Origin of the sequence: Photobacterium sagamiensis (genome assembly GCF_050337085.1) — a bacterium.
GTDB lineage: Bacteria > Pseudomonadota > Gammaproteobacteria > Enterobacterales > Vibrionaceae > Photobacterium > Photobacterium sagamiensis.
The window spans coordinates 1-57,671 of record NZ_JAKJSP010000029.1; the positions used below are offsets into that span (position 1 = coordinate 1).

Genomic DNA, 57,671 nt, shown 5'->3' on the forward strand with positions numbered 1-57,671 from the left:
CGCATGCACCATGGGATCGATCAGAAAACCCTAGAACACTGGCTGATGCAACATTACATGATATTGGTCTATCTTCCGGCATACAGTCCGGAATTGAATCTGATCGAAATCCTTTGGAAACAGGCCAAGTATTACAGACGCCGCTTTATTACTTGGAGTAAAGAAACACTGGAAGCAGAAATCGCTGCCTTGTTAGATGGCTATGGCAACTTATTTGAAATAAGTTTTTCTTAGTTACTTACATGAATACTACTGCTGCAAATAGTAAATAATGCATTATTACAACTATCCGGTAGTACACAGATCATACAGCTGCACTGCATTGAATTATCAAAAGCAAGAGACTATAAGCAAACCACATCAAGATGCGAGCTTCAGAGCTTCCCCAGGAACTCCATTCGAATGAGATGTGTATAGGAATGGCAGCCTTGCCTAAAAGCCAATGAATTCTCGCTGAACTCTGCACCTTGAGATGGTTTGGGTATAACGATTAGGCTGCTGGCTTTACGCGTACAAAAATGCTCATTTTTTGTGCATTACGAGCGTATCTAGAGATATCTCGACATTCATGCACTTCCTTTTCCCATGGTTATGCACAGAAACGGTGGATAACTTCACTTCCCACTCTCATTCAATTACATAAAATCAACACTTTGTATAATATTCATGAAATCAAATAATTTATTCCAAAGTTATACAGAAAGCTCAAGCGCGCATAAGAAGGCAGAATGTATCGTTATCAAAATTGAGATTATTCTACATTCTGAAAATAATGAATGATCTGATTTTCGCTACCTCGCCAGACAAGTAACGGGTCCTGCGTCTCTTGTTCAAACTTGCCATCCACCAGCACATCAATGAGATTCACAACCTCTTGCTGCTGTTCGGTGAGCTCATTAAGCACATATCCTGACCACAGCCAAATATCTTTTCCATGACATTCAGCTTTAACACGTTTGATCAATTTTAATACTGAAGCAAGATTCGCTGGGTGTAGTGGATCGCCTCCAGACAATGACAACCCACGACGCTGAATACGGGGATCATTCAAATCCTGAATAATTTGATCTTCCATGGCCTGCGTAAACGGATGCCCTGCGTCCAAGCGCCATGTATTTTGATTGTAGCAACCACGACATTGGTGCTCACAACCTGAGACAAACAACGTACAGCGTGTACCTGGTCCATTGATAACATCAACTGGATAATAGTTATGGTAATTCACTTTATATACTCACCAAAAGCAAGAAGTGCCATTAAGGCACTTCTACATTCATTGTTGGATTTGCTTTCAACCGGCTATGTTCGAGTTAGCTTACATGTGCTTAACACGACGCTTAACTTCTTCCTGTTTACCCGCGTTAAATGGCCGAGCATCAGGAGAGCCCAGATAACCACACACTCGACGAGTTACAGAGACTTTCTTAGGATCGTGATTACCGCATTTAGGACATGTAAAGCCCTTACTTGTACAGTCAAACTCACCCGTAAAACCACACTCATAACATTCATCAATTGGTGTATTTGTGCCGTAGTATGGAACGCGAGAGTATGAGTAATCCCAAACATTCTCAAGAGCTTCAACGTTGCGCTGCATGTTCGGGTATTCACCGTAACAAATGAATCCACCGCTTGCTAACTCTGGGTACGGCATCTCAAAGTCAATCTTGTCGTATGGGTTAACCGTTTTTTCAACATCAAGGTGGAAACTGTTGGTGTAGTAACCCTTCTCTGTTACGTGCTCTATAACACCAAACTCTTTAGTGTCTAGTGAGCAGAAGCGTGTGCATAGATTTTCTGATGGCGTGCTATACAAGCTGTAACCCCATCCTGATTCTTCCTTCCACGCATCGACAGCATCTTTAAGGCGTTTAACAATCGCGATACCCTTCTGGCGAAGCTCTTCACTGTCGTAAATGTGCTCACCTTTATCTGCGTAAAGGGCATTGATAGTTTCATGGATTCCAATGTAACCCATAGAAATCGACGCTCGTCCATTTTTGAAAATGTCTAAGACTTCATCATCGGGATTAAGACGAATCCCCAGTGCACCTTCTGTATATAGAATTGGGGCAACACGCGCTTTCACACCACGAAGGCGATCAATACGTGTATCAAGTGCTTTTCGAACTAGCTGAACTCGCTCATCCAGGAGCTCAAAGAATTTCGCTTCATCACCATCAGCTTCGATAGCAATACGCGGTAAGTTCAAGCTTACTACACCAAGGTTGTTACGACCTTCATGGATCTCTTGACCATTTTCGTCAATGTATTGTCCAAGGAAACTACGGCATCCCATTGGTGCTTTGAATGAACCAGTAACTTCAACGACTTTGTCGTAGTTAAGAATATCTGGGTACATACGTTTAGATGCACATTCAAGAGCAAGCTGCTTGATATCGTAGTTAGGATCGCTTGGTTTATGGTTGATGCCATCTTTAATTGCAAATAACAATTTAGGGAAAACAGCCGTTTTTTTATTTTTTCCTAAACCAGCAATACGGTTTTCAAAAATTGCTTTTTGAATCAGCTTAGATTCCCACGAAGTACCTAGACCGATGCCAATGGATAAGAATGGGGTCTGTCCATTACTTGAAAAAAGCGTATTAATTTCATACTCAAGCGATTGAAAAGCATCGAAGACTTCTTTCTCCGTGAGTTTTTTTGCATAATCTTCTGCACACGGAACGTCCCACTGTTGCCCCGTCTTCAAGTGCTTGTTGTAACTAGCCGTCACATACGGTGCAAGCACTTCATCAAGACGATTCAGTGTAGTACCACCATAAGTATGACTTGCTACCTGCGCAACAATCTGAGCAGTTACAGCTGTCGCAGTCTGAATGGATTTTGGTGTGTCAATTTCCGCATTACCCATGCGAAAACCCTTGGTCAGCATATTTTCCAAATCAACGATCATACAGTTGAACATTGGGAAAAATGGCGAATAATCCAAATCATGATAGTGGATTTGGCCTGCCTCGTGGGCATGAACAATATCACGAGGTAGCATGTGGTTCTTCGCATAATGCTTAGAAATGATACCTGCCAGCAAGTCACGCTGAGTAGGGATCACTTTAGAATCTTTGTTCGCGTTTTCATTTAGAAGATCGGCATTGCTTTGCTCAACTAAACCTGAGATTTCTGCACTTAGCGTACTTTTCTTTTCACGCTCGATATCACGGTCATGGCGATATTCGATGTAAGCACGAGCAACATTTTTATGCGGGCCCACCATCAGGTGATTTTCAACCGCGTCCTGAATAGCGTGAATATCCACTTCCTCAACAGACATAAACTGAGAAAGTACACCGTCAGCTACCGACGCAGCATACGCCTCATCCATAGCTTCAACTGACTCGGCTGCGCTAAGTACAGCTTCTTTAATACGCTTAGTATTAAACGGCAAACGGCATCCATCACGCTTAATCACAACAGGCTTCACACGGGGCTCCTACGAACATGACACTGTCACTAAAACACAAAATATAGGGCTTAGTGATCTGGGTAATACAAGATGTGGTGTATTAGGCGAGAATTCCGGAAAACAAACATTGATCTAAATCATTTTTTATCAAGGACAGTACAGGGAACGAGCGATGATTTTGAGCGGTGCCAAATTTTGGCATGTAACCTCTTTTGCAAACCTTTTTTGTCAACAAATTTATTGTCGATCACTTTATCTTTTTGAAAAAAAAGCCCTTGCAATTTCCATTCTCAGCAACTTTGATTTTGATCCAAACAGACAAAATCGTCAGCGGATTTTAGAGACATATAACAGCGAGTAATGGCTACACAACAAATCGATCGCACACTGAGGTGATAAACATCGTATATCTCACATTTCTCGCGTACAACCCCTTCCTCAACATCGATAGTGTAAGCATGATCCTTAACGAATGGCTTATAACGTGCGTACTCACTTCATCAGTCTCTTGCTGATGCTTAGCATAGCCCCTACTCTCGCGGCTGACATTGCGTCTTCCAGTGTGAACCTGGTCAGCTGGAACATGCAATGGCTGAGCTTATCAGGTGAATTTCCAGAAAGCAGACGTAATGATCTCGATTACCAGAAAATGAGATCGATATTTAAAACTCTCTCCCCTGATATTTTCGCCTTTCAAGAAGTTGATAGTCTCGCTGTCTTAAAGAAGGTCGTGCCCGAATCTGAGTATCGCTTTTACCTCTCAGATCGTAGTAAAAAAGCCAGTGAATCTTACCCTGTCAGTAATCAATACACAGGCTTTGCGGTTCGCTCCCACCTTGTTGTATCCGATCCCAGCGATCTTTATCAATTAAACCATATCGCCAATAACAAACCTGGTAAGTTACGCTATGGCAGCTATCTCATCGTTCAGCTTGATAATGGTACTCAACTGCATCTTCTGTCCGTTCATCTGAAGTCCGGTTGCTTCAGCAAGAATCAACGGAAGCAACAAAATTCGAATAAACACTGCAAACAGTTAAAGCGTCAAACAAATGTTTTATCCGATTGGATAAATAAACGACAAGAGAAACATCAAAGCTTTATGGTTGTGGGGGATTTCAACCATCAATTAAATCATCCGAACGAATGGTTGCTAAGCTACCTCAATAACCGGCTAAAACAGCCACTGGTCAACCTCACGGCAAAGACTAAGGCCAACTGCTGGGCTAAAGTCAGAAACGCCAAAGGCCAAGCACGGTTTCGTCTTTATCGTTCGCTGATCGATCATATGCTCGTGTCGCAAGATATTGCTGGTAAAATCAATGATCAGGATAGTGTCTATCAACTGTCGTTTGAACAAGAAGACGTCAAGCAATACCAATTGTCTGATCACTGCCCGATTGTTGCCCATCTTCCTCTCTCTACCCCCTAGTAACTAGTTTCGAGTTTCTAGTCTCGAGTACTTCATCGCAGAAGTTTTGATGAGATCTGACACCAAACGTCGTCATTCCGTAAAGTGAGGCACGAACTTATACGGAATCTAAGGCGCACACGGTTAGAACTGGATCCCGGATATCTCGCCTCTCGTTACTCGCACCGTTGCACATACAAATCGTTCACTAAACAACCAGAAAGAAGCTGGAGATGAGATCTTAGTCAGTGTTTTATCAAATAATGATTTTCAAAAAACGCGACTAAACCTATAGATAACTACTCCTTCACGCAGCAGCGTGAGTTATTTGTAAAAGGACTACTGATGGACGCTGTAAACCAATATACGTTTGTTGCGCCGACTGAAGATGAGCTCATGGTTGAGCAACCTGATGCGATTTTCGTCTCTCTAGACAACACAGTATTTGAAGATGAAGTTATTATCTTAGGCAACCCCTAATCAATATAGCTAATTGTACGATCACAAAAAAAGCCCGTTTAACGGGCTTTTTTATGGTAGTAAAATGAAAAGCTATCGTGGTAAATGATAATTATTCTTGCATATAACTGTTATTGTAATGCCTCACATCTGGCACGATATTATGTTTGTTCAATAGGCGGTACATGGTTGCTCGCGAAACACCCAGATCTTTCGCTGCCGATGCAACCTGACCACGATGGGTTTCAAGTACTGCCATTAGCACATCTTTTTCAGCTTCATCTTTAATATTACGTAAGCTTTGCTTAAGATTTGCCTTGCTTGGCAAATCAAAATGTTCAGCCCTAACTTCATTCCCTTCAGCTAGCAGCGCTGCACGCTTAACCTGGTTAATCAATTCACGTACATTACCCGGCCAACTATACCGCAACAGCAACTGCTTCGAATCTTCCGAAAAACTGGATGCCATAGTGCTGTATTCATTAGCAAACTTAGTCAGAAACTTTTCAGCTAACAGGAAAATATCAGAACCGCGTTCTCGTAATGTCGGTACTTTTATATGGAACACATTCAACCGATAATAAAGCTCTTTACTGAAATCACCATTTGCAACTGTACTTTCAAGATCTGCACTCGAAGAAGCAACAATACGAACATCGCAACATGAATCATCATTCAAAGAGTCACCTGAAGATGTTTGCAAATAGGCCAACAATTCATCTTGTAACTCTTTCGACAACTCCTCAACATTATCGAGTAAAATAGTGCCATTAAAGTTTGGATTTTCATCTTCTTGAGACTGCGATGGCGCTCTTAAGAATGCCATTTTCTTATCATCATGCGCTAAAGAACCACAGTTAACCGAAATAAACGGTACATTTTTTCGCTTAGATAAATTATGAACAGACTTAGCAATCAACTCCTTACCGGTACCATTCTCTCCAGTTAGAAAGACATTCACTTCCGTTGCTGCCACGCGGCGTACCATGTCACGTAATTGCTTAATCGATTTTGACTCACCGAATAATCCCATATCATGTTGAGAAGTGATCTCAACCCATGAGCTAGATTCAATTTCAAGCATACCAAGTTGATGACCAACTGTGTCTAATAGCTGGCTACTTGGAATTGGAACCGTGAAATAGTCAACGCAGAAGTTATTAATAAACTGGCAGATCGCATCCGTATGCAACTGCTCTTTTTTAATAATAGCGATCCATTTTACTTGCTTAGTCTTATTTGCCCTTAAAGAAATGCTATTCAAGCTAAAATCATTATTGCTTAAATCAACAATACAGATACAAGGACTGTACTCTTCCAGGATTGAGTCAGCCGTTCTAAGATCGTAACAGCAATGGGTTTTCCAACCAGATTGTTCCAGAAGCGCAATCCAAGGTTCGTAATTACAACCAATTGCAATAAGTCGACCACTAATTGACTTTGTTTGACATTGAGCCACCATCGAAGTCACCTTCTTTTTCAATGTACATTTATTTATTCTTTATGTATTAAAAATAATAGGCAATAAATGACAGCTTTGCAGGGTATCAGATGTAAGAATCATCTTGAAATGTCTGTTTTTATAAAAATCAATAGTCAACAAGCAAAAAACTACCTTATTCAATCAACAACTTAATAAAATATAAAAGTTCCCCTAAATTTAAGAAAAATTATTAGCATAGATGGTTAATGATAAAAAAATACAACAAAAAAGGTATAGTGAGAACACTATACCTTCAATAATATCGAAAAATTATATGAAACTAACTTTAATACCCTGTATTTAATATCGCACTCTCCATCCGGTGTGTCTGAATTTGCTGATGAATGAACCCATCTACATCAGCCTCAATGTCTAATACTGTATCTACTTGAATCGTTATTCCATCGACTGTATTCTGAACAATATTGGCAATACTACCATTTAACAAGTTTGGCCCTTCTATATAGTTACCGTCGCCAAATTGCGCAACACAGACAACACAGTCAGTTTCACCTCCTCCAGAACTGCTCGCAGGCATTAAAATACCGTTAACTATGGTGAGATCAGCAATATGAGAACTGAATGTTTTTTCACCATTCAACGCAGTTGTTATAGATAAGCCTATATTGATTAATGTGTCGTTTATAGATACAAATCCACCGCGTATCGATGACATTTCAGCATCACTCATCGTGACCAATCCAAAATCAAGATTATCCAGACTCGGAAGACTGATAGTGGCATTAGCCATTAAGGCCGCCCCTCCTATCGTCGAAGCGATAAATAATTTAGATAATTTATTCATACAAGCCTCTAATAATCGTTTGCACCGGGTAGCGTTATGCTGAACGTGGCAAGCGAATCTCTGGCAACCGCCTCTGACATTGGCGCCGGACTATAAATGCTGTAATTTTCTGCTGTAATAAAACTGTCTTGTCCTTTTTTAATATGACTTTTTACCAGCAGAACCAAGCCTTTATAGTTCGGTTCAAATTGGTCAATATCCATCACGACAGTCCCTCTTGATGGATCGCCTAATATAATCTGTTTGCTGTTAAGACCTTTAATTACAACAAAGTGCATATAACCATCAAAGTTAACAATTGTAATGCCGGGGATGCCTAATTTCTTAAATTTACTCAGAGGGATCTTATAACCACCAGCATCAAAACCTACTGAGCTTAAGTAATTTTTCATATCTAACATCGAAAATCCCTTTTTCTCAATTTTTGCCTTGTTACCGTTGGCAAACATATATTCAAACACAGCATTTTCAGCTACTTCAACACCATAGTGATAGGTTATTAAAGATGCCACAGCGGCTGAACCGCAACTGAAATCATATTGCTGCCTTTGTACATCACCAAATAACTTCTCCTGGTAGCTTTTCACTTCAACGTTATACCCGCCTCGATTCGGAAAGTAATCAAGTGCTGATACAGAAAAGCTGGCACACAGGCCTGCAATAATTAATGCTGAAATTTTCATAATCATAGAATCACTGTCTATTGACCTTGCCGTGTGATGACATTAGCTACAAGTTTATACAACCTGAAATTGATGCATCACAGCCCAAACAATTAAATTTCAATATGTTTCGCCTCACTTATTAAGACTCATAACTCGTACATTACAAGTCTGCATAAGTTAAGACGAAGGGCCATAACAGCCCTCCTTATCTTTTCTTATTTACCAACTAGCGCTGCATTAGTACTTGCAGCCTGCTGAACAAGTGAGTTATTACCCACGTTCTGACCAGCGACATTGATACCCGATGCCCCACCGAATGCACCATTCATAGTGTTGGTTTGATAAACCTTCACATAGCCGCTACCGCTATTGCTATCACCATGACCTCTATAGTCACCATGTTTATTATCATCACAACATGCGCCGCCATAGGTCACTGTACTGTCTTCTATTTCACCCTCAAGCTCTGTTTCAGCCAGGTACTCATCAATATCGATATCGATACTGTAAGTGTGAGACTCATCATAAGTACTGTTATCTTTTAGAAGAGTATCGTTAAAACTACCATGTATATCTACATCTACATCTTTATTTCCGATATCTTTCATCAGCAAGAAGTCATCGTCACTCTTGAAGCTATCATTGACAGTGGCTGTTTTATTAAAACTGTCCGTCTTTTCAATAGTTACATCTGTATTGAACATATCAGTAGCAGAAACATCTAGATCACCAGTGGCTAAAGCTAAAGGAGAAACCATTACAGCTGCTACTAAAAGTGCGACATTTGTTTTACGCATGATATTACTCCAAATATATTGTGTACATTTTTTATAATTTACTTACTTTTTATATGGCTATGATTTCAAACATGTTTGTTTATTTCTAATGAGCCATAGCAATCACTCACATTATCAAACACCATACCTATTACATTAATAAGCGTTTATGTATGAAGTAATGTTGTTAGTCCCTGCGAAAATCGTAAACTCTAATTAATAGTCGATACTTATTCAGAGTTCTTTGGCTGACATATACCTCATATGCCAGCATTAGATAAACTAACAGGCTACTTCAATGTCAGGTTAACAACCGTTGCATTTTGTATTAACACATTATTACCTGTGTTTTGCACTACACTAAATACCCCTGAAGAACCGCTGAACGATCCTTCGGTGAGATAATTATCACCAGTGGTATTATGGTTTGCGTCACCTGAAATATCACCATACATCTCTGAATTCGCTTCCATAATGTCAATATTCAGCTCGTATTGCCCAGCTCGAGACTGATTCATTAAATCATCATTCAGCGTTTCAGATCCTGCTAGCATATCTAACTCATCTGCTACTGCACCGCATGATAAGATAACAGCAACTATCAGTGTTAAATATTTCATAACGACCTCCTGAGAGCTGCAGTTAGCAACTCTCAGCTCTCAGCTTTTATGTTACTTAGAAAGAACCGCGTTGGTACTTACACTTTGCTGAACCAAAGAGTTGTTACCCGCATTCTGACCTGCAATATTGATGCCTGAAGCTTGCTTAAAGGCATTTGTCATATCATTTGACTGAGTAACCATCACTCCACTTGGTGCAGATTGACCACCGCCATAACTCTTATCATACCAACCACCACCCCAATCGTTGTCGTTGTCACAACATGCACCGCCATAGGTCACTTCACTGTCTTCTATTTCACCCTCTATTTCTGATTCCGCTTTAAATACATTTTTCTCCAATGTAAATGTAAAGGTCTTGGTATAAGTGTCCTTACTGTTGTCAATAGCACTAAATGTGTTAAAACTGTGACTTGTATCTTTATCAATGTCGGTGTTATTCATGTCATACATGATGAGTGCGTCGTCATCAGTCTTGAAGCTATCATTGATTTTAAGATCTTTATTAAAGCTGTTAGTAGCCGTGAAAGCCAAGTTTTCGTTGGCAATATCATTGAGAACAATATCGGGCTCAGCTACAGGCGGTGGCGTCGGATCAGGATGATACCAATCACCACTAGCGAATACGATAGGCGAACTAACAACAACTGCTACGAGTAGTGCAATATTTGTTTTACGCATGATTTAACTCCAACTAGGTTGTACTGCCATTATGTTGTGCTGCTTTTTTTATAATCACTCGCAGTTGTCCGCGAGATAATTTAATAGTAGTTTTTGCCAAAACCAGCATTGTATTATTTTTAATAAATCAACTTTATATTTCCATCTAAACACTTACTTTTAATTCCATTTATTCATATTGATTCATTTCTAATAAATTCAACAAATCTCAACAAATCTCAACAAATAAAATTTTTATTAATAATGAGACCGTTTCATGAACATCTTAGGAATAAGACAATTATTTGAGACAAATAGTTAACAACTTGACTTTTATTCAACTATTCTTTTTTTATTGGTCGAGTAGCTGTTGCATACTGTCTGGACCGATTACGGGGCACATCTTTGCAGGAAATGCAAAAAGTGAGGAAATCGTGAGTATTTTAAAATATAAAAGTCTGATTGCGCTTCTTACTGTTTGCTCAGGCATTGCGGTGGCAGCGGAGTCACCGGCAACTCAAGAAACTGAAAAAACGAAGCGAGTACAAACTGTTGCAGATATTTTCGAGCAGCCTGGCGTACTTACACCGAGAGGATCCTTTGTGCTTGATACCTCTTTCTCTTACACCCAGAACTCCTCTAATAATGTTTCAGTTGTTGGCTATACGGTTCTGCCTTCGCTCATTGTGGGCTTAATTGAAGCCAGTGACATTGATCGAACCACACTGACCTTTGGTCTCACGGGCCGTTATGGTATTACTAACCGCTTTGAAGTTGAAGCACGTATACCCTGGGTATATCGTTCAGATTCAACCGCAAGACGGCGGATAAACACTGGCGAGAGTAGTAATGAGATATTTGATGTTGATGGTAGTGGCCTTGGTGATATCGAAGCCGCCTTCAAATACCAGTTCAATATGACTTCTTCACCCTACTGGGTGGGTAGCTTACGTTTCAAAAGCACCACAGGTGATTCGCCATACGATGTTCCGGTAAACGACGTTGGCGACTTCGAAGATCTGCCAACCGGGTCCGGTTTTCCCAGCATTGAACCAGGGATCACTATGATCATGCCTATCGATCCGGCTGTGATTTTCATGAACCTGAGCTATATCTGGAATATCAAGGACGATGTCAGCGTCGACCTCGAAATAGAAGATGAAGAAGGTGGAGAAAGTACAACCATTCGTGTCGATACTATAGACCTTGGTGATACCATCTCGTTTGGTGCAGGTATGGGTTTTGCGGTTAATCCGAAATTTTCATTCAGTATTGGCCTCAACCATAAAACTATCCTTAAATCAAAAGTTAACGGATCAAAATTAGATGCCAAATTATTACAGTTAGATTCCCTCTCTTTTGGTGCGAACTATGCGCTCGACAGAGATACAACAATTAATGTCGGTGCATCTGCAGGTCTGACTGCTGATGCACCTGATTTCCAACTGACAGTAAGGGTTCCATATACTATCAAGCCCTAATGCTTTTTGGAGCCGAATCAACGCTTAAAAATACGGCAAAAAGCCCCAAAGCCAATATGCATAGGGGCTTTACTTTATGTCACACAGTAAAAGACTCAAGCCTCGTTTTGTTCTATCCTATGGTTCTTAAGTCAAAGCTGTAACAGGAACACAAATCATGTCCACCCCTTTAGAACCAACGATGGTTGAAACTATTCAACGCTATGATGCCGAAAAACGTTTCAAGTACTTGGTTAAAGAAGTCGTCGCCAATCGCCAAATATGGATCCTGATTGATGAGCACGGCTGTGTCATGCTGAACACTGATGACGAAGATTGTGTGCCAGTTTGGCCTAACAAAGAGTTCGCAGAGGCATGGGCAACTGGCGAATGGGATTCTTGCAAGGCTGAAGCGATTTCCCTCAATAAATGGCATAGTCGTTGGACCCATGGTCTTGAAGACGATGAACTTGCCATCGTGATCTTTCCAAACCAGGATGAAGACGGCTTAGTTGTATACCCTGATGAACTTGACTATGAACTGAAGCAGCAAGCGAAAAAAGATAAATAATACCTGTTAGCCGCCTTGTTAATAGAAAAGAGTCTACACAGATAATCCCTTTGGGAACCAAATGTGTGGCTATACTCGCGACCGACATTTTAACGACGATAAAAGGGCTAAATCTGGCCCTTTTTTATTTCTTTAGTGCAACGTGATGCTTATTTGCTCACAATGCACTATTATTTTCTTTTAATCGTTAAAACAGACAATAGAAACGGGGGGCGTAAAGCCATGGATGCGCTATTCAGTACTCTAAAGAACACACCAGAATCAGTTGGCTTTGATATTGTGATCAGCACCATTAACGATCATTATCACTACCAACCGACCGCCTTTAGCAATGGGTTAGGCAATGAGACACTCGCCAATCCCGCAGGCACGAATGAAGGATCATGCCGTATTTTTGCGTTTGCTAAACGCCACGAACTATCTGAAGCAGAAACCCTCGCTTGCTTTGGCAAATTTTATCGAATTGATGTATTGCAGAATCCTAGCAACGATGATCATCTGAACATCCGTAACTTCATGAAATACGGATGGCTGGGTATTCGCTTTGCGGGAGATGCTCTTTTGGAAAAAAAGCGTAGCTAACCGTCGAGCAAAATCAATAAGGGGCCGACAACCCCTTATCAAAGCTATGTGGGTCGTTTAATTAAAACGACGTTTTACAGTGACTACATTCTGTTGGTGGTTTCATAAAGAAAGGCGAACGGCTCGCTTTTCCACATGAGTCACAAAATTTAGTCGAACGTATCGTCAACCAAGTCAAAGGCAGCAGCAACGTAACCAAGCCAATCATCATAAGTAGCGGTGGTTGCATATAGATGATAAATCCAGCAATAACCGTATTGCTGAATATCGTATAGCCCGGCCATAACTTACGTTTACGTTGAACATCTGAGCCGCGCTGAAAAAGCATCACACTGCCAGCAGAAATCCCCAGCCAGATCACCATTAATACAATCAATAGATCTTGTTGCAAAATTTTACTCACCCTTAAATTAACTCAGCGTCAATTATTACCAATTCACGGCAGCAGTCTACCACTGTGATGGAACACCAGACAATTGAGATTACCGTTTGTTACACAATGCTCACCCAAAGAGAGCCAGAGAATGTCAGATTGGGAAGCTAGTCACAACCTGAATAATCTAGTACCCAATTTTGTGTGTTCAACCATTGAAAGCGACCCGGAAAGACAGATATCTTAGTGAACGGACACATGACTTGTCCAAATCGATACAGTACGTATCGCTAGAAATGGTTCAAAATGGAGCTTAAATGATTGTAAAATCTGCACTTCGCACCTGTTTCGTTCTTTTTTGTGTATTAAGTCGTAGCCCTGTTGCTGCTGAAAGTTTACCCGTTCACACCGACTCTGATTATGAGGTTCCGTCCTCTAGCCAAGGTTCGAAAAAGTCGTTTCAACGCTCACTCAGTGGCCTTTACTCCATTCCAAGCTGGAGACAAAGTCATATCACTCAACCCTATGATGACTTTGACTCACTCTACCAACAAGCACATCAAGCTCAGACGGAACTTGAGCAATTAATACAGCAAGTCTCACTCTCTACCGATACACAGAGCCAGCTTCCGGGTATAAAATCACAAACCAGAGCTGAATATAAAATATCAACAGAATTAAATGGTGAGGTGAATCGCCTTACTGATTTAGCACGAGGCTCATTGATCGCCAGAGATATCGGCAGTCTTGTTCAGGCATTTGAACTACTCAGTAAAAAAGTGACCATTGTCGAAGTAAAAAACCGCTTCAAGCTGCCAGCCACATCCGGTTACCGCGACTTAAAAATGCTGGTACGTCTTCCTCAGACTCAGCACATTGCTGAAATCCAGCTTCACCTGCAAGCTATTTCAGACATAAAAAACGGGGCTGAACATAACATTTATGAACAACTCCAAACTATCGAACGCACAGCGTCTTCTCAAAACAGGGAATTGAACGAACTGGAAGCCTCACGAGTAAATTCGTTGCGTAATATGTCTATTAACTTGTATCAGTCAGTCTGGCAGCAATACCTCCAACCAGAGAGGGCCGTTAGCTAGGGTCTGTTTATCAAAAATATGGAACAATTCATCTTGGGTTCAGGTTAGTCTGCTATGGTTATATTCACAGTTAAGCTACACACATAAACAAGCTCCAGATAGAAAACAACGAAGCACATACGACACCTTTAACGTCACCGTTTATACCCGTATGTTGCTGATGCCAACTTGCTACTTGCAGGCATCACAGGAGTTGTTTAATGGATATGAAAGCTGTCGTTCGTACTTGTTTTGTGCTTCTTGTTGTTTTTAGCCGCAGCTCAATAGCTGCCCCACTAGCAAGCTATTCAGAATCTGAATACGTACTTTTTTCTCAACAGACACAAGAAAGTAAAAAATCATTTCAGCGTAGTTTAAGCGGTTTATACAGTATTGATAGCTGGAAAGAACTCGACATAGCTCAACCTTATCGTGATTTTACACAGTTATATCAGGCTGCAACACTTGCCCAGCTAGAGCTCGAAACATTAATGAGTGAGGTTGCCTTAGTCACGAATACTCAACCCATTATTCCTGGTGTTAAATCAGAACACCGCGCAAAACAGAAAATCGATACTGAGCTAAAAGGTGAAGCGCACAAAATTACCGATCTGGCGCGTGGTTCATTAGTGGCTACAGATATTCCGGGCCTTGTACAGGCATTTGAATTATTAAATAACGAAGTCTCTGTCGTCGCAGTTAAAAATCGCTTTAAATCACCGACGGCCTCTGGTTACCGAGATTTAAAAATGCTGGTACGCCTTCCCAAGAGCCAGATGGTGGTTGAAATTCAACTTCATTTAGATGCCATTTCTACCATCAAGAATGGGGCTGAACATGAGATCTATGAACAAATTCAGACTATCGAACGCATCGGCCTGATAAACGACCGTACATTATCAGAATTCGAACTAGCTCAGATAACCCAGTTACGAACGAAATCGTTAAATCTCTATCAAGACGCATGGCAGCAATACCTGCAACCTGAAGCCATGGCGAGTTAAGACCTTAACCAGCGCTAAGGGCTATGAAGTGGTCAGGTAAATCTGGCCACAACTACCGCAACGCCAATCCCCAAATTTTGGTATAGCACGACTAACACCAGCGCCTTACCTGAATACAATATTGTTGATATTCATCGCCAAAGAGCTCAGATAGCACTTCTTCTTCCGGCCCTATCTGGAAGTTATTTATATAAAAGACAAATAATGGAATCATCACCAGACTGGAAAGCGTACCAAGATAGAAAAATGCAGCGACAAGTAACACAGCTAAGCATAGATACATTGGATTACGTGAAAAACGATAAATCCCGGTTGTCACCAAACGCGTCGCTTTTTTTGGCCGGTGAGGATCGACGGTGGTGCGCGCTTTAGCGAATGAAACGATGCCAGCCAAACCTAATATGGCTCCAATCAAGCACAATAAAAGGACAATAACCTGCTGACCTGCAAACGAAAAAGACCATAAAGGCCAATACGTTGCAAGAAAATACATCCCGCCCAATGTTAACAGCAATACTAGTGGCGGCGGCAATTTCAGATGCATACCTGACTCCTTTGAACTTACTCGGTAGACTATCAGAAGATCACGAATTTTAGATAGTTATAGTATAAGAGCAAGGCATTATACTGGGCATGCAATTGATGGATAAGCTATTTCTATCTTTAAAGCATCAATTATTGATAACGGTGTCGGGCTATTGGTAAAACGCTAGAAATGGCACGAAATCGTATGATTATATTGCCACACCAGTGTATGGCTTATAGAATCGGCTCGCGCTTTTCTTTGTTGCTATCGAGATTTTACAATGCAAGAATTTAAATACCTTCAAGGCTATCCCGTACATTTAACCGAGCAGGTACAAAAACTGATCGACGATCAGAAGCTGCCAACGTTCTTGCTGAAAAAATATCCCGACACACACAATATCAAAACGGAAAAGGCGTTATATGATTTTATTATTGATATTAAAAACCAATACTTAAAGAAATCAGCCCCGATCAGTAAGGTGAATTACGATAATAAAATCAATGTCATTCATCACGCCTTGGGCCTGCATACTTTTGTTTCCCGAATTCAAGGAGGGAAGTTGAAAGCTAAGCATGAGATCCGTGTTGCTAGCGTCTTCAAAAATGCCCCTCTTCCCTTTTTGCGTATGATTGCAGTTCATGAGCTCGCGCATTTGAGAGAAAAGGAACATAACAAAGCTTTTTATCAGCTCTGCTGCCACATGGAACCTAATTATCATCAGCTTGAATTTGATATGCGATTATACCTGACCCAGCTAGACATGACTGGGCCCATTTATACGTAATCCTCTTTTACTTGCACTTAAAATGAACTAAAAATACTCCGCTACAAGACCATTACTTAAGCCAGCCAATGACCTTTGAGCAACTAGTATCTTGACTCATTAATTATCATTGATTGAACAGATTAGTCTTTTATCGATGAAGCCAAACCGTCGTCATCCTTGCTCTTTATCATCCATTGAAGCGCTTAATGCTGATCTTTTCACTATCGATTGGATTTACAGTCGCGATTATCGGGGATCCACAGTCCACTGAACCTTCCGTGCATGATGGATCCCAGATAACCGCCAGGTAAGTTTTGAGAAAGCCTACAAGTTCAGTGTTTGGCGGTTTCTGGGATGACGGACTTTAACCGTTTCAATCATCTTCACTGTGTTTAGGTACTAGAAATCTACTTTGCATCGACTCGCCAATGTGAGCTAATAAAACAAGCACAGGCTTAGATTTGATGATTAAATTTTTTGTTTAAAATCGCATGAAAGTCTAACAAGGGGCTGTGTTTTAGCCTACAATAACTGGTTAATAAAATGATTAGGTGTTTACATGAAAGTTTGTGCAGTTGAGCTAAGAAGCAATGAGGCAATCATTTGCCTTCTGTCTCTACAAAATGGTCTGTTTGATCTTCCTCAGTGCCGTACTCAGAAGTTCATCATGCAAGATTCTCTCGATAATGAACAAATGAGAGATTTCCAATTCGCATTCAAAAAACTGTTGGATGATTACAAGGTTGAACACGTCGTGATCCGCACTCGCGAAACCCGCGGTAAATTTGCAGGCAGTGCAACTGGCTTCAAACTGGAAGCGGCTATCCAGCTTATCGAAGGCTTAGATGTTGACTTCATCAGCAGCGCTGAAATAAAACAAAAACTGAAGCGTAATCCATTGGCGATTGACTTCCGCAGTACTGGACTGCGTCAGTTCCAGGAAGCTGCGTTTACTACAGGTTACGCTTACATGGGCAAATAATACCAACCGGGATAAGTATCTGGTCAATGGTCATATACTTTTCCAAATTGGTATAAGCTGGCTTGAGTTAGCAAAAAGGGTAAAGCCAGCGCTTTACCCTTTTTCAATTTGATACTAGGGTCTGTTTATCTAACACTCTCTGGCAGCGACTCTAATCACGTTTTAACGGCCGGATCACTGACTCTAAGCCTTCGATTTTGAACTCTAATGCCAACGCCATTAGCGTCCCTAGCTCTCCTTCCGGAAAACCCTGCTTTCGAAACCACAGCAAATACTCTTCTGGTAAATCAATTAATACCCGACCACTGTATTTACCAAACGGCATTTTCACATTCGCGAGCTTTACCAGATGTTCTTTGTCAAACATTGCTTAAGCAGCCTTTATAACCTAACTGACTACAGGATCTTCGATCTTAACGTTGATTGCAATACGTTAAGCCCGTTCAAAACGCTCTTGTTATTCGTTCTTTGTGTTCTTCATAAACATGAGCCGGACATTAACCGGGACACTCGTCGCGATAGAGTTTAGCTTCGCGATAGTCTGAAGTGCTTTCACCCCTTTATCTAACTCAAAGTTTTTGCTGTCGATCACCACAGGCTTAGTGGTGTTAACCAGAAGCCCGCCATTTTCTAACCCGATCACTTGTAAATTTGCGACTAAAAGCTGCTTCTTGCCATGAAGATCCAGATCAACCTCAGCTTCCAGAGACATTGTTTGACCCGGTTTGAGAGCCGCTAACGCCGCTTTATCAACTTGCGCCATGAGTGTGGCGATTGGAAATAGCTCTGTTTCAAATAGCACCTTGTTCATGCGCTCATCACGAACAGGGATCAGTGTATCAACACTGGTAAGATCAATCGAAACTGTCACATCACCACTGTCAGAGACCGATCCGCTTAAGTTTTTGAATTGATGAATTTCTGTCACCGCAGCATTTTTCACAGATAAGAAATTGACATTCGACTGTGAATTATCCAGCGTCCAGTCAGCAAACACCGTGACTGGTAGCCCGGCTAACAATGCACAGGTTGTGATCAATACATGATGTAATCTCATCAAAAATGTTCCTATTTTTGGCTTTCTGATTCGATCAATATAGGTGAAAAGCTTGTCCTTTTTTTATTATTATTGAGCCAGCATAGTTGCCATAGAATGATTAGGTGCGAAACACAAACGACAGCGATAAAAAAACCTGCTTTCGCAGGTTCTTGTTAAGCATCAACTTTATGAACAACAGCCTTTATTAACTCGCTTGTTTTAACGCGAACGGCGGCAGAAGTTCTTCCGCAATCAATTTAAGCAAGAATGTTTCACGTTCAATCGACATGCCTTTTTTCTCACTGTTCGCCATGGTGTCTTCATTATGAGCTATCGCATCAAAGATACTCATCCAGACAGGCTTCATTCCATTTTTGATTTCGTAATCTTCAAGCCGCGTTTCACCTAACTCAGCGTCAATCGTACAGACAAAACAGTAAGATTCCATATGAACGATATCGTGCTCTGGCTTATGCCAAGGACGATATTCTTCATATAAACCAAATTCTTTAATATCTCGGATATTTTGTGCGCCCGTTTCTTCCTGAAGCTCACGGATCAGACCTGCTTCAGCATCTTCACCATCATCTATCCCACCACCAGGCAGGGTATAGTCATGGTAGCGCGCGGTGTATAGCATCAAAATATCTTCACCATTCAAGATAATGCCGCGGGCAGCCTTACGGTGGAAAATACGAGCATCCTGGGTTTTGATATCAGGATGCACTGAAGATTTTAATAATCGCATGGCTAAGTTCGTCTACGTCAGTTTAGGATCATGAAAAGCTGGCTATTCTAACGTAAGTTGGCCTGTTTTCATAAAACCTCTTTTTAGGGCCTGTTTATCTTCCCACATTGCAATACTGTTGAAAGATAAACAGGCCTTAACTAATACAGACTAATAATTACCAGTCCAGTAACCGCTGGAAGAAACGTTCAACATTATTCACACAGCTCGGTTTTAAGCGGCCGTTTGGATCCCAGGCGGGCAATTTAGTTTGACCCAGGCAGCTTTGAGAGAAGCTACCACTCTGAGACTGACGATAAGAAAAATCAGTCACCTTTGCGGGCCGGCGCAGTACTAACGCTTCAGGATCACGGCGCTGAATGTAATCGGCATACAAACGCAATGCGCCAGAAGAACCAGTTAAATTCACACTTTTATTATCGTCCCGGCCCATCCAGACCGTCACAACCTCACGACCATCCACTCCGACATACCAACTATCACGACCATTATCTGATGTACCCGTTTTTCCTGCCAGTCGCGACGATGCGAACTGGGTATTCAGGTAACGTCCTGTGCCCAAACTCACCACTTTTTGCATACCGTACATGGTCAGCCAGGCAGCTTGCTCTGATACAGCAGGTGATGATTTTGGCAAGTTCTGATAAAGCACATTACCTTCACTATCGGTAACCGCAGTTAATGCGGTCAGATTGGCCTTATGACCGCCACTGGCAATCGTCTGGTACATCTGAGTTACTTCCAGCGGCGTTAAGGTAAACGCGCCCAGTAACATCGATGGCAGCTTGGGTACTTCTTTACGATCGACACCGAGCTTCTCCATTGTGTCGATAACGTTATCTATACCAACCGCCATGCCTAAGTTGACTGTCGGAATGTTGTACGACTTCGCCAGTGCCATAAACAACGGCACCTCACCGCGGTACTGCCTGTCATAATTACGCGGTGACCAATTCTCTCCTTTTGCACCTTTTAGCGTCAGCGGACGATCTTGAAGCGTGGTCGCCAGTGAAAAGCGCTCAGGCTGTTCAAGTGCGGCAAGATAAATCGCGGGTTTCACAATAGAGCCAATTGGTCGTTTGGCATCAATCGCCCGGTTGAAACCGGCATAACCGGGACGGCTCCCCCCTACCATAGCTCGAATTTCACCAGATCGTCGGTCTGCAATCACCACCGCTGTTTCCAGCTCTTTTCCGGCTTGTTTTTCAAGCTTAGGAATGGCATTTCGTACCGCTTGCTCCGCTTTTTCTTGCGAGAGCGGATCTAACGACGTGAATAATCGCAGCCCTTTTCCTGGCTGGTAGTTATCACCGACATGTTCTTTAAGTTCATGTTTAAGCTGTTCAAAATAGGCGGGCTGTCGATTTGCCAATCGCCCTTTTTCTTGCACTCCGAGGGGACGTTTAATGGCATCATCATACTCGCCTTGCTCTAACTGGCCATTTTCAACCATCATTTTCAGCACTAAATCACGGCGCTGTTTTGCACGTTCAGGATAACGCCACGGATTATAATATGACGGCCCTTTTACCAACCCTACCAACAAGGCTTGCTGATCAGTACGCAGCTCAGAAAGCGGACGCCCGAAATAGAATCGCGCCCCTAAAGCAAAACCATGGACCGCATCGGCACCACTTTGTGCCAGATACACCTGGTTAAGATAGGCATCGAGGATCTGATCTTTGTCATAACGATAATCAATGATCAGCGCCATATACGCTTCGCGGAATTTACGCCATAAACTACGTTCACTGCTCAAAAACAGGTTCTTTGCCAGCTGCTGAGTCAGGGTACTTCCCCCCTGAACCGTGCGCCCTGCTTTCAAGTTCGCCAAAAATGCACGGCCAATAGCAACGGGGGAGACACCATCGTGCTGATAAAAATTCCGATCTTCCGTTGCGATCAATGCATCAATCAAAGGCTCCGGCATTTCATCTTTCGGTAAGTAAATGCGCTGCTCTACAGCTCTGGCTTCCAACATACCTAACATTTTCGGTTCAATACGCAAAAAGCCTAATTCTCGTTGCGTCTTTGCCTCATAAATACGTTTCACCGCCGAGTAATCAAACTCCACAACGACATGACGTTGGTCTTCGCTGCCATCTTTAAACTCAAACGGACGGCGGATAAACTCAACTTTCAGTCGTCCGGTTGAATATTCTCCACTTCTACGCGGTGTTTTTACCTTCTGGTACTTCAACACCTTCAGCTCATTCACCAAATCTTCATAGCGAATTGGCGTACCGGGCTGCAGAGTCAGTTCACGGGCATAAACGATGGATGGCAGTTGCCACAACTGCCCTTCAAACTTATCCGTCACTGTCTGGTTAAGTGAAAACCCCATCCACACCATACTAATTGAAGCGAACATAACGGCACCAATGCAGCCCAATTTCAGCCACTTTCGTTTACTTGGTGGCTGGTGTTCTGCGCCTTGCTTTAATACCGGATCAGGCTTTAATTCTGACTCCGACTTTTGATCGGATTCAGGCTGTTTTTGCTTGTCTGATGTCGTCATAGGGATCTGTACTAACTCCACCCAGAGCATTCTGAGTGTTAATAAATGGTTCTCGCCACCCAATAAGGTTGATCAGGCAGTGAGATCTGTTTTTATCAGGATAGAGAAACAGCCACCAAAGCGTGTCATGCCTCTGTCAGAGTCTATACCCAAACTACTTCAAGATGCATGATTCAGAGCTTCCTCTGGGAATTCAATTCAAGCGAAATGTGTGTAGGAATGGCATTCCCTTTCAAGCACATTTTGTGCGGAAGTGAGTTTCCAGAGGAGCTCCCAAAGGGCGAGTTTCAGTAGCTTTTATACTGCGTTAGCCATACTCCAAATAGAACCACTATTCGCTCATATAGCTGCCTTGCCTAAAAGCTACTGAATTCTCGCTGAACATCATCTTGAAGTGGTTTGGGTATAGGTCATTACAATGGTTGCGACCGAGGGAAAAATCCCTCAAAATACGCGCCCGTTGATCCAACTGCTGAGAATAACTATGGAACGCGATTATAAATTTGACTGCCTGGTGACGATGCCACGCCATGAACTGGAAGAGTTCAGCCTCCGAGTTATCAGCCGTATGGTGCCGGAAGATGTGATGCAGGAGCTATTCACCTTCGATCAGGAAGAGATCGATAGCGAAGATCGCATGAAGTCAGCGCAGTTAGATGCCATGTTACGCATGACGGCGATTGCATTAGGTGAAGTAAAAGGTGCATTTTCAGAATCAGAAAATGCAAAACAAAATGCTGATCGCATGATCCGACTGATCCTGTGGCATTTCTACGCCCTGTCTTTCAACCTGGAAGAAGCCGTTTCACTGGAAGAACACTGTGAACAGGTTGAATCACTGCTTGATACCGCCCCGGATAATGCCTTTGGCTGGGTCAAAATACTGACCGAGTTACTGCACAACTATGCAGAAATTAACGATCAAAATACTGCAAACAAAGTAAGCTGAACGCTTAAAACAGATATAAACCCTCGCAACTGAAAATAAAGAAGCCGCTTAATGCGGCTTCACTTTTGATACAGATCTAGACGAAATAGCAATGAGCTAATACTCTTTCAAATAAATTATGAATAGTTGAAGCACCTAAATATGTCATCCCGGAATTGAGGAACGAAATATCCGGGATCCAGTTCTAACCGCGTGCGCCTTAGATTCCGTATAAGTTCGTGCCTCACTTTACGGAATGACGAAATTCAGTGACTGAACGGATCAAAACTTCTTTTACGATGTACTAATACTCTTTCACATAAATAATGAATAGTTGAAGCGCCTAAGCACGTCATCCCGGAATTGAGGAACGAAATATCCGGGATCCAGCTCTAACCGTGTGCAACTTAGATTCCATATACGTTCCTCACTTTACGGAATGACGACGTTTGCCGACTGAACTCGTCAAAACTTCTGTGATGTAGTACTAGTTACCCTCCGGTAATTGAAGCCTGATGTCGTGTGATCAGATCATCCATTGAACTATTTGCTCTCTGTTGCGCAAGCTCTAACGTATCTTTATCACTCATCGGTTGAATCACTTCATAGTAACACTTGAGTTTAGGTTCCGTGCCCGAAGGACGAACAATCACACGCGAGCCATCCTCTAAACGGTAGATCAGCACATCACTGGCAGGTAAATCAATCGCTTCTGTTTTACCGTTAGCATAGATTTTCTGCGATGTTTTCAGATCATCAGTAACCACTACGCGCCGACCGGCAATGTCAACCAGCGGATTATTACGTAATGCATCACCGACTGCCGGCGCAGTGGGATCCAGCGCGATACTCTTCTGCGCATTCAGGTATAAACCGTGTTCACGGTAAATAGCTTCCAGCTGATCCCACACCGTTTTACCATTTGCGGCGAGCTCTGCGGTTAACTGAGCAAACGCGACCAAGGCCGATAAACCATCTTTATCCCAGACTTCGCTGCCAACGGTATAACCGAGCGCCTCTTCATATGCGAACAAGAACCGACTCTCTTGTGTCTGGCGCTGCATCGCGATATTTGTCAGCCATTTAAAACCTGTTAGCGTCTGAAAATAATTGGCTCCGGCAGATTTGGCAATTTGTTCTAATAAGCTGGAAGAAACAATCGTTGAACCGACCAGGTTCTGTCCGGCTTCGGCATGATTCAGCAAGTAATGTCCAAACAAGACACCTACCTGATCGCCTGTCAGCATCTGGTATTCGCCATCTTCTTTACGCACAGCCACGGCAAAGCGATCGGCATCAGGATCGTTTGCACACGCCAGTGTCGCATTATGCTGTTTGGCTTCTGCTATCACCATGTCCATCGCCCCCGCCTCTTCCGGATTCGGGAAATTAACGGTTGGAAAAGTCCCATCCGGCTCACGCTGGGCTGCGACACTATATACCTGGTTAAAACCGGCATCTTTCAGCAAGCATTCAGCCATATTCGCTCCAACCCCGTGCATCGCGGTGTACGCCAGGCTGATCCCATCCGGCTGAGTATGATTTGAAAGCAGCGCATTGGTATTCATCGTTTTACGATAGGTCTGATAAAAATCATCATCAAGCCACACTAACAAACCTTGCTGCTGTGCCTGTTCCAAATCCATCAGGTGAAGGTTTTGCTTCGATGCTTCATCAATTTGTGCCGCTATACCTGAATCATGTGGCGGAATAATTTGTGCGCCATTGCCCCAGTACACTTTAAAACCATTGTAAGCTGGCGGATTGTGGCTCGCGGTTACCACCACGCCTGCCGCCGTACCTATATGGGTCACTCCATAAGCCACTAAGGGTGTTGGGGATACCTTAACCGTTAGGTATACTTTCATCCCCAGCCCTGTCAGAGCGGCAGCAGTATCATGGGCAAACTGTTTCGAGTCCGGACGTCCGTCATAGCCGATAACAACACCTCGAAATGCGGCATCTTTTTCAGTTGCGAGCAAATACTGGCCTAAGCCAGCTGCAGTCTCTTGAATCACCAGTCGGTTCATCCGGTTTGGGCCAGCCCCCACCAAGCCACGCAAACCTGCCGTACCAAATTCCAAACGGCTAGCAAATCGGGCAGATAATTCCTCTGTCTTATTCGAATCAATGAGTTGCTGTAGTTCTTCACGTGTTTTCGGGTCAGGGTCTCGCGCTAACCAACGAGCAATTTCTGTATTCATTGTTAATATTCCTACTACGTTGTCTTCTCTCAATCCGCTGCAATAACATTTAAACGCTCTAGTGCGCTTGAACTGTTCTACCTGATGAGGCCCAATGGTGAAACTTTCACCAGATAAATGATTGGTATCATTGAAAACCAAAGCAATAAATCAAGTATAGAAGCAATCACAAAACACTCTGGCTATATCTTGCATGGCTCGTAACTGGCTAAATTTTAGTCGCAGTTAGTAATGGGGCGTGTTGAGGGGAAGTTTGAGTGGGTATCTAACCAGCACTGGCCAGTAATCGTCATCATTAGATATCGGTTATCCAAGCTTCAAACCACGCTGTTGAATCGGGGAATGACACCATTTCAAAGCGACTTATTAAGTCTCAATTTGCCAGCGCCTCGCACGGCGTTACTTACAAATAACAGGGTCGATATCATGAGGAAACAGATAAAAGGCTCCTATCTACAACGATGTTTTTTTTCTTTACGATAGCGTTCTACCGCTACCAGCGCTTTGGCAGACGACCATTTTTTCTTTAAGCGAAACTAAGCTCTGCTGTAATTTGGAACGCAATACGCTGCTCTGTTCACACGAGTCCATGACTCAAAGATTCAAACTGAACAAAATTGCTGTCATCTTTAAAAGTCACCCAAGCTACTTTGTTCGAGAAATCCTGATGAAGTCACATAAATACAACGAGTTAAATAAAAATATAGTCTAATATATTATCTACACATGGAAAATAAAGTGGGCACAAATGAACAGAATCACAAATCAGATCACTATTTTGTTTATTGCTTGCCTCATGGGTATTGCATATTTTAGTTTCAATCTGTTCATGCTAGGAAATGATCTAAAAGACCTTTATAACTACAAGAGAATTTTTGTTTGTGCAATTCTTATTATTCTTAGTTTCATGGTTTTTGGGCAAATCTCTTTTCGAGAAAATCTAATCGCACAATTTAAGACAATGAAGTCAACTGCTGCGATCCTACTTGTTGTACTGTTTTTTTCTGCGGCCATTGCAAATTCATTTGGCTTTTATTTTTACCGAGCCCAAACCGATTATTTTTACTTCATTGGTTTAGTATTATTTACAACCACAATATCTGTTGTTTGTTATGAAAATCGAAGTCGTATTTTTGTTTACTTTTCAATTTTCAGTTACCTACTCTTCTTATCCGTACTTGTAGGTCATTGGCTGATAGTATTTTGGGGAAATCAAACTTCAAATTTCGCTATCATCGGCTTCTTCAATCCAAGAATGCTAAATCAAGTTCAAGCCTGGATAATTATTCCTGTATTTTATTTAGCTGTGATAGCAAGATATCAATCGAAGTCATCTTTATTAAGTACATTACCTGCTGCACTGAATTTTTCGATTATTGTCGCTCTTGATGGCAGAGGGGTGGCGATTAGTAGTATTTCTGCGATTTTACTCTGGGCCTGGTTTGATAAACCGCTACGAAAAACCATTCTATTTGTATTGATATATTCACTATTTATTGGTTTCTTTGTCAAGTATATCTTCCTTTCCCCCTTACCAGAGTATCTATATCTTGGAATAGTACCGGAGTCTTGGATAGACATTCGGACAACACCATCAGGTCGCTTAGCCATTTGGATGGAAGCGTTACAAATGACATCTTTTTGGGGACATGGTGGTGATGCCTATGCATGTAACGCAACTTTGTCTGACCTGCCACACAACTCCATACTGCTCATACTCGTTAATTGGGGAGTTATCGCAGCAATTAGTTATATAATGCTGCTACTCTACTGCCTAAAAACTGTCTATTTTACAAAGCATCGTATAGTTAGAGTAACTGGGCTATCTGTCTTATCTGGTTTTGCTTATAGCCTAGTATCAGCTGTTATTTACTCTCCTCTTAGCCAACTCATAGGAGCAATATCTATTGCATTTTTTTGGGCAGCATGTAACCACTTTACAACTAAATCAATAACCGATGATGTATCAATTAACTCTAGGAGAAAACATATACTACTTAAGTTTTGCTCTATTATGCTTGTTGGATTAGTCGGCTATAAGGTCTATCTCCGTATTGACAATAACCATTATCGAGATATGCCTATGGATAGCCCACAATTTTGGCTAGGACAAAATTGTATTGATGAAGAGCCCCGTCTACTACTTGAGAAAAGATAATCCAGTAGAAATATTCTGGTCAATTACTTATTACAAAGCAATTTTCTTGAACATTCTAACACTTAACTTAATTTCTTTCGAAAATTAAGTGCTTGCTTTTTAAGATTCCTTTCTCCATACGGAATTGTTTTACCTCTTTGCTAAGCGCCAATAGCTCAATTTTTCATCTAAACTAACTGGGGAGTTTTCTTACTCTTTAAACTGCTGTTTCCATCTATAGAGAAGTCGGAGATAAAGTCTAGAGCTTCTTCTTTGAATTCTTTGATATACGTTTGTACTGTAAGCGGCGAATTAAACCCACATTCCCATATCACTAGATCTCGTTCATAGTTTTCTCAACAACAAAGGAGGAACTATGAACCAACCTGAAAAACGGCAATATTGGGCGAGCGTCATTGAAAAACAAACAATAAGCGGGCTTTCTATTCCTGCTTTTTGCAAGGTAAACGACCTTAGCTATCCGACCTTTCATTACTGGCTGAAGAAGCTAACAGAACAAAACGACGAAGCGCAACACGTGCACTCCATTGTAATGAATGATGATATAGGCACTGATACTGTCGCTTTGCATCTCCCTAATGGTATTAAGGCGGAACTGCCTGCGAACCTAACCCAAGCACAAATTAAAACCTGGTTGCAGGTACTGCAATGATCCCCAGCGGCGCTATTTATCTCGTCTCAGGCGTTACAGATATGCGCAAGTCTATCGATGGCCTCTCAATCATTGTCGCTGATGTACTGGAGATGGATCCGCTCAGTGAAGCATGGTTTATTTTCTGTAATCGTGGGCGTGACAAACTCAAAATCTTGTTTTGGGATACAAACGGGTTCTGGCTCTATTATCGTCGCTTGGAAAAGGGGCGGTTTAAATGGCCAAAACCGAATTACGCCGGCCATATTCAACTCTCTCGACAGCAGCTCAACTGGTTGCTATCAGGCTTGGCCATTGAAAACCCCAAGGCACACCAACCAATAATCGGCAGACAAGTGAGGTGATCGTCACTGATCGCCTCATTGCTGTTGAGTGATCTTTTAAAGCTGGCATTCTATCATCACCAACTGAAATAAGTGTGACGCAAAATGGCTGAACTTCCTGATGATGTAGAACAACTGAAAGCCATGTTGCTACAGCTTCAGCAAGAAAAACAAGCGCAGGCTGAAGAAATCATTGAGCTAAAAAGCACCGTTCAACTGCTCACGGAACAACTCAACCTGAGCAAATCCAAACGCTTTGCTTCTCAAAGTGAGAAGCTCCCAAAAGGCACCTTCAATGAGGCGGAGCAACAAAACAAACCCGCCCCCAAACACCACAAAAAGGGCCGGAAGCCACTTCCTGATACGCTCGAGCGCGAAACACGTGTTCATACCCTGAATGCACCACACTGTGACTGCTGCGGTGGAGCGATGCATGAATGTGGCACTGAGACTTCAGAAGAATTAAAGATCATTCCACAAAAGGTTAGCGTGATCCGTCACGAGCGGACAAAATATGCCTGTCGATGCTGTGAGAAAACACTGTTACATAGCCAGATTATTACCGCGCCTAAACCCGCCAGCATGATACCGAAAAGTATCGCCAGTCCCGAAACCTTGGCCGCTGTGGCAACTGCCAAATATGTCGATGCACTGCCACTCTATCGTCAGGTCGATATCCTTAAACGTGCCGATATCGATATCAGCCGAGGAACACTCGCCAACTGGTGCGTACAGCTCGGTGCCAAAGTGAATGTGTTGGTCGATGCAATGAAGCAGCATCTACTGAATGAATCGCTTGTCTGTGCCGACGAAACCACCGTTCAGGTACTTGATGAACCCGAGCGGGCAGCAACAAGCAAGTCGTATATGTGGGTTTATCGCAGTGGCAAGTTCGCACCAAGTCCAGTGGTTATCTATGATTACCAACCGAGTCGAGCGCAAACTTGTCCAAAAGGCTTTCTTGGTGATTACTCTGGCTACTTATTGTGTGATGGCTATAAAGCTTACGAAGGGCTAAAGCAAGTCACCTTAGCAGGCTGCATGGCCCACGCCAGACGTAAGTTCACAGATGCCCAAAAGGCACAACCGAAAGCGAAATCAGGACGTGCCGAAAAAGCTCTGGGGTACATCGGCAAACTGTACGGAGTGGAGAGCCAGAGCAAAACACTGAGTGCAGATAAGCGTCATCAGCATAGACAAGAAAAAGCCAAACCTATCCTGGCTGAGTTCCACACTTGGTTGAAAGAGAACCAAGAAAAAGTGCTACCCAAAAGTCTAATAGGCAAAGCAATCAACTACACGCTTAACCAGTGGGATAAACTGACCACTTACCTTGAAGATGGCAATATTAGCATTGACAACAATGTGACAGAGCGAGATATCAGGCCGTTCACTACCGGCCGAAAAAACTGGTTGTTCTCAAAATCAGTAGCTGGCGCAGAGGCGAGCGCGAACTTATATAGCATCGTAATGACATGCAGAGCAAACGACATCAATCCTTACTACTACTTCTTGCAGCTGTTCCGAGAGCTGCCAACGAGAGTACCTGGCGCTGACCTATCAGATTTACTGCCGTGGAATGTTAACTTTAGTGAGGCTGAATAAGGCCTCACTGGTTAACTGCGCGCTTACTTTGTACTGACGCTTAGTATTCATACTCATCTCTATTGATATCATATTATCTGCAATCAAAGTGTACAGAACGATAAACTGGCTCACTTTCCTCCCGGCAATGTCATAATTTTGACTTAAAATTATCATATAAAAACAATCAGATAGACGAAAAATAAAATTGATAACAAATTTCTACTAGTACTTTCTTCATATTAAACTAGTTTTAAATAAGTAACACACCACTTTAATTAGTTTTAAAGTGATAACACACAACGGACGACCTTAATAAACAGATCGGGAGTAACAAAGTATGCATAACTTAAAGCAGTATTTAATTAATTTTTGCCGTGACGAAGAAGGCTTGACTACGGTGGAATATGCCATTGCCGGTGCATTAGTCGCTTTGGGAGTCGTCACAGCATTTACTCAGTTGGGTGATGCCGTTGGGACAACCATTGGCCAATTGGAAATCGCGGTAGAATCACGCCCAGCCACATCCTAATCTAATACACAAAGGATTGATTATGAGCCTAGTTGTTATTGGTATCATTATCTATGCAGCACTCAATGATCTCAGAGACTGCAAAATCCCCAATAAAGCAGTCATTGCAATAATCACGATTGGATTAGTGCAATCAGCAATGACAACAATTGGGGTAGGCTCAATTCAATCCATTACACTATCAGATGCCCTATTGGGGTTCGGTGTAGGGCTTCTGATTTCCATCCTGCTTCATATTGCAGGTTTATTTGGTGCGGGTGATGCAAAACTATTGGCGGCATTAGGTGCCATTGTGGGTTACCCGAATATTATTTTGCTCATTGCAATGGCTGTCTTAACAGCTGGGAGTCTCGCTGTTTTACGGCTGGCATGTTACGGCGAGCTTATTAATTTATTTAAGCGATGGCGAGATTTATTAGTTTATCGCACCTATCAGCCGCCTCAGCCAAATTCGGTGGCTAGCAGTGCCGTTCCTATGGGGGGGGCAATACTGCTTGCAACAATTTATTGTGAGTTTTATTTGTTTTAACCGCATTTTTTACTATTTGTTATAACAGCACTTTTTGACACAGGCTAGAGGGGTTAACATGCTCAATTCTGCATCATCAGTATTGCTCAAGGCTGAAGATAAAAGCGAACCCAATGTACTGAGCGAGTTAGTACCAAAACCTCGCACGCTTGAACAAACCGGAATCCCTGCTCGAATTCTGGAAACGCTGCTGCTGAAACATTTATCTCAGGCTACGGATTTAGATGTTCAATCACTATCTCACTCACTTGCTTTGTCAGGTAATCTTGTTGACTTACTCCTGCAAAAAATGAAGGCAGAAGCGCTGGTTGAAGTCCGATCTGATGGCAGATTCGAGCGCGGAATGCGCTATGGCTTAACTCAAAAAGGCAGGCAGTTTGCGCAACATGAACTCCAGCGCGATGGCTATCTTGGCCCGGTACCTATTCCGCTTGAACAATACAAAGAATTAGTAGTACGCCAGTCTTCAAAACATGAAGCGATCACCCCCGATTCACTTAAAGCAGGATTGAGTGATCTGATTTTACCCGAGAAGCTAGTCGCACAACTAGGGCCGGCCCTGAATTCCGGCAGAGCGATTTTCATTTATGGTCTTCCAGGTACAGGTAAAACGTATGTGTCTCGCCGCCTGGTCAGACTATTTAAATCTAATGTACTCATTCCTTATGCTGTTTGTATTGGCCACCAGGTACTACAAGTATTTGATCCGATTATTCATGAGATGGTCGAGCCCCCTGTTAGCCAAAGCTTAAAAAAAGAAGGTTTGAACACCAAAAGCTTGCGACTCGATGATGGCCATGACAACAGATTAGTGCTTTGCAAAAGACCCGAGGTGGTTGTGGGTGGTGAGCTGACAGCAGAAATGCTTGAAGTATCTATGGATCCCACCCACAAAATTAATCGTGCGCCTCTGCAAATGAAAGCCAATAACGGCATTTTGTTGATTGACGACTTAGGCCGCCAGAAAATATCTGTTGACGCTATTCTGAACCGTTGGATTGTGCCTCTGGAAGAACGAATTGATTACCTTTCTATGGCATCAGGGGAGCATTTTGATATTCCTTTTGAGCAAGTGCTCGTTTTTTCATCAAACTTCCATCCTAGTCGACTCGCTGATGATGCCTTCTTACGTCGTATTGGCTATAAAATCGAATTTGAGCCTATTTCACAGGATGATTACCATTACCTCTGGCGGCAAGAATGTAGCAAGCACGGCCTTTCCCTCGTAAAGGATTGTCTTACCCTCGTTGTTAATAAGTTGCATATAGAAAACGGGGTGCCTTTCTTACCATGTTACCCACGAGACCTGGTATTGATGTGCAGTAATCAAATCGATTTCTTTCAACTTGCACCACAAATAGACCAAAAGCTGATTGAAGGTGTCTGGAACTGTTATTTCGTCGATCAAGTCGACCCAGAATAACCATGAATGACCACAAGTAAAGCAGGAGAAACTCATGGCTAAAGGAAAAGTATTATTAATGTTATTTATTTCCATTTTAATGGGAACGGGTGCATTACTACTGGCCAATAACTGGCTACAGCAAAAGCAGGCCAATTTATCTGCCGAAAACCAAGCGGAGCAAATACAGCCTGTCCAACCGATTATTAAGGAAGAGCCCAAAATTGCCCGGGTAACCGCGCAACAAAATATTCCTTTAGGTACGACAATTGAAGCAAAACACTTGCAAATTGAATACTTCCCTGCTGATCTTGTGTCAAAAACCGGATTCGAACAGCCGGAACAAGTGATTGGTAAACTTGCCCGAAATGAAATGTTTCAAGGTGATATTCTCCGTAAAGAACGGTTAGTTTCACCCGGTGAAGGAACAACATTAGCAGCATTGATCGCACCTAAGATGCGCGCTGTTACCATTCGGGTTAACGATGTAATTGGGGTAGCTGGTTTCCTTTTACCCGGCGATTTCGTGGACGTTATTTATGTAAAAGAAAAAGCAAACAGAGCAACAACCGTTCTCAAAAAAATCAAAATACTGGCTGTTGACCAAACCGCACGAACCGATGAATCCAAACCGATCATAGTGCGTGCTGTCACACTGGAACTCACACCAAAACAAGTTGAATCCCTAATTACATCAAAGTCAAAAGGGCAGCTACAGCTAGCTTTACGAAACCCTAACGATCCGGAAGAAAAACCTAAGCGAGTATATCGCCGAACAACAGATGCCGTCACGGTCATAAAGGGAACTCACACAAGTCGTGTCAATGTACGCATCTAACTACAGGGAGTTGATGACATGGATAGACCACTTACAAGCAAGTTTGATTTCAGCCGATTGATATCAATTCTTATCCTATTGTTAGGGCTTGGCATTAGTTCCAATACATTTGCAGCAAGAACGGAAAGTATCACCGTTCCGCAAAATAAATCTCGCCTCGTCGAAATTCCTGGGCGAGCCAAGAAAATATCTGTTGGTAACCCCACTGTCGCAGATATCTTAATTCTGCGATCCAATAAGATTTATGTGTTAGGCAAAGCGCTGGGTACAACCAACGTCATTATCTGGGATTCGAAAGATCGCCTGATTAGCGTGTTAGATGTCGAAGTCACCCATGACCTGAATGCATTGAAAACCAAACTTTATGAGTTCATGCCGAGTGAGAAAGTCTCTGTATATTCCAGTCAAAATAAGCTGGTACTTAGTGGGGAAGTGTCAAGTGCTGCCAAAGTTGATACTGCAGTTCAGATTGCCAATACTTTCTCAAGTAATGAGGCTGGGATTATTAACCTGATGACCGTAGGCGGTTCACACCAGATCATGCTCGAAGTGACCGTCGCAGAAGTTAGGCGCACCTTAGTACGTGAGTTTGATTCAAATTTCGTATTCGCTCGTAATAGTGGCAACTGGACTTGGGGCGGGGCAAATGGCGGAGTTGGAGTTGACCCGACGAGTGGCGATTTTCTAACAGGACTGAATATTGAAGATACCGGTCTGTTTGCCAGTTTCATGACGGGGAATACCTTATTTGCCACTGCACTCAATATTGCCAAGACAAATGGCTTAGCAAAGGTGCTGGCAGAGCCGACATTAACCGCACTCAGCGGTGAGCAAGCCGAGTTCTTATCCGGTGGCGAGTTCCCGATTCCCGTTCCAAATGAAGATGGTATCACCGTTGAATTTAAAGAGTTTGGTGTCGGTTTGAAATTTATCCCGACAGTAATGTCTGCAGACAGCATTAATCTGGCTCTCAATATCGAAGTGAGTGAGGTCACAACGGAAAATGCAACGGCTATTTCGACTATTGGAACAAGTTCGCAGTTTTTTGTTCCCTCGCTAAAAAAACGAAGTGTCAAAACAACCGTTGAATTAGGCAACGGTCAGACAATCGGCATCGCGGGATTACTGAGTGAAAATATTTCCGATGCCGTCGATAAGTTACCCGGCCTTGGTGATCTGCCAGTGATTGGCCAACTGTTCCGCAGTCAGCAGTTTCAGAAAGGGGAAACCGAACTCGTTATTCTTGTCACGCCTCGATTGGCCAAGCCTGTAAGACAACAAGATATCACCTTACCAACCGACAGTTTTGTTGAACCCAATGACTGGGAATTCTACCTGCTAGGCCGCATGAGTGAACTGAAACATGAAGGGGCTTCCGGCAACAATTTCTCTCAGGACTCAGCAACCTCTACATACAATATTTCACCAGATGCTGGCTCTGAAGGTCAATTTGGTCATAGCTTATAGAGGGACTTTGAAAATGAAAAAAACAATCGTGCTCCTGCTTGTCAGCTCTTTTACTGTCACTGCTTGTGCTGATGGAATGAAACTAGGTGATAGCCAGAACCAGTTAGTTCGAATGCAAACGGTCGATCCTTTGGCTGAAAACAGAGTCCCTGAAAACTCGCCTCCTTTCAGTGGCGAAAAAGCAAGTAAGGCTATTCGTTCTCATCATAAGGGTACTGATGCAGAGAAAGTGAAAACGAAAGATCTTCTTCCTAATTAACGATAGCAATAAGTCGTGACCCAACATTAAGAGGCAGAGGTACAGAATGACTACAAAACAACGCATTACCTCATCATACCGCTCACAACAAGGTGTTGTGGCTGTTTTCGCCACGATAGCAATGGCAGTGTTGATCGGTGCCGGTGCTCTGGCTCTTGATGTTGGCAACCTAATTTTATCAAAAGGGAAATTACAAAACCTGGCCGATTCTGCCGCACTCAGTGCGGCAAATGCGATCAATATGGGAGGCGACCACACTGCCGCGATAACCTCGGGTAACCAGACCATCAATGATAACCTTGCATTGAATGGTTATAACTCTTTGACTGTTGATAGCAGCAGTGTCAGCTATGATTTTTCAGAAACACTACCCTTTAATCCTGCTACCAGTACTGCCACCTCCACCTATGTCAGAGTACGTATTGAAAACGTCGATATCCCTGACTTTTTAGTCTCGATATTCGATATTGATTTGGGTGTACGTGCATCCGCCGTTTCAGGACCAAGTACCAATGTGATAAAAACGTGTAACATTGTTCCCCTTAGTATTTGCCAGGGACCAATCCCAAAGACTATCCCGGATAGCGATGGCGATGGCGAGCCGGATCCAAACCCGGATTACAACATATCAGGCTATGCGTCTGATAAAGTTCACGTCCTTAAAGCCGCGTCATCACAAGACTCCGATATCGGCGCTGGCGATTTTATGCCGATGGCACTAACCGATGCCGATGGCAATACCATTTCAGGTGCTAAATCCTATCAAGAGGCACTTGCCGGCAGCTTTGACGCATGCATGAATGTTGTCGAAGGTGAACCCATTACCAGTGAGCCAGGTAACATGGTTGGACCGACAAGAGGCATAGATACTCGTTTTAAAGACTATGAAGGGAATCTAGACACTGATATTTACCCTCCCGATGTAGACTCCTATTTCAACCTAAATAAATTGGTGAAAGTCACCACTGTTGAAGAGCCAGATCCAGAAATTGAAGGTGCCGTGGTCACTTCTTATCAACCAACCCTAACTGGTGAAATACCAGATGATGAAATTAGCACCTCAATTCGAGATCAAATATACAATTACGATCTATACGAAACTAAGACTGAAGCCATTTATAAAGAAACTTTTGAAACCATTGAACAAGGTGGCATGGAATCATGTATCGGTAACGCGAGCTGTCAACTGAGTGGATTTTATCGCCGTGTACTCGCCGTTCCAGTTCTTGATTGTGGCAAAATTGAAAAAAATGGCGGCAGAATGGACATTCCTCTCGTAGGGGTCGGGTGCTTTTTCATAATACAACCCTCAAGTTTAACTTCTCACGTTGATAGCTCAGGCGGTCAAGGACAGGATTCATGGATCGTCGGTGAATTTATCGATGAATGCCGTGTTAAGACGGGGAATCCCGGTTACATGCCACGTGACGACGGTCTCTATAGAATCGTGTTGTTCAAAGACCCGGATAGCGGGGACTCATGATGAAACCAACCAAGCACATGAAAGGATTAGCAATGGTTGAATTCACCATTATTCTGCCGATTTTGCTTTTTCTTCTGTTCTCTATTCTGGAGTTAGGTCGTGCCTTTTTTCTTTACACTGAATTAGAAAAATTGAGCCGTGACAGTACCCGCTATCTGGCACATGTAATTGGCGGTGGCACAGGTTCCTATGCCTTAACGCAAGACCTGATCGATAAAACAAGTAATTTAGCCGTTTATGGCAATGCAAGTGGAGGGAGCGACACGCTCCTTCCATCCTTATCGATTGATCAAGTATCCGTCACACTGTATGGCAATCATGTACTGGTTGAAATTACCTATCCTTTTCAACCTGTACTCAGTCAATTACCTGATTTCTTTTCGGGAGATGCTATATCCCTTAATTTCAACATGACATCAAGCTATACCATGAGAGTGCAGTAATGAAGCATGAGGGGACGGTAATGAAAAGAGCGGCGAATCAAAAGAAAAAACAAAACGGGGTAACAATCGTTGAATTTACTATTGTTGCATCACTGTTCTTTATCCTTATTTTTTCGATCATTGAATTTGGCCGGCTCATGTTTACCTGGCATACATTAAATGAAACCAGTCGTCGCACGGCGCGATTAGCCAGTGTCTGTCAGGTATCAACCGCAGAGCAAACCGATATAATTTCGACAGCCTTAATCGATAGTGTGTCTCTGCCCAATTTTACCGCGGCCAATATTCAACTCCGTTATCTTGATGAGAACGGAAATGAAATTGGAAATGAAGATGGAAGTAAAGCGGACCTCACGACTGTGGCTAACTTTAATAGCATCGCGTTTGTTGAGGCCAGCATTATCAACTATCAGATTAGTCTCATCATTCCCTTAGCTTTTTTTGGCGTCGATTTTACTGCCCCTGGTTTTTCGACGATGTTACCAAGAGAGAGTCTGGGCGTAACAAGAACCGGTTTTACGGATTGCTAAGGTGAAGTATGATTAATTTACACACAGTTAAGACTGAAGAAGAAAACACAAAACAGCCGTTAGCAACCTTGATAGATGGTTTGCTCATCAGTAATGATGAGCAGTTTATCCATCGGCTGTCTTCATATTTGGCGCATTGGCCTAATGCCAAATTCAAAGGTGTCTCTGATTTTGAATCAAAGGCATTGTTAAACAATGACAGAAACAAAACACTGCCCGATTTAGTCATCATTGATGGTAAAACAGACTGGATTGCTATTGTCAGTCTGTTCAATAAAACCAATACAACAAATGCACCAGATATTATTCTTCTTACAGCAGATGTCGACACCCCACTGATGAGACAGGCCTTAAAATGTGGTATCAAAGATGTTTTAAGCATTCCTTTCATTGAAACTGAACTAGATCAAATCTTGTACGAATGTGCAGTTAAAAAAAGAAATACGGCTCAATTAGGTGAAGTCAGCGTATTTATTAATGCTAAAGGTGGAATGGGAGCATCAATTATTGCCACCACTGTCGCTCATATGCTTGCACTGGAAAAAGCAACTAATTCGGTTTTAATTGATACAGATGCACAATTTGGCTGTATACCTAGTTTGTTATCAGCACAACCTAAATTCATACTCAGTGATGCACTCAACCAAGTCGATGAACTGGATGAATATGCGCTTGATGGTTTGTTAACTAAACACGAATCCGGACTGCGTTTCATTTCAAGTCGAAGTGATGATCTGATTGATAAAATACCGACTATAAACGCGCTCGCATTCAATCGTTTTCTGTTAAAACTCAGAAATAATTTTGACCATGTGCTCGTTGATCTGTCAAGAGGACTGGAAAATAGCACCCTGCCCGCACTGGCTGAGGCTAACAACATCTTCATTGTGGTGCAACAAAATGTGCCCGCGATTAGTGAAGCGGCCAACCTGATAAAACAAATTAAGCACCTGCTAGGTATCAGTGACAACCATTTTAAAGTCATTGTGAACCGTTATTCTAAAAATATTGATATCGATCCGAACGAAATAAAAAAAACATTGCATGTCAATAAGCTAATATTAATACCGAATGACTATCAATCGGTCAGTGCAGCAACCAACCTCGGTGAGCTATTGGCTGTTCATTATGTCAAGCGCCCAATTGTCAAAGGAATGCGGATCACCACTGACTGTATTTTGAATAAAACATCACAAGAAGCACATGGCATTAAACGCTTATTCTCGTTTTTAACCAGTTAAGCATGTTTTTTAAAAGGAGTTGAGCATGTTTTTTAAAAAAGATCAGGCTTCAGAGCCCGTCACTGACAACATTAAAAGCGAAGAAGCCAATTATACGGTGCCTTCTCCGTCAACAACTAACAGTGACAAGCGTATTAAACGAGAATTACTTGACTCCCTGTTCAATTCACTTGATCTCTCTTTGCTTGAAACCCTGGATCCCGATCAGGCTCGAACACAAGTTTCAGAAACCGCAGCAATGTTGTTGCTGGAACAAAATGTGCCTCTGAATGCTGAAAGTCGTAAACGCATCATTGATGAAATCGGCGATGAAATTCTGGGGTTGGGACCACTTGAGCCACTTTTGAAAGACACGTCAGTCTCCGATATTTTAGTCAATGGCTTCGATCAGATTTATGTAGAACGCAGAGGCAAACTGGAAGCGACAGAAGCCCAATTTCGTGATGACAGCCACTTACTGAACGTCATTGATCGCATCGTGTCTCTGGTTGGACGACGGATTGACGAAAGCTCTCCCATGGTGGATGCCCGCCTGAAAGATGGCTCACGGGTTAATGCCATCATTCCCCCGTTAGCGATTGATGGCCCATCGCTCTCTATCCGTCGCTTTGCTGTTAAACGGTTGCAAGTCGAACAATTACTCGACTATGGTACCCTCAATCAAGAAATGGCACATTTCCTTCAGGCCATTGTTCAAGGTCGTCTGAATATTTTAATTTCTGGTGGTACTGGTTCAGGAAAAACAACCACGCTTAACATCTGCTCCTGCTTTATTCCTGAAACTGAACGCATCATCACCATTGAGGATTCAGCAGAACTTCAGCTACAGCAACCCCATATTGTTCGACTTGAAACACGGCCACCTAATATCGAAGGTCGTGGTGCTATTACCCAGCGAGAGCTCGTGATTAACTCTCTTCGAATGCGACCTGATCGTATAGTGGTAGGAGAAGTGCGTGGTGGTGAAGCCGTCGATATGCTTGCAGCCATGAACACTGGCCATGATGGTTCTATGACAACCATCCACGCCAATACCCCACGCGATGCACTGGGCCGTATCGAAAATATGTTTGCTATGGCCGGTTGGAATATGCCGACTAAAAATGTCAGAACTCAGATCGCTTCTGCTATACATATCGTACTCCAACTGCGCCGAATGGAAGATGGTAAACGTCGAATCACCAGCATCGTTGAACTTAATGGTATGGAAGGTGATGTAATTACAATGACAGAGCTTTTTACATTCAAACGCACTGGCATCGACGAGCAGGGCAATGTATTAGGTGACTATCAGGCTACAGGTAATGTTCCCTCGTTTATTGAAGCCTTTAAACATATGGGAATTGATTTACCATACTCTTACTTCTCGCCAAATAATGGCTTAGGGGGTTTCTGATGGACAGCAATCTCGAACTCTATTTACTGGTATTTTTTATTGCGGTTGTCGTGATTTCACAAACAGTCTTAGTTTCATCTAATGGCACCAGAGCTAAACGCTCCCGCCTGTTACGAAACCAACTCAATTTAATCGCCGAAACAGGCAATGCAAAACATCAACAATCACTGTTACGAAAAAATTATTTAGATAAGCTTAGCAGCACCGAACGCTGGCTGGAAAATAATTGGTTGGGTGAGTTTTTAGCAGAAAAGCTCTCGTTAGCCGGGCTGGAATGGAAAGCATACAAGACTGCCCTCTGGTTATTAGTGACCGCTTTTTTAAGTAGTCTCGCCATGTTGCTTGTCACTCATAGTCTTCCAATAAGCCTATTGACACCGTTAGCATTGCTGATCGTTTTTTCATTATGGCTCAGATACAAAGCTGAGCAGCGTCTTAGCCTGTTTGAAGAACAGTTTGTTGAAGCTCTTGATGTGATGAAGCGCGCTTTATTAACCGGTTATCCATTCACTGAAGTAATGAAAACCGTTAGTGAAGAAATGCCAGCTCCTGTCTCTGTTGAATTTGGTAAAACTTTTGTTGAACTAAATTACGGCGTCGATATGAAAGTGGCTTTGGCGAACCTTGCACACCGCAATCCCTCTATCAGCGTATTGGCATTCAACAGTGCTGTTAGCATTCAAAAAGAAACCGGGGGTAACTTAGCAGAAACTCTTGAGAAACTTTCAGAGGTTATCAGAGGACGGTTTCGTCTGATGCGAAAAGTGAAAACGTTATCCGCTGAAGGTCGAATGTCAGCCTGGATATTAATGTTAGTTCCGTTTGTTTTATTTATTCTTATGTACTTCGGTAACCCTGGCTATCTCGACCCGCTTTTGGAATCTGAACGTGGTGCAACCGTTCTTACGATGACCGCAGTCAGTATGTTTATCGGCTTGATATGGATACGAAAGATTCTGCGAATCGAGGTGTAATATGGATTACCTTATCACTCTCATTATGGGATTTGTTGAAAATGAAAAAGAAGCTGAATGGATTTTTCTTGGCTTATTTTTCATCAGTGCAGTGGCTTTCACTATCAGTATCGCAATTTTACTCTCCAGTTTTTTTAGCCCGTTAAAAAGAAAACTCAATAAAATTTCACATATAAATGTTGTTAATAGCGATAGTGTTCATAAAAAAGGGCATTTTGATAAAACTCTGGAGTCGATTGATAAATACATCACCCCCACATCAGCCAAAGAACGAGATAGCATTAAAGCTCGGCTGATGCATGCCGGCTATGAAGATAAAAAAGCGCTTACAAATTTCTATGCCATTAAAATCATACTGGTGATTTTTGCACTATTTAGCGTGCTGATAGGAACTCGATACCTACCAGAACTCACCACACAGAAAATATTATTGTATACTTTATTCGCAATGGGTTTAGCCACATTATTACCCAACATGATTCTTCGAAAAATCGCAAATAAACGAATCCGAAGACTTGCAAATGCATTTCCTGATGCACTTGATTTACTGGTGGTTACGACGGAAGCCGGCTTGGGTTTCAATGCCGCGTTAAATCGAGTCGCCAAAGAAATAGACGCACTTTCTCCAGAATTAAGTCAGGAGTTACAAATAGTCGGTCGAAAAGTCAGAGTTGGTGTTCCCATGCCAGCAGCACTGGGACAATTTGTCGAACGTACGGGTCTTTTTGAACTACAGGGTCTTGTTAGCATCATCAGTCAATCGGTTAAACTGGGGGCCAGTATGGGCGACACGTTACGAGAATATGCTGAGGAGTTTCGAGATAGACGCATGCAAAGAGCCGAAGAGGAAGCGGCGAAGATTGGCACCAAAATGATTTTTCCGCTGGTCACTTGTATATGGCCAGGTTTCTTCGCCGTCGCCATAGGCCCGGCTATTGTCGCGGTACTGGATGCGTTCGGAAAATAATAAATCTAGGGACAGCCCTAACAGTAACGATTAAGGGAGATAATGAATGAACGTAATACGCCCTAACATCAAATACCTCTTATTCCTGAGTATATTGCTTTCATCCTTACTCAGTGGATGTGCAACTCAGGAAGACCAGACTAACGCATCAAACACTAACTTTGATCATGAACTTTACGATGGTAAGTCAACGTTGGGCTTAAGTGGTGATTTCCCACCAGAGACACCAACAGAGGCCATTATTCGAGGTGATAAAGCCTATTTAGAGAAAAATTCAGACCTTGCGCTATATGAATATATTCGAGCACTGAGTTTTCCAGCTCAAGATAAAGCTGATCAAGCCTATTATAAAATTGGCTATATACATCAGCAGCGCGGAAACTTTGAACTGGCAAAAATTGCCTACAGCCGCGCCGCGCTTATCAATGAAGATAATATTCAATATGCAGCCTCTGCCGGGATCGTCGAATTAAAACTCGGTGAAAATGAGAATGCAGAAAAACATCTTTTACGCACAATCCGAATGGATCAAGAACGACAAGGGAAGACGGATTGGGATCCAAATCTGGACACATTTGCCAGCAAACTAAGTATTGATCAATCTTCGCCGCTTAACGCCTACATTGCGATGGGTATAATCGCGGATTTGGATGCCCGTCATGAACAAGCACAGCAGATATATCGTAGCTGCCTGCGGGTGAACGGAAAATCTCGTCCAGCCCTGACCAACCTCGGTTATTCATACTATCTTAGTGGTAATGCAAGACAGGCAGAAATCATTAATAAACGAGCAACCATGCTCTACCCTGACGATAAACGTGCGTGGTCAAATTTAGGTTTAATTTACATTCGTAGCAAGCGCTATGAAGATGCTCTGGACTCACTGCAGCACGCAATGTCACCGGCTGAGGCACTCAATGATATTGGTTATTTCTCGATGCTTGAAGGTGATTATGAAGCTTCAGTCAACTATTTAGAACAGGCGATAAATACCAGCCCAACCTATTATGCCAAGGCCCATCAAAACCTGAAACGTGCTAAGAAACTTCAGATCACGGCTCCTCCGGTTAAACTGACAAATAAATGGGGTAATGAACAATCTCAGGCAACAGTTTTCTCTATTAGCGAAAGAATCGATGAGGAATAAGTTCTATCTATAGTAATAGGCTTCTATAACTATAACGCCTAACTTCTGTGGCACGACTCGTGCCACGGAAGTTAGATTCCCACCTTCACGCAATGCTGAGAGCTCCGTCATCCTTGCTTTTTGTCATCCATTAAAACGCTTAATGCTGATTTTTTTATTATTGGTTGGATTTACAGTAGCGATTATCGGGGATCCACAGTCCATTGAACCTTCCGTGCATGATGGATCCCGGATAACCGCCAGATAAGTCTTGAGTAAGTTTGTAAGCTTGCTGTTTGGCGGTTTCCGGGATGACGACTGTTTGGCTTTTATCGATAAAAAACAATTGGGTGAGACGCCATTCGTAATCTTCAATATTACACTGAAAGTTCCGTCATCCTCGAAAGCGCTTAATGCTGATCTTTTCATTATCGATTGGATTTACAGTAGCGATTATCGGGGATCCACAGTCCACTGAACCTTCCGTGCATGATGGATCCCGGATAACCGCCAGGTAAGTCTTGAGTAGATATTTTAGTCTACTGCTTGGCGGTTTCCGGGATGACGACTTTTTGGCTTTTATCGATATACCCAAGCGATCGGTACTTGTTTCAACTGCCCTTCGGCAAGCAAACCTCAAAGGTGTTGCCTTGCGGGTAATCCGGCTGAAGAAGTTGTAACTGCCCATCATGGAAATTAACGATATCAAGTACCACCGACATGCCTAAGCCCGCACCGTCTCCTTGTTCTGAATGGGCACGGAAAAACTTCTCGAAAATCTTATGATGTATTGATGGCGGGATCGATGCGCCACTGTCAGAAACTTGTACTTTCACCCAGGAGTTTTCTGACGGATTGTCAGTTACCGTGACATTGACTGAAATGACACTCCCTGCGCCTGAATAACGCACGGCATTGTCAATCAGGTTACTAAATAGGCTCAGCAACAATGTCGGGTTGCCTTTTATCACCATTTTATCTGGACCATTGAGTGATAACGTTTGTTGTTGTTTTAGTGCAAACGGTGCCAGCCCTGATATCGCATCCTGTAAGCAGGTGATCAGATCAAACGGCTCGAATTGAATATCATGGCGGGATTCAATGCGCGATAACATCAACAACTGCTGAATTAATCGATCACTACGTTCAATACCCGCAAGAACCTGCTGTAAATCAGCGTGCAATTCGTCCTCATTTCGGCTGTTGAGCGCATTTTCTGTATTCAGCCGCAACACTGCCAATGGCGTTTTCAGCTCATGGGCTGCGGTATGGGTAAAGCGCTTTTCCCGTTGCCAGGCTTTATCTAACTCACTGAATAAGTCATTCAGCTGAGTAATTAATGGATTCAATTCAACGGTTGGATTAGGCACAGAGATAGAATCCAGTTTATTGATACTACGTTGAGCGACGGCTTGTTTTAACTCTCGTATCGGGCGAAGAAACTTATTAGATAAGATCACAATGACCAGTGCTAAGATTGGGATCAAAACCAATTGGGGAACAACCGTAGAAAACGCGATTTCATCCATTAGTTCATTGCGTACTGATCGTTTTTCCGCCACCAGCAAATACGCAGGATTGCTATTGGACGATATCATTGGCACCGCAATCAGAAAGCTACGCCATGGTTCTTCTGCCGTCTCGAAATCAATATAACCCTGCTCAGTCGAATGAACAAAGAGTGATACAGGTGCGCCCGGCGAGCGTAACAGCAGATTCCCTTTTTCATCAAAGACCTGGAACATCAAGTTCTGCTCATAGGGATGCCCGTACTGAGTCGGGGTATCGTCTCTGCCCGCCGCTTGAACCTGAATGCCACTGTACCAGTCAGCATAGATCTTAGTTTGATCCGGGAAGGGTTCATTCAACAAATGTTTCATACTCAGCGCCAAAATCTTTGCTGACTGGCCTAACCTTGCATCATAAACTTCATCGATTTCATGGCGGGTTTCAAAAAAAGTCCATAGCGACGAAATCATCACCAGCAAACTGGCGACCACTGTTGTGGTGATAATTAACCGTTTAGTTATAGAAAATTCAGCGCTCAATGATATACCCCACGCCTCGGATATTTTTGATCAGATCATTCCCTATTTTTTTCCTAAGGTTATGGATATGAACTTCGATGGCATTATCACTGGCGGATTCATCCCAGCCATGCAGGCACTGTTGCAGCTTTTCTTTACTCAATACTCGTCCGGCCTGGGTGGCCAGTGTTGCTAATATCTTAAATTCATTTTTAGTCGTCTTGATGGGCTGATCCTGGTAGTGAACTTCGTTGGAGTTCAGGGAAATAGAAAGCTCTCCTATTTCGATACACTCATCGACACTTCCAGCCATACGGCGCACCAAGGCCCGCAAACGAGCCAGTAACTCTTCCAGCGCAAAGGGCTTGACCAGATAATCATCAGCTCCGCCATCTAACCCCTTCACACGATCATTAATGCCGTCTCGGGCTGTAAGGATCAGAACCGGAAGTTTATGCCCGGCATTTCGCACCTTTTTCAGAACGTGTAAACCATCAATATCCGGTAAGGTTAAATCAAGAATAATGGCTAAAAACTCTTCGGTATTGAGGGCTACTTCAACACCCATTCCCTCTCGAAGCCAATCAACGGTATAACCATGGCGACCGAGCGACGCCACCATGGATTCACCCAACATGAAATCATCTTCTACCAGCAAAATACGCATGGGTTATTGCTGCTCCTTATTGCAGTTCTTTTAATCGGTTAGTAATTTCTTGCTGCCGACCTCTGTCAGCCAACTCACGGTTTAACCGGGGTTCAGCCTGCTGAGCCTTTTTGAGATAGGCCACAGCCTGCGCTTTTTGCCCCTCTTCGGCAAGAAAATCACCATAAAAATAATTAGGATCGATGCCATTAGGATTTATTGCCAATGCTTTTTTAAGCATGGTTTCCGCCATATCGTCATCACCGAAGCCAATCGGCCATCCCGGTACTTTATAGTATAGTGAACCCAAGCTGGTAAATGCTGAACCATCAAGCACTTCCGGCTCTTTCTGGATCACATCTTCCAATAATTTCTTGGATTCTTTCACAAGCGACAACGCACCTAATCCCCCTTCGGCACCTGCCAGACTGCTTTTATTGATCGCCAACCATACCTTTAAATCATTCCTGCCCGGCTCTTTATTCAATGCCGTTTGATTGTCAGTTATCACTTGTTCAAAGCAGGTTACTTTGTTGTCTTTATTAAACACGTCGTACTGGCATTTTGACCACCGTTGTTGAATATCTTCCAACGTAGCTGCAGTAACACTGGCAGACAGGCCGAAAGTACAAACAACGGCAATGGTTGACAACAATTTGGTCGGTTTACATTTTGTCTGTTTAAATTTAGGGTCATACATAGCAATTATCTCCTGGCTTACGAGTGTTTACTGACAAAATCAGTAATCGTGGCATGTTGTTTACGGATTGCTGCTGACACCACTCTGGGCAGCAGGTTATTAATTCGCACAAATAATTTTTCCGGCCACCCCAGCCATGTCACGGGCTTTTCTTTTGTCAGCGTAGTTATCACTTGCTGAGCCACCCATTCTGGCGTATCGGTTTTATTTCCCAGGGCCTGATTCATATCTTTGACCCGAACATCATTACTCGCGGTCTGTGTCGCACGGGGGGCAATAAACAGTACCTTGATTTCCGTACCTTCTAACTCTCGATTCATCGCTTCACTAAAGCGATAGAGTGCCGCTTTGGTTGCGCTATACACACTGTAGCCGGGGTAACCTATCGCACCAAAAGTCGACCCGATGTTGAGAACAATACCCGGACGCCGGATCCACTGAATCGCCTTTTGGGTTAATAAAACCGGTGTAATCACATTAAGGCCGACTTCGCTTTCTATGGACTTTGCATCTCGCTGTGACAAAAATGCAAAGGTGTTGACCCCGGCATTATTGATTACGATATCAATGCCCCGCCCTTCCGTTCGCCATTGCTTGCAAGTCTGATCCAGTTCGCTCATTCCTTCAGCCGCTAATAAATCAATAACAAGGAACTGGTGCTCACTCGGACGCGGTAGGCTAGCTTTTAGCTCGTTCAGCATTGTTTCTCTCCTGCCCACCATCAATAGGTTTGCCCCTTGTTCAGCTAGTGCCAGAGCCAGAGCAGAGCCTATCCCTCCACTCGCTCCGGTCAGCAGAATGTGTTTCGCTTTCAGATCCATAGCATGCTCCTGTTGCTTTACCTGCTTATGCCGCGTTTGCTGAGATGGCGTGAACTGGCTGACTCAAGCTGTGCAACATCTCGCCATACAAACGAAAAACCATATTGGCGCCATCGATAACGGCTTGCTGATCGACCGGGTCATCTATCTTATTCATCAGGCTTTCAAATAGTTTGATATGTTCCTGATCTAACGTGCTGTGAGATGTCAGGTAAACCATGGCCTGATCGGGTAAACCTAGTGTGAATTGGATCATTGCGGCCATCTGACCACCAACACTGACACTGGTTCCTTCCAGCACCCATACCATGCCGAAAAATGCCATGGGATTACGGCGATCTATCTGGTGATACAAATACGCCACCATCAGCTCTATCGGTGTACACACCCGCCCTTCACCCTGGTTATTTTTCACTGCTTCGGCATCTGCCTGACAGGCTCTGATATCATCCAGAATCCATTCATGGTGTCCTTTTTCTTCTTCGATATATTCTGCTAACGCCTGACATAACCACTCATACTGTTCCGGTAAGCGAGAGCCGCAACCCATCAGTAATGGCACGGTATGCTTTACGTGGTGGTAAGCCTGCGTCAGGAATGCAGTATAGGTTTGCAGGGTGATCTGTCCCTGAGCACAAGCTTCAAAAACAGGGGCGCTGTACATGTAAGATTGCGCATCGGCTGTTTGCTGTTTCAGCACATTAAAAAATGAGGTGTTCTGCGACATAACATTTTCCTTTCAACAAGTCATGACAGTCTCTTGTCGTGCTGACAAACAACCATCGATATGGATATATTCGAGTGAGTATCGCTGGAATAAGCCGGTTCAAGCTCATTAGCGAAGAAGTCAGCAATGGCATCTCGCCGTGGTCGCCCGTTACTGGTCATCAGGCCGGAAATTGAAAGCAGGGGATCTGGCGATACGACAACATGTTTTATTCGCGCATAATCGGGTAATCCGGCATTCAACCGTTCAATACCGGCTTCAATCAAATCAGGCTGCGAACTAAATACCACCGCCGCCAAGGCATCTTTCCCTTCCCCTAACACCACCAATTGTTCGAGTCCGGCAATGGTCTGTGTTTCCGATTCAATCCATTCAGGCGAGATATTCCGGCCATACGCCGTGATCAGCTGGTTCTTTTTCCGGCCAGTGATATGCAGAAATTGCTGGTTATCGATATAGCCTAAATCACCGGTTGCAATCACCTCCGAAGAGCAGGTTTCACCGGCATAACCCAGCATCGCAGATCCTGCCACCATTACTTCACCGTCATCCGCAATGCTGATCTGACAGTGAGGGAGCACTCGGCCACAACTATCTGGTTTCATGGCTCCGGGGAGATTCAGGCTGACAACCGAACCACACTCTGACAGTCCATAGCCTTCGTAGGCCGGAATACCTGACTGGTGCGCCTGTTGTAGCAAAGCCGGGGAAACCTTTGCCCCGCCGACCGCGACAAATCGCAGTGGTTGGATCAGCGCCGGAGCTTGGCCAGCAATACGAATGAGCGCTGTTAACAAAGCAGGCGTTACCACTAAACTTTGCGGTTGATACTTCGCCAGAGCGTGGGCAAATACGGCTCCGTTAAACTGGCTGGATCCGGTAAGTCCCACCGCTTCACCTCGCACAATGACGCTGGTTGCACCCAGCAGCAGAGGGATATACAAACCGGTGACATTTTCAAGCAGCGTAGATAAAGGCGGCAACACCATATGACGTTCGATATCGGTACCTGAAGCCAACAGCGATGCCGATAGAGCATTGGCAACTTGTTCTAAATGCACCTGACTCAGGCACACTCCTTTGGGTTGTCCGGTTGATCCGGAGGTAAAGGTGATTTTGGCAGTTTGTGCAGGCAGCGGAGGCAAATCAGCCATTGCCTCTTGCTCAGGGCGATATTGATACAACGGCAGTCCGGCAATAGGGCTAATTGGTTTTACCTTGTGGTTCCAATCATCCAAGACGTCTTGCCAATCCCCACACACCGCATCAATCCGGGCTGAAGCTAGCAGGTGTTTCACCTGAGCGGCAGAGAAAAACATCGGCACTGGCACCAGGATGATATTAGCTTTCATTGCGGCCAGATCAGCGATAGCCCAATCGAACCCGTTCTCAGCCCGTAATGCTATGCGCTTACAACCGCTATTGATTATCTGTTGTTCGGCTCGCTCAACTTCAGCCAGTAACCGGGCGTAACTCAGCTGACAGGATTGATGCCCCTCTGCGTCGCCTTTTCCCCATTCTTCACCAAGCAAAGCAATCTGGTTTGGACGTTCAATGGCAAATCGCTGTAACGCTTCGATGATCCCTTCCATCGTTAACTCCTTCTCTCTGCATTAGTTAACGACAGTTGCTGTAACGATATATTCTGTAACGATAGGGGATTAATAGGGCGGTCCCGCCTCTCTATCTGGCGGTTCAACCGAGAAATACGATGATTTATTACTGCCAGTCCATCCTCTAAGTTTCCTGCCGAGACTCTTGGCTTACTGTGGTAATAACTGCCCCACACGGCATCGGCATCAGCGATATAAGTCGGGTCCGCATCCATCAGGGAATGCGGTCTCAGACCCATACGGTTCATCATGGCGTAAAGAGGGCCGGTCGCTGTGAAAATGCACCAGTGATACCCTTGTTCAAGAAGCAGGTGGATCATCGCGGCAAAATGTACGGGAGCCATTCCGCAAGAAAATGATGCCAATTGACCGAATTCGATGAGTGTGTCACGGGAAATCTGCTGTTGGAAGTGTGTCGACATCAACACTTCAGCGGGTTGTGAAAGATATTGTTCCAGAAACAGCGGTTCATCTTTGGCTAGACGATAGCCACAGACGGAAACCAACGCCTGCTGATCATCAAATAACGCTACCAGGTAAGGCATGAACTCACAGATTGTCGCCTGAAACGCTTGCTGATACCTGTGCGAGATATAATGTTCGATTTCCCGACGGCGCGGGTGGCTGACATCTGCAACTACTATTTCATATTGAGAAAGTACAACTTGATAGGCTTGCATGGCCATCCCCCCGAATAAGCTCTCGATAACTTAAAGCTATAGGGGGAAACTTAAGAAACCCTTAAGAGAAGAAACTTCCGACAAAAATAACGACTTAATTACAACAATGAGACGAAAAAAGCCCCGAATAAACACTTTTCACTAGAACTAGTGCAGGGCTATTCGGGGCTTTTTCGCAAAGTATCACTATAAACGAATGGTGACTCTCTTTAGCGTTGGGCTAAATGACGTTACCACATCAGATCATCAGGGATGGCGAAGTCTGCGTACGGATCATCTTCTTCCACCGTTTGCTCTTCAACAATGTTATTCAGAACAATAGACTCGTCATCACGCTGCGCTATTTTATCGGCAACGACACCAGGGATAACTTCATAGCCATCAAGGTAACGAACAATCGCCAAACGACCTTTCACGAGCTGATCTTGAATGATCTTATCAACATAAATCTTTTTAACCAGCGAACCGTCTGTAAAGTTGTAGCCAATATCGCCGTGCTTACGGTCAATACGGTTCATCTCAATAAGCTGTTTGATCTGAGATGCAAAAGCTTTCTTTTGTGCTTCTTCATCACGTTGACGGTTTAGCTCTTGATCTTGAACCAATTGCGCAGCTTTTTTTTCTTCAACAGCCGCTTTGGCCTCTCTTGCCTGAACGCGCGATTTCTTAGATGTCTTCGCCGCTTTTTTTAATTTTTTCTTGTCAACAAGACCTGCTTTCAGCATTTGCTCTTGTAAGCTTAGCTTTGCCATTTTGACTCCGTTGTGGTGACAATTTTATATCAATTGCCCCTATTATCGCTGGGGAAAGAGAAACGGGTCAAGAATACATTCAGTTCTCTACTTATAACCACGTCAAAATTCAGCGCTCTGCGAGAATTCAGGGGTGGGCTTTTAGACAGACGGTACTAATTTAGCACCGTCTTAACTTTAAAGTTGGAATGGATAAACAGAACCAAGATTAAGAATTTGAGTTAATTCATCTAAAGCACTACGAGACTCATCCAGTAATCTGGGATCAGTCAGATCGACTTCCGAGAGACTATCTCGATAATGACCATCAACCCAGATATTCAGGCGATCAAATAATTGGTCATTCATCAATGTCGACTGATTCACTGCTTTCTGCTCTTGTTCGTTAAGAACAACGCGTAATCGCAAGCATGCCGGGCCACCGCCGTTGGCCATGCTTTGCTTAAGGTCAAATACGCGAACCTGATCAATACCTTTATTCGCAGCCAGAATCTGCTCAACATGCGCCCAGACTCGCGCATTTGAACGACACTCTTCCGGGATAACTAACAAAGTCTCGCCATTAGGCAGTTCTAATAACTGCGAATTAAACAAATAGCTGGTCACTGCATCATCAATGGATACCGCGCTGGTTGGTACTTCGATAATTTTAAAGTTCCCCCCCACTTTGGACTGCAGTTCCGTATAGACAGACTGCTTATTTAAGAATGCCTGCTCATGGCAAAACAGTACATTTTTATTACCCACCGCTATAACATCATTGTGGAAAACGCCCTGATCAATGACATCTGGATTCTGCTGGGCAATAACAACATTTTTTGCTTCTAGCTGATGCAGACGCACAACGGCTTCACAGGCCTCAAACGTATGACGGGCGGGATACTTTTGCGGAGCCGGCTGGCGGCTATCAAACGCATAACGACCAAAAACAAAGAATTCTACACCTTGATCACCATATTGATGGCAAAAACGCGTGTGGTTTGCCGCACCCTCATCGCCAAAATGCTCAACCGCAGGGAGGGCATGATGATGAGCAAAATGATCAGGATCGGCAAAGGTTGCCTGCAAAATACGTCCTGTCGTTTCATGTTCGATAGAACGATGAAATTTATTGGTCAGGTTAGCCGGGGTGAAATGTACCTTTCCATCAGCGGTATCAGCTGACGGAGAAACAGTGGCCGCGTTGGCCGTCCACATACTTGATGCTGAACAGCATGCTGTCAAAACTTTCGGAGCCTGCTTCGCTGCTTGTTCAATTACACTCTTATCACTACCAGTAAAACCTAAGCGACGCAGTGTATTTACATCGGGACGTTCCTGAGGTGCTAATACACCTTGCACTAACCCCATATCGGCCAATGCTTTCATTTTCGCCAACCCTTGCTTGGCCGCCTGCTTAGGATTAGACGCATTAGCCTGGTTTTTCTCTGAGGCGACATTGCCAAAAGAGAGCCCACTGTAGTTATGAGTCGGACCAACTAACCCATCAAAATTCGCTTCACATGCTTTCATAGACATTCCATGTTTGTTCACCACCCGTTAAACATAACAAAGTATTTACATTTATGACAAGAGTCGAACAAAAAACCAATTAATTGAATAAAAGTAGATACTCATATCAAGTAAGAGCATTTTTATGCGCCTGAAAAATATAATAGTTCTATCTCCAGCTGCTTATTAGTACCTAAACACAGATGTTTTAACGAGTTCAGTCACCATAAACTAAACACATAATTAGTCAGTTTGAAATTGAAAAAGCCGCTCATCAGATGGCCGACTTTTTCTGATTATGGGTGATTGATCCGTTTTGAAAGCATTTATTACAATGATATTCTGGATAAATTCCATGTTCTCAACGCCGCGGACCTGTTATTGTCACAATTACGGTTTGACGTACCAGAAAGCTGGACAATACAGTCAAATAAAGAATTGAGCTGACTAAAAAGACAGCGTTTTAGAAGAGTATTAATTATCACTATACGTGACAGCTCATGGATCCAGCGGTAGACCTATTGCCTTGAAGACTATTATGTTCTGGATTTGCTGTATCTTATTATCAGCCAGCGCTATTGCGTTGACTGATAGTGAAGAGTTAAAGCAAATCAACAAAGTCGCACAATTTTACGGGGAACGTGCTGGAAAGCGTGTGAATGCGTGGCACCAGCTGATCAATAACGTTGCGACCAATGACGAAAATACCAAACTCGCAGAGGTTAATAGCTTCTTTAATCAACTGACCTTTATCGATGACATCAAGTTATGGGGTAAAACCGACTACTGGGCCACCCCGCTAGAATTTCTTGGTGCGGCGGCTGGTGACTGTGAAGACTTTAGTATTGCAAAATACTTCACACTTCGTGAACTTGGCATTGCCGATAACAAACTCAGACTGGTATATGTAAAAGCAATTAAATTAAATCAGTTTCATATGGTGGTAGCCTACTACCCTACCCCGTCAGCTGTACCTTTACTACTTGATAACTTAGACGGTGAAATCAAGCCCGCCAATGAGCGCCCGGATCTACTGCCTATTTACAGTTTTAACGGTAGTAAACTCTGGCTGATGAAACAAAAAGGACAAGGACAGTTAGCGGGGAAATCTTCCCGTTTAAGTTTGTGGAACGATTTACGCCAGCGTTCAAGCCAAATTCAACTACACCGACCAAACATTAACTTTGATAAGTGATCACAATGACACTATACAGACAACTTTTAATATGGATGCTAGTTGTATTTTTTGCACTCATCACCTCCGTATTTGTTATCCAGTTTCATACCACGCGAGACTTTCTTCGCGAACAGCAATCGACTGAAATGGATAACGCCATCAGTGCTGTGGGTATGGCGCTGTCACCTTATCTGGAAGCTGACGATAAGGTTTCAGCCGAGTCCGTTATCAACGCGACCTTCGACGGTAGCTTCTACAGTGAAGTCAACCTGAAAATGTTGCAAGATAATAGTGAGTTGAAGCGTACTTATCCATCAGCAATCTCGGGCGTACCTGCATGGTTTCGCAATGCTATTGTCATTCAGCCTATAACTAGATCCACCACACTGACGAGTGGCTGGATGCAACTGGCAACTCTTTCTGTTACCAGTAGCCCTGCTCATGCTTATATCCAACTCTGGAAAGCAACCGTGCAGCTGGTTATTGGTTTTCTACTGACCTTCCTGTTTGGTGCTGTGGTACTGGCGATTATCCTGTCGAAAGTCTTAAAGCCATTACAATCGATTCAGCGCCGCGCCAGAGAAATGTCTGACAACCAATTTGGTCAGCCTTTATCTGTTCCCCGTACTCGTGAGCTGAGTGATGTGGTTCTCGCCTTTAATTCCATGAGTAATCAGCTTAAAATACATTTTGAACAGCAAGCTCAGGAAGCCGACAAACTCCGAATCCGCGCCTATCAGGATCCTGTTTCTGGCCTGGCAAACCGTAGCTACTTAATGACCCAGCTCGGTTCCTGGCTCTCTATCCCTTCTGATGGCGGTGTCGCACTATTAAAAGTTGACCAGATCCCCGACTGCTATACCCAAAAAGGCTATGAAGCGGGAGATCTATTCGTACAGAAACTCGCGAGCAGGCTACAAGATCTGGCAACCGATGATTACACCATCGCCCGTCTGAACCAATCCGAATTTATGCTCATTGCCCCGAATATTACGGCGTCAGAGCTTAAAATGATTGGCCGCTCAATGCTGAACATGACCTCAGACAGCCAAAGTGACCCATTAGATGTTGCTCCTGTACAAGCCGCTGTAGGTTTGGTTATGCGTCGTGAAAATGACAATATCACCACCATTCTGGCTCAGGCTGATAACGCCTTAATGCAGGCAAAACATCAAGCTGAAGAGCCATTGACACTGTTTGATATCGTACAACCATCAGCGCAGAGTAAACTGCAGTCTGCAATGGGTAAACAGCAATGGAAAGCAGTAGTAGAAGAAGCGATTGCCGATAAACAGTTCAAGTTTAACTTTCAAAAAGCCGTCGACCATAAGGGTGCTCCTCTGCACCAGGAAGTCTTTGCCTATATTGAGAAAGGTAATCAACGTTATTCCGCAGGCCAGTTCCTAGGCGCTATTGAACAGCTAAACGCGGGTGCTCCACTGGATATGCACATTCTTGAGCAACTGTTCGATAAACTTGCAGCCAACCCTGATCTGGGACCAATTGCCGTTAACATTACCCAAAACAGTGTCAACGATACTGGCTTCATGCGCTGGTTATCGAACAAGATGCAATCCTATCAGGCTCTGAACAGCCGCATCCTGTTTGAGTTACCCGAAATTTGTTTCATCAAAAACAGCGATGATGCCGGCCTGTTATGCGAGATCATTCATCAGAATAACTTCCGTTTTGGTATTGATAACTTTGGCCACAACTTCAGCTCAATTGGCTATCTCAGCAAATTCCGTCCGGCTTATGTCAAACTGGATTTCGCTTACACCAATCAAATTGATAACCAGATCAAAGCAGACGTGCTGGCTTCCATTACCCGTACGGCTAATAATTTGTCGATCACAACCATCGCATCCAGGGTGGAAACAATGAGCCAGCAAGAGAAACTGGCAGAATTAATGGTTAGAGGCTTCCAGGGCTATGTCGTCGATAAGATGAATAACGAAAAGACGGGATATACCCAATTGCCCCAGTAACTGGTGGGTAATTGGGTTTTCTCCCAACCGGGATAGTTATCAGCCTATTCGCAGGGCGTATTAACGTCTGTTTCGTCCAAAAGTTATCCCCTCAATTACCCACCAATATTGTGGATAAGTCATCAGATGCTACATATCCCATTCCACAACGTGCCCTTCATCATAGACACCGTCACTGTAGGCCGGTGTGTAATTAATGAAGATATTATTTTTTTCGATTGGCACCTGTTCAGCGACAGTGTTAGCGATTAGCTCTAACATCGCCATAATCTGATCTTCGGTATTAAAATTGGGTGCGATAAGATCGATCAACAAAGGATGGGTATTAATCGGCTGAACATGGGTTACTTTACCGCCATGTGAATAGTGGCCCGCAGACAAATATTCCCAGGTGATCATAATATGATGAGGTTCAATGTCGGTCGCATCTGATACTGCCTGCGATAGACTACACACTACCTGAGAAACATCTACGTCATGGTCAAATGGAAGCGATTTCACTCTGATCAACGGCATACTCTTTCTCCCTTTACAGCTTCATACTAGTGCTTACTGTGCTATGTCAGCAGTACTGATCCAACAACTTTCTCGCAGTACAAAACATGCCATGGTTATTATCCCGGTTGGTATTAGTTAGCCTAGTGAATATTTGAGAGCCTAGCCTATCTTAATAATAAGACAATCATAAAAAAGTGCATACAGACTTTTGCTTATATAACAAAAAAACACCTGCAAGTTTGCAGGCGTTTTTTTGAATAAGAGTCATTAAAGCGACTAGCTCATCACAAGACAAGCCTCATCGAGTTACATTTCATCATGACATTCATCTCCACCACAGCACGGGTTAATAACCCGTTCTGCACAGATATCTGGCTCGATATGAATGATCACATCAACCACTTCATCAATTTGTTTTAAGATATGGCTCTTAAAGTTTTCAGTGATAGTATGGGCCTTTTCGACACTCATCTCCGGATCCACCAGCAGGTGAAAGTCTAACAAAATCATACTGCCAGTACGGCGGCTACGAATGGCGTGAACTTCACGAATATCACGTTCCTGCTTCGCATAACGCTGAATTTTAGCTTCAATCTCACTGTCTGCTTCTGCTTCAGTGATTTCCACTATTGCAGGCCACAATATCTCAAAGGCCGCTTTCAATATCATTGCGGTAACCAGCAAGGCTGCGATCTGATCAAGATAATGCAAATCAGGCACAAAGTAGTTTGCAATAACGGCGATAGCGACAGGTAGTGAACTCAATGCATCTGAGCGGTGGTGCCAAGCATTAGCATATAAAGCACGACTATTAATCTTCTTAGACTGAATCACCGTCCAGCGATACAGGACTTCTTTCACCAGAATAGATGCAACAGCCGCCCAAAACGCCAGCATTCCAGGCGTAGTATTTGATTCATGGCCAATTGAGTCAATAGAATTCCAACCAATCCCGATCCCGACAATAGCAAGCAGTACACCAATAAATATATTGGTCAGGGTTTCAAAACGTCCATGCCCGTATGGGTGCTCTTTATCTGCAGGCGCGGTCCAGTACCTTGAACCAATCAAGATTGCCGTATCAGTCACTAAATCTGAAAAACTATGGACACCATCGGCAATTAAGGCCTGACTGCCTGTCAGTTTACCCACAGTGATTTTTAACAGTGCCAAAGCAACGTTAGCGATTGCTCCAACCCAAGTGGCTTTCTGGATCAATTTTACCGGTGTATCTGACATAAATTCCACTCAAAACAACCCATTACAATAATGTACTCAAACTACTTCACTATGATATCCGATTTACACATCCATTACTTGCTCAAATATTTAGCTCAACCCGACAGTCATCATACTATTCAGAGGGGCTGTCATATCTTTATCCTGACTTCGGTTCCAACTGACCGTATACACAAACCACTTCAAGATGCTCGTTTCATTAAGAATTACTTGGCTGCCAGGCAAGGCGCTGATTTGAAGACATAGTTGCTCTACGCCAAAAAGAAGCAACCCAGCACACCAGACAAGTGAACTCGCCCTTCGGGAGTGATTCAGAAAGCCC

Annotated in this window: 57 protein-coding genes; 31 read left to right on the forward strand and 26 right to left on the reverse strand. The window is 43.3% G+C overall.

The window, feature by feature from the left end:
- Window positions 1-3: 3 nt before the first annotated feature.
- Entirely contained in the window at window positions 4-234 is a 231-nt protein-coding gene (locus L4D76_RS14785; RefSeq protein ID WP_428441756.1) for a transposase, read from the forward strand.
- A gap of 517 nt (window positions 235-751) precedes the next feature.
- Here the strand turns inward: L4D76_RS14785 and nrdG are convergent.
- Both nrdG and nrdD read right to left on the reverse strand, forming a co-directional pair.
- Complete coding sequence (gene nrdG / locus L4D76_RS14790) at window positions 752-1,225, reverse strand: anaerobic ribonucleoside-triphosphate reductase-activating protein (RefSeq protein ID WP_428441661.1); 474 nt, start codon at window positions 1,223-1,225, stop codon at window positions 752-754.
- Between the two features lie 90 nt (window positions 1,226-1,315).
- The gene (gene nrdD, locus L4D76_RS14795; RefSeq protein WP_428441662.1) at window positions 1,316-3,442 is read right to left on the reverse strand and encodes an anaerobic ribonucleoside-triphosphate reductase; all 2,127 of its coding nucleotides are present in this window, start codon (window positions 3,440-3,442) and stop codon (window positions 1,316-1,318) included.
- A gap of 454 nt (window positions 3,443-3,896) precedes the next feature.
- On the opposite strand from nrdD, the gene L4D76_RS14800 reads away from it, so the two are divergent.
- The gene (locus L4D76_RS14800; protein WP_428441663.1) at window positions 3,897-4,856 is read left to right on the forward strand and encodes an endonuclease/exonuclease/phosphatase family protein; all 960 of its coding nucleotides are present in this window, start codon (window positions 3,897-3,899) and stop codon (window positions 4,854-4,856) included.
- A 324-nt stretch (window positions 4,857-5,180) separates the two neighbouring features.
- Complete coding sequence (locus L4D76_RS14805; RefSeq protein ID WP_428441664.1) at window positions 5,181-5,315, forward strand: hypothetical protein; 135 nt, start codon at window positions 5,181-5,183, stop codon at window positions 5,313-5,315.
- 91 nt (window positions 5,316-5,406) lie between these two features.
- Here the strand turns inward: L4D76_RS14805 and L4D76_RS14810 are convergent, their stop codons facing one another.
- From L4D76_RS14810 to L4D76_RS14835, 6 genes are all read right to left on the reverse strand, one after another.
- On the reverse strand, window positions 5,407-6,756 hold the full coding sequence (locus tag L4D76_RS14810) for a sigma-54-dependent transcriptional regulator (RefSeq protein ID WP_428441665.1): 1,350 nt from the start codon (window positions 6,754-6,756) through the stop codon (window positions 5,407-5,409).
- Between the two features lie 307 nt (window positions 6,757-7,063).
- Window positions 7,064-7,582, reverse strand: a complete 519-nt coding sequence (locus L4D76_RS14815; RefSeq protein WP_428441666.1) for a hypothetical protein — start codon at window positions 7,580-7,582, stop codon at window positions 7,064-7,066.
- A gap of 8 nt (window positions 7,583-7,590) precedes the next feature.
- Window positions 7,591-8,265: a C39 family peptidase gene (locus tag L4D76_RS14820; protein WP_428441757.1), complete on the reverse strand. Its 675-nt coding sequence runs from the start codon at window positions 8,263-8,265 to the stop codon at window positions 7,591-7,593.
- Window positions 8,266-8,462: 197 nt separating this feature from the next.
- The gene (locus L4D76_RS14825) at window positions 8,463-9,044 is read right to left on the reverse strand and encodes a hypothetical protein (protein ID WP_428441667.1); all 582 of its coding nucleotides are present in this window, start codon (window positions 9,042-9,044) and stop codon (window positions 8,463-8,465) included.
- A 269-nt stretch (window positions 9,045-9,313) separates the two neighbouring features.
- Complete coding sequence (locus L4D76_RS14830; RefSeq protein WP_428441668.1) at window positions 9,314-9,643, reverse strand: carbon storage regulator; 330 nt, start codon at window positions 9,641-9,643, stop codon at window positions 9,314-9,316.
- Between the two features lie 51 nt (window positions 9,644-9,694).
- Window positions 9,695-10,324, reverse strand: a complete 630-nt coding sequence (locus L4D76_RS14835) for a hypothetical protein (protein WP_428441669.1) — start codon at window positions 10,322-10,324, stop codon at window positions 9,695-9,697.
- Between the two features lie 413 nt (window positions 10,325-10,737).
- On the opposite strand from L4D76_RS14835, the gene L4D76_RS14840 reads away from it, so the two are divergent.
- The 3 genes from L4D76_RS14840 to L4D76_RS14850 all read left to right on the forward strand — a co-directional run bounded on the left by L4D76_RS14840 (window position 10,738) and on the right by L4D76_RS14850 (window position 12,916).
- Entirely contained in the window at window positions 10,738-11,784 is a 1,047-nt protein-coding gene (locus L4D76_RS14840) for a transporter (protein ID WP_428441670.1), read from the forward strand.
- Between the two features lie 157 nt (window positions 11,785-11,941).
- Window positions 11,942-12,334 (forward strand): DUF2750 domain-containing protein, encoded by a 393-nt coding sequence (locus L4D76_RS14845; protein ID WP_428441671.1) that lies wholly within the window; start codon window positions 11,942-11,944, stop codon window positions 12,332-12,334.
- A gap of 222 nt (window positions 12,335-12,556) precedes the next feature.
- Window positions 12,557-12,916: a HopJ type III effector protein gene (locus L4D76_RS14850; protein WP_428441672.1), complete on the forward strand. Its 360-nt coding sequence runs from the start codon at window positions 12,557-12,559 to the stop codon at window positions 12,914-12,916.
- Between the two features lie 61 nt (window positions 12,917-12,977).
- Here L4D76_RS14850 and L4D76_RS14855 read toward each other — a convergent pair whose 3' ends face one another.
- A complete protein-coding gene (locus L4D76_RS14855; RefSeq protein ID WP_428441673.1) occupies window positions 12,978-13,307 on the reverse strand; it encodes a hypothetical protein in 330 nt (109 codons plus the stop codon).
- A gap of 299 nt (window positions 13,308-13,606) precedes the next feature.
- On the opposite strand from L4D76_RS14855, the gene L4D76_RS14860 reads away from it, so the two are divergent.
- Together L4D76_RS14860 and L4D76_RS14865 are read left to right on the forward strand one after the other, a co-directional pair.
- Entirely contained in the window at window positions 13,607-14,389 is a 783-nt protein-coding gene (locus tag L4D76_RS14860) for a nucleotidyltransferase family protein (RefSeq protein WP_428441674.1), read from the forward strand.
- Between the two features lie 200 nt (window positions 14,390-14,589).
- Window positions 14,590-15,372, forward strand: coding sequence for a nucleotidyltransferase family protein (locus L4D76_RS14865; protein WP_428441675.1), 783 nt, complete (start codon window positions 14,590-14,592; stop codon window positions 15,370-15,372).
- A gap of 91 nt (window positions 15,373-15,463) precedes the next feature.
- Here the strand turns inward: L4D76_RS14865 and L4D76_RS14870 are convergent, their stop codons facing one another.
- Window positions 15,464-15,916, reverse strand: coding sequence for a methyltransferase family protein (locus L4D76_RS14870; RefSeq protein WP_428441676.1), 453 nt, complete (start codon window positions 15,914-15,916; stop codon window positions 15,464-15,466).
- 262 nt (window positions 15,917-16,178) lie between these two features.
- Here L4D76_RS14870 and L4D76_RS14875 point away from each other — a divergent pair, with 262 nt between their 5' ends.
- On the forward strand, window positions 16,179-16,685 hold the full coding sequence (locus tag L4D76_RS14875) for a YgjP-like metallopeptidase domain-containing protein (protein WP_428441677.1): 507 nt from the start codon (window positions 16,179-16,181) through the stop codon (window positions 16,683-16,685).
- A gap of 541 nt (window positions 16,686-17,226) precedes the next feature.
- A complete protein-coding gene (locus L4D76_RS14880) occupies window positions 17,227-17,649 on the forward strand; it encodes a DUF3010 family protein (protein ID WP_428441678.1) in 423 nt (140 codons plus the stop codon).
- 151 nt (window positions 17,650-17,800) lie between these two features.
- Here the strand turns inward: L4D76_RS14880 and L4D76_RS14885 are convergent, their stop codons facing one another.
- The 4 genes from L4D76_RS14885 to mrcB form a co-directional block, all read right to left on the reverse strand.
- Window positions 17,801-18,016 carry a DUF3820 family protein gene (locus L4D76_RS14885; protein WP_428441679.1) on the reverse strand — a complete coding sequence of 72 codons (216 nt, stop codon included), beginning with the start codon at window positions 18,014-18,016 and terminating at the stop codon, window positions 17,801-17,803.
- A gap of 90 nt (window positions 18,017-18,106) precedes the next feature.
- The gene (locus tag L4D76_RS14890) at window positions 18,107-18,706 is read right to left on the reverse strand and encodes a YceI family protein (RefSeq protein WP_428441680.1); all 600 of its coding nucleotides are present in this window, start codon (window positions 18,704-18,706) and stop codon (window positions 18,107-18,109) included.
- Between the two features lie 187 nt (window positions 18,707-18,893).
- Window positions 18,894-19,436, reverse strand: a complete 543-nt coding sequence (locus tag L4D76_RS14895; protein ID WP_428441681.1) for an NUDIX hydrolase — start codon at window positions 19,434-19,436, stop codon at window positions 18,894-18,896.
- A gap of 157 nt (window positions 19,437-19,593) precedes the next feature.
- Entirely contained in the window at window positions 19,594-21,954 is a 2,361-nt protein-coding gene (mrcB, locus tag L4D76_RS14900) for a penicillin-binding protein 1B (protein WP_428441758.1), read from the reverse strand.
- Window positions 21,955-22,438: 484 nt separating this feature from the next.
- Between mrcB and L4D76_RS14905 the strand changes: the two genes are divergently transcribed.
- Entirely contained in the window at window positions 22,439-22,903 is a 465-nt protein-coding gene (locus L4D76_RS14905) for an exoribonuclease R (RefSeq protein WP_428441682.1), read from the forward strand.
- 470 nt (window positions 22,904-23,373) lie between these two features.
- Here L4D76_RS14905 and L4D76_RS14910 read toward each other — a convergent pair whose 3' ends face one another.
- Entirely contained in the window at window positions 23,374-25,086 is a 1,713-nt protein-coding gene (locus tag L4D76_RS14910) for a phospho-sugar mutase (RefSeq protein ID WP_428441683.1), read from the reverse strand.
- A gap of 748 nt (window positions 25,087-25,834) precedes the next feature.
- Between L4D76_RS14910 and L4D76_RS14915 the strand changes: the two genes are divergently transcribed.
- The 18 genes from L4D76_RS14915 to L4D76_RS15000 all read left to right on the forward strand — a co-directional run bounded on the left by L4D76_RS14915 (window position 25,835) and on the right by L4D76_RS15000 (window position 43,011).
- Window positions 25,835-27,244, forward strand: a complete 1,410-nt coding sequence (locus L4D76_RS14915) for an O-antigen ligase family protein (protein WP_428441684.1) — start codon at window positions 25,835-25,837, stop codon at window positions 27,242-27,244.
- A gap of 355 nt (window positions 27,245-27,599) precedes the next feature.
- Window positions 27,600-27,896, forward strand: a complete 297-nt coding sequence (tnpA, locus tag L4D76_RS14920; protein ID WP_428441685.1) for an IS66 family insertion sequence element accessory protein TnpA — start codon at window positions 27,600-27,602, stop codon at window positions 27,894-27,896.
- Window positions 27,893-28,240 carry an IS66 family insertion sequence element accessory protein TnpB gene (tnpB, locus tag L4D76_RS14925; RefSeq protein WP_428441686.1) on the forward strand — a complete coding sequence of 116 codons (348 nt, stop codon included), beginning with the start codon at window positions 27,893-27,895 and terminating at the stop codon, window positions 28,238-28,240. The genes tnpA and tnpB overlap by 4 nt, the downstream gene beginning before the upstream one ends.
- An 84-nt stretch (window positions 28,241-28,324) precedes the next feature.
- Window positions 28,325-29,824, forward strand: coding sequence for an IS66 family transposase (gene tnpC, locus L4D76_RS14930; RefSeq protein ID WP_428441687.1), 1,500 nt, complete (start codon window positions 28,325-28,327; stop codon window positions 29,822-29,824).
- 319 nt (window positions 29,825-30,143) lie between these two features.
- Window positions 30,144-30,335: a Flp family type IVb pilin gene (locus tag L4D76_RS14935; protein WP_428441688.1), complete on the forward strand. Its 192-nt coding sequence runs from the start codon at window positions 30,144-30,146 to the stop codon at window positions 30,333-30,335.
- Window positions 30,336-30,357: 22 nt separating this feature from the next.
- A complete protein-coding gene (locus L4D76_RS14940) occupies window positions 30,358-30,864 on the forward strand; it encodes an A24 family peptidase (protein ID WP_428441689.1) in 507 nt (168 codons plus the stop codon).
- A 58-nt stretch (window positions 30,865-30,922) separates the two neighbouring features.
- Window positions 30,923-32,287 (forward strand): DUF8689 domain-containing protein, encoded by a 1,365-nt coding sequence (locus L4D76_RS14945; protein ID WP_428441690.1) that lies wholly within the window; start codon window positions 30,923-30,925, stop codon window positions 32,285-32,287.
- A 34-nt stretch (window positions 32,288-32,321) separates the two neighbouring features.
- Window positions 32,322-33,104: a Flp pilus assembly protein CpaB gene (gene cpaB, locus L4D76_RS14950; protein ID WP_428441691.1), complete on the forward strand. Its 783-nt coding sequence runs from the start codon at window positions 32,322-32,324 to the stop codon at window positions 33,102-33,104.
- 18 nt (window positions 33,105-33,122) lie between these two features.
- On the forward strand, window positions 33,123-34,571 hold the full coding sequence (locus L4D76_RS14955; protein WP_428441692.1) for a type II and III secretion system protein family protein: 1,449 nt from the start codon (window positions 33,123-33,125) through the stop codon (window positions 34,569-34,571).
- A 13-nt stretch (window positions 34,572-34,584) separates the two neighbouring features.
- Window positions 34,585-34,830 (forward strand): hypothetical protein, encoded by a 246-nt coding sequence (locus L4D76_RS14960; RefSeq protein WP_428441693.1) that lies wholly within the window; start codon window positions 34,585-34,587, stop codon window positions 34,828-34,830.
- 46 nt (window positions 34,831-34,876) lie between these two features.
- Window positions 34,877-36,313: a pilus assembly protein TadG-related protein gene (locus L4D76_RS14965; RefSeq protein ID WP_428441694.1), complete on the forward strand. Its 1,437-nt coding sequence runs from the start codon at window positions 34,877-34,879 to the stop codon at window positions 36,311-36,313.
- Window positions 36,310-36,756, forward strand: coding sequence for a TadE/TadG family type IV pilus assembly protein (locus tag L4D76_RS14970; protein WP_428441695.1), 447 nt, complete (start codon window positions 36,310-36,312; stop codon window positions 36,754-36,756). Before L4D76_RS14965 ends, L4D76_RS14970 begins: the two co-directional genes overlap by 4 nt.
- A gap of 20 nt (window positions 36,757-36,776) precedes the next feature.
- Window positions 36,777-37,286 (forward strand): TadE/TadG family type IV pilus assembly protein, encoded by a 510-nt coding sequence (locus tag L4D76_RS14975; RefSeq protein ID WP_428441696.1) that lies wholly within the window; start codon window positions 36,777-36,779, stop codon window positions 37,284-37,286.
- A gap of 8 nt (window positions 37,287-37,294) precedes the next feature.
- Window positions 37,295-38,527 (forward strand): CpaE/TadZ family protein, encoded by a 1,233-nt coding sequence (locus L4D76_RS14980; protein WP_428441697.1) that lies wholly within the window; start codon window positions 37,295-37,297, stop codon window positions 38,525-38,527.
- A gap of 25 nt (window positions 38,528-38,552) precedes the next feature.
- Window positions 38,553-39,923 carry a TadA family conjugal transfer-associated ATPase gene (locus L4D76_RS14985; protein WP_428441698.1) on the forward strand — a complete coding sequence of 457 codons (1,371 nt, stop codon included), beginning with the start codon at window positions 38,553-38,555 and terminating at the stop codon, window positions 39,921-39,923.
- A complete protein-coding gene (locus L4D76_RS14990; RefSeq protein WP_428441699.1) occupies window positions 39,923-40,897 on the forward strand; it encodes a type II secretion system F family protein in 975 nt (324 codons plus the stop codon). The genes L4D76_RS14985 and L4D76_RS14990 overlap by 1 nt, the downstream gene beginning before the upstream one ends.
- Before the next feature lies 1 nt (window position 40,898).
- A complete protein-coding gene (locus tag L4D76_RS14995) occupies window positions 40,899-41,864 on the forward strand; it encodes a type II secretion system F family protein (RefSeq protein WP_428441700.1) in 966 nt (321 codons plus the stop codon).
- Window positions 41,865-41,910: 46 nt separating this feature from the next.
- On the forward strand, window positions 41,911-43,011 hold the full coding sequence (locus L4D76_RS15000) for a tetratricopeptide repeat protein (protein WP_428441701.1): 1,101 nt from the start codon (window positions 41,911-41,913) through the stop codon (window positions 43,009-43,011).
- A gap of 590 nt (window positions 43,012-43,601) precedes the next feature.
- Here L4D76_RS15000 and L4D76_RS15005 read toward each other — a convergent pair.
- From L4D76_RS15005 to astB, 9 genes are all read right to left on the reverse strand, one after another.
- Window positions 43,602-45,038: an ATP-binding protein gene (locus tag L4D76_RS15005; RefSeq protein ID WP_428441702.1), complete on the reverse strand. Its 1,437-nt coding sequence runs from the start codon at window positions 45,036-45,038 to the stop codon at window positions 43,602-43,604.
- Complete coding sequence (locus L4D76_RS15010) at window positions 45,028-45,684, reverse strand: response regulator (RefSeq protein ID WP_428441703.1); 657 nt, start codon at window positions 45,682-45,684, stop codon at window positions 45,028-45,030. The genes L4D76_RS15005 and L4D76_RS15010 overlap by 11 nt, the downstream gene beginning before the upstream one ends.
- Window positions 45,685-45,700: 16 nt before the next feature.
- Window positions 45,701-46,363: a tetratricopeptide repeat protein gene (locus tag L4D76_RS15015; RefSeq protein ID WP_428441704.1), complete on the reverse strand. Its 663-nt coding sequence runs from the start codon at window positions 46,361-46,363 to the stop codon at window positions 45,701-45,703.
- A gap of 17 nt (window positions 46,364-46,380) precedes the next feature.
- Window positions 46,381-47,184: an SDR family oxidoreductase gene (locus L4D76_RS15020; protein WP_428441705.1), complete on the reverse strand. Its 804-nt coding sequence runs from the start codon at window positions 47,182-47,184 to the stop codon at window positions 46,381-46,383.
- Between the two features lie 25 nt (window positions 47,185-47,209).
- On the reverse strand, window positions 47,210-47,911 hold the full coding sequence (locus L4D76_RS15025) for an iron-containing redox enzyme family protein (protein ID WP_428441706.1): 702 nt from the start codon (window positions 47,909-47,911) through the stop codon (window positions 47,210-47,212).
- 20 nt (window positions 47,912-47,931) lie between these two features.
- On the reverse strand, window positions 47,932-49,503 hold the full coding sequence (locus L4D76_RS15030) for an AMP-binding protein (RefSeq protein ID WP_428441707.1): 1,572 nt from the start codon (window positions 49,501-49,503) through the stop codon (window positions 47,932-47,934).
- A 2-nt stretch (window positions 49,504-49,505) separates the two neighbouring features.
- Window positions 49,506-50,204: a thermostable hemolysin gene (locus L4D76_RS15035; protein WP_428441708.1), complete on the reverse strand. Its 699-nt coding sequence runs from the start codon at window positions 50,202-50,204 to the stop codon at window positions 49,506-49,508.
- Window positions 50,205-50,434: 230 nt separating this feature from the next.
- Window positions 50,435-50,956 (reverse strand): DUF2058 domain-containing protein, encoded by a 522-nt coding sequence (locus tag L4D76_RS15040; RefSeq protein ID WP_428441709.1) that lies wholly within the window; start codon window positions 50,954-50,956, stop codon window positions 50,435-50,437.
- Between the two features lie 177 nt (window positions 50,957-51,133).
- Window positions 51,134-52,468, reverse strand: coding sequence for an N-succinylarginine dihydrolase (gene astB / locus L4D76_RS15045; RefSeq protein ID WP_428441710.1), 1,335 nt, complete (start codon window positions 52,466-52,468; stop codon window positions 51,134-51,136).
- Between the two features lie 517 nt (window positions 52,469-52,985).
- Here astB and L4D76_RS15050 point away from each other — a divergent pair.
- Both L4D76_RS15050 and L4D76_RS15055 read left to right on the forward strand, forming a co-directional pair.
- A complete protein-coding gene (locus tag L4D76_RS15050) occupies window positions 52,986-53,642 on the forward strand; it encodes a transglutaminase-like cysteine peptidase (protein WP_428441711.1) in 657 nt (218 codons plus the stop codon).
- A gap of 5 nt (window positions 53,643-53,647) precedes the next feature.
- Entirely contained in the window at window positions 53,648-55,612 is a 1,965-nt protein-coding gene (locus L4D76_RS15055) for a bifunctional diguanylate cyclase/phosphodiesterase (protein WP_428441712.1), read from the forward strand.
- 129 nt (window positions 55,613-55,741) lie between these two features.
- Here L4D76_RS15055 and L4D76_RS15060 read toward each other — a convergent pair whose 3' ends face one another.
- Complete coding sequence (locus L4D76_RS15060; protein WP_428441713.1) at window positions 55,742-56,128, reverse strand: hypothetical protein; 387 nt, start codon at window positions 56,126-56,128, stop codon at window positions 55,742-55,744.
- A gap of 288 nt (window positions 56,129-56,416) precedes the next feature.
- A complete protein-coding gene (locus L4D76_RS15065; protein ID WP_428441714.1) occupies window positions 56,417-57,349 on the reverse strand; it encodes a cation diffusion facilitator family transporter in 933 nt (310 codons plus the stop codon).
- Window positions 57,350-57,671: the final 322 nt, after the last annotated feature.

Bases quoted from the DNA above. Each gene is read 5' to 3' on its own strand.
- L4D76_RS14785 (WP_428441756.1), top strand. From the start codon at position 4: ATGCACCATGGGATCGATCAGAAAACCCTAGAACACTGGCTGATGCAA.
- L4D76_RS14800 (WP_428441663.1), top strand. From the start codon at position 3,897: ATGGCTTATAACGTGCGTACTCACTTCATCAGTCTCTTGCTGATGCTT.
- L4D76_RS14805 (WP_428441664.1), top strand. From the start codon at position 5,181: ATGGACGCTGTAAACCAATATACGTTTGTTGCGCCGACTGAAGATGAG.
- L4D76_RS14810 (WP_428441665.1), bottom strand. From the start codon at position 6,756: ATGGTGGCTCAATGTCAAACAAAGTCAATTAGTGGTCGACTTATTGCA.
- L4D76_RS14815 (WP_428441666.1), bottom strand. From the start codon at position 7,582: ATGAATAAATTATCTAAATTATTTATCGCTTCGACGATAGGAGGGGCG.
- L4D76_RS14820 (WP_428441757.1), bottom strand. From the start codon at position 8,265: ATGAAAATTTCAGCATTAATTATTGCAGGCCTGTGTGCCAGCTTTTCT.
- L4D76_RS14825 (WP_428441667.1), bottom strand. From the start codon at position 9,044: ATGCGTAAAACAAATGTCGCACTTTTAGTAGCAGCTGTAATGGTTTCT.
- L4D76_RS14830 (WP_428441668.1), bottom strand. From the start codon at position 9,643: ATGAAATATTTAACACTGATAGTTGCTGTTATCTTATCATGCGGTGCA.
- L4D76_RS14835 (WP_428441669.1), bottom strand. From the start codon at position 10,324: ATGCGTAAAACAAATATTGCACTACTCGTAGCAGTTGTTGTTAGTTCG.
- L4D76_RS14845 (WP_428441671.1), top strand. From the start codon at position 11,942: ATGTCCACCCCTTTAGAACCAACGATGGTTGAAACTATTCAACGCTAT.
- L4D76_RS14850 (WP_428441672.1), top strand. From the start codon at position 12,557: ATGGATGCGCTATTCAGTACTCTAAAGAACACACCAGAATCAGTTGGC.
- L4D76_RS14860 (WP_428441674.1), top strand. From the start codon at position 13,607: ATGATTGTAAAATCTGCACTTCGCACCTGTTTCGTTCTTTTTTGTGTA.
- L4D76_RS14865 (WP_428441675.1), top strand. From the start codon at position 14,590: ATGGATATGAAAGCTGTCGTTCGTACTTGTTTTGTGCTTCTTGTTGTT.
- L4D76_RS14870 (WP_428441676.1), bottom strand. From the start codon at position 15,916: ATGCATCTGAAATTGCCGCCGCCACTAGTATTGCTGTTAACATTGGGC.
- L4D76_RS14875 (WP_428441677.1), top strand. From the start codon at position 16,179: ATGCAAGAATTTAAATACCTTCAAGGCTATCCCGTACATTTAACCGAG.
- L4D76_RS14880 (WP_428441678.1), top strand. From the start codon at position 17,227: ATGAAAGTTTGTGCAGTTGAGCTAAGAAGCAATGAGGCAATCATTTGC.
- L4D76_RS14885 (WP_428441679.1), bottom strand. From the start codon at position 18,016: ATGTTTGACAAAGAACATCTGGTAAAGCTCGCGAATGTGAAAATGCCG.
- L4D76_RS14890 (WP_428441680.1), bottom strand. From the start codon at position 18,706: ATGAGATTACATCATGTATTGATCACAACCTGTGCATTGTTAGCCGGG.
- L4D76_RS14895 (WP_428441681.1), bottom strand. From the start codon at position 19,436: ATGCGATTATTAAAATCTTCAGTGCATCCTGATATCAAAACCCAGGAT.
- mrcB (WP_428441758.1), bottom strand. From the start codon at position 21,954: ATGACGACATCAGACAAGCAAAAACAGCCTGAATCCGATCAAAAGTCG.
- L4D76_RS14905 (WP_428441682.1), top strand. From the start codon at position 22,439: ATGGAACGCGATTATAAATTTGACTGCCTGGTGACGATGCCACGCCAT.
- L4D76_RS14910 (WP_428441683.1), bottom strand. From the start codon at position 25,086: ATGAATACAGAAATTGCTCGTTGGTTAGCGCGAGACCCTGACCCGAAA.
- L4D76_RS14915 (WP_428441684.1), top strand. From the start codon at position 25,835: ATGAACAGAATCACAAATCAGATCACTATTTTGTTTATTGCTTGCCTC.
- tnpA (WP_428441685.1), top strand. From the start codon at position 27,600: ATGAACCAACCTGAAAAACGGCAATATTGGGCGAGCGTCATTGAAAAA.
- tnpB (WP_428441686.1), top strand. From the start codon at position 27,893: ATGATCCCCAGCGGCGCTATTTATCTCGTCTCAGGCGTTACAGATATG.
- tnpC (WP_428441687.1), top strand. From the start codon at position 28,325: ATGGCTGAACTTCCTGATGATGTAGAACAACTGAAAGCCATGTTGCTA.
- L4D76_RS14935 (WP_428441688.1), top strand. From the start codon at position 30,144: ATGCATAACTTAAAGCAGTATTTAATTAATTTTTGCCGTGACGAAGAA.
- L4D76_RS14940 (WP_428441689.1), top strand. From the start codon at position 30,358: ATGAGCCTAGTTGTTATTGGTATCATTATCTATGCAGCACTCAATGAT.
- L4D76_RS14945 (WP_428441690.1), top strand. From the start codon at position 30,923: ATGCTCAATTCTGCATCATCAGTATTGCTCAAGGCTGAAGATAAAAGC.
- cpaB (WP_428441691.1), top strand. From the start codon at position 32,322: ATGGCTAAAGGAAAAGTATTATTAATGTTATTTATTTCCATTTTAATG.
- L4D76_RS14955 (WP_428441692.1), top strand. From the start codon at position 33,123: ATGGATAGACCACTTACAAGCAAGTTTGATTTCAGCCGATTGATATCA.
- L4D76_RS14960 (WP_428441693.1), top strand. From the start codon at position 34,585: ATGAAAAAAACAATCGTGCTCCTGCTTGTCAGCTCTTTTACTGTCACT.
- L4D76_RS14965 (WP_428441694.1), top strand. From the start codon at position 34,877: ATGACTACAAAACAACGCATTACCTCATCATACCGCTCACAACAAGGT.
- L4D76_RS14970 (WP_428441695.1), top strand. From the start codon at position 36,310: ATGATGAAACCAACCAAGCACATGAAAGGATTAGCAATGGTTGAATTC.
- L4D76_RS14975 (WP_428441696.1), top strand. From the start codon at position 36,777: ATGAAAAGAGCGGCGAATCAAAAGAAAAAACAAAACGGGGTAACAATC.
- L4D76_RS14980 (WP_428441697.1), top strand. From the start codon at position 37,295: ATGATTAATTTACACACAGTTAAGACTGAAGAAGAAAACACAAAACAG.
- L4D76_RS14985 (WP_428441698.1), top strand. From the start codon at position 38,553: ATGTTTTTTAAAAAAGATCAGGCTTCAGAGCCCGTCACTGACAACATT.
- L4D76_RS14990 (WP_428441699.1), top strand. From the start codon at position 39,923: ATGGACAGCAATCTCGAACTCTATTTACTGGTATTTTTTATTGCGGTT.
- L4D76_RS14995 (WP_428441700.1), top strand. From the start codon at position 40,899: ATGGATTACCTTATCACTCTCATTATGGGATTTGTTGAAAATGAAAAA.
- L4D76_RS15000 (WP_428441701.1), top strand. From the start codon at position 41,911: ATGAACGTAATACGCCCTAACATCAAATACCTCTTATTCCTGAGTATA.
- L4D76_RS15010 (WP_428441703.1), bottom strand. From the start codon at position 45,684: ATGCGTATTTTGCTGGTAGAAGATGATTTCATGTTGGGTGAATCCATG.
- L4D76_RS15015 (WP_428441704.1), bottom strand. From the start codon at position 46,363: ATGTATGACCCTAAATTTAAACAGACAAAATGTAAACCGACCAAATTG.
- L4D76_RS15020 (WP_428441705.1), bottom strand. From the start codon at position 47,184: ATGGATCTGAAAGCGAAACACATTCTGCTGACCGGAGCGAGTGGAGGG.
- L4D76_RS15025 (WP_428441706.1), bottom strand. From the start codon at position 47,911: ATGTCGCAGAACACCTCATTTTTTAATGTGCTGAAACAGCAAACAGCC.
- L4D76_RS15030 (WP_428441707.1), bottom strand. From the start codon at position 49,503: ATGGAAGGGATCATCGAAGCGTTACAGCGATTTGCCATTGAACGTCCA.
- L4D76_RS15035 (WP_428441708.1), bottom strand. From the start codon at position 50,204: ATGCAAGCCTATCAAGTTGTACTTTCTCAATATGAAATAGTAGTTGCA.
- L4D76_RS15040 (WP_428441709.1), bottom strand. From the start codon at position 50,956: ATGGCAAAGCTAAGCTTACAAGAGCAAATGCTGAAAGCAGGTCTTGTT.
- astB (WP_428441710.1), bottom strand. From the start codon at position 52,468: ATGAAAGCATGTGAAGCGAATTTTGATGGGTTAGTTGGTCCGACTCAT.
- L4D76_RS15050 (WP_428441711.1), top strand. From the start codon at position 52,986: ATGTTCTGGATTTGCTGTATCTTATTATCAGCCAGCGCTATTGCGTTG.
- L4D76_RS15055 (WP_428441712.1), top strand. From the start codon at position 53,648: ATGACACTATACAGACAACTTTTAATATGGATGCTAGTTGTATTTTTT.
- L4D76_RS15060 (WP_428441713.1), bottom strand. From the start codon at position 56,128: ATGCCGTTGATCAGAGTGAAATCGCTTCCATTTGACCATGACGTAGAT.
- L4D76_RS15065 (WP_428441714.1), bottom strand. From the start codon at position 57,349: ATGTCAGATACACCGGTAAAATTGATCCAGAAAGCCACTTGGGTTGGA.